Origin of the sequence: Blautia sp. 1001283B150304_161114_C9, assembly GCF_015668165.1 — a bacterium.
GTDB lineage: Bacteria > Bacillota > Clostridia > Lachnospirales > Lachnospiraceae > Blautia_A > Blautia_A wexlerae.
In genome coordinates this window covers 29442-87112 of sequence record NZ_JADPGO010000003.1, presented here as the reverse complement: position 1 = coordinate 87112, position 57671 = coordinate 29442, and the positions used below count along the sequence as shown (strand labels likewise).

Annotated in this window: 44 protein-coding genes, 1 pseudogene and 1 CRISPR repeat array (1 of these 46 only partly in view); of the genes and pseudogenes, 6 read left to right on the top strand and 39 right to left on the bottom strand. The window is 40.5% G+C overall.

Annotation, left to right across the window (positions count from 1 at the left end; all coding sequences use genetic code 11):
* The 9 genes from I4V44_RS02470 to I4V44_RS02430 form a co-directional block, all read right to left on the bottom strand.
* Nucleotides 1-375, bottom strand: partial view of a DUF2798 domain-containing protein gene (locus tag I4V44_RS02470; RefSeq protein WP_196002269.1) — the 5' portion only. Its footprint begins 114 nt before the window's first position; 375 of the gene's 489 nt are visible here — the first part of the coding sequence; it begins with the start codon at nt 373-375; the stop codon falls past the left edge of the window.
* A 198-nt stretch (nt 376-573) separates the two neighbouring features.
* Nucleotides 574-1290, bottom strand: a complete 717-nt coding sequence (gene pduB, locus I4V44_RS02465) for a microcompartment protein PduB (RefSeq protein WP_196002268.1) — start codon at nt 1288-1290, stop codon at nt 574-576.
* Between the two features lie 235 nt (nt 1291-1525).
* The gene (locus I4V44_RS02460; RefSeq protein WP_055058631.1) at nt 1526-2485 is read right to left on the bottom strand and encodes an ABC transporter permease; all 960 of its coding nucleotides are present in this window, start codon (nt 2483-2485) and stop codon (nt 1526-1528) included.
* Nucleotides 2486-2497: 12 nt separating this feature from the next.
* Nucleotides 2498-3994, bottom strand: a complete 1497-nt coding sequence (locus I4V44_RS02455) for a sugar ABC transporter ATP-binding protein (protein ID WP_196002267.1) — start codon at nt 3992-3994, stop codon at nt 2498-2500.
* 11 nt (nt 3995-4005) lie between these two features.
* Complete coding sequence (locus I4V44_RS02450) at nt 4006-4944, bottom strand: ABC transporter permease (RefSeq protein ID WP_055059727.1); 939 nt, start codon at nt 4942-4944, stop codon at nt 4006-4008.
* Nucleotides 4945-5102: 158 nt separating this feature from the next.
* Nucleotides 5103-6245, bottom strand: a complete 1143-nt coding sequence (locus I4V44_RS02445; RefSeq protein WP_055058632.1) for a sugar ABC transporter substrate-binding protein — start codon at nt 6243-6245, stop codon at nt 5103-5105.
* A gap of 430 nt (nt 6246-6675) precedes the next feature.
* Nucleotides 6676-8319: an AraC family transcriptional regulator gene (locus tag I4V44_RS02440; RefSeq protein ID WP_196002266.1), complete on the bottom strand. Its 1644-nt coding sequence runs from the start codon at nt 8317-8319 to the stop codon at nt 6676-6678.
* A 172-nt stretch (nt 8320-8491) separates the two neighbouring features.
* Nucleotides 8492-10297 (bottom strand): sensor histidine kinase, encoded by a 1806-nt coding sequence (locus tag I4V44_RS02435; RefSeq protein WP_243280172.1) that lies wholly within the window; start codon nt 10295-10297, stop codon nt 8492-8494.
* 413 nt (nt 10298-10710) lie between these two features.
* Nucleotides 10711-11949, bottom strand: coding sequence for a galactokinase (locus tag I4V44_RS02430; protein WP_025581048.1), 1239 nt, complete (start codon nt 11947-11949; stop codon nt 10711-10713).
* A gap of 403 nt (nt 11950-12352) precedes the next feature.
* Here I4V44_RS02430 and I4V44_RS02425 point away from each other — a divergent pair, with 403 nt between their 5' ends.
* Nucleotides 12353-13249 (top strand): helix-turn-helix domain-containing protein, encoded by an 897-nt coding sequence (locus I4V44_RS02425; RefSeq protein WP_196002265.1) that lies wholly within the window; start codon nt 12353-12355, stop codon nt 13247-13249.
* Nucleotides 13250-13528: 279 nt separating this feature from the next.
* Here the strand turns inward: I4V44_RS02425 and I4V44_RS02420 are convergent, their stop codons facing one another.
* The 15 genes and pseudogenes from I4V44_RS02420 to I4V44_RS02355 all read right to left on the bottom strand — a co-directional run bounded on the left by I4V44_RS02420 (nt 13529) and on the right by I4V44_RS02355 (nt 31559).
* Nucleotides 13529-15586: a beta-galactosidase gene (locus I4V44_RS02420; protein ID WP_243099403.1), complete on the bottom strand. Its 2058-nt coding sequence runs from the start codon at nt 15584-15586 to the stop codon at nt 13529-13531.
* A 22-nt stretch (nt 15587-15608) separates the two neighbouring features.
* Complete coding sequence (locus I4V44_RS02415) at nt 15609-17339, bottom strand: sensor histidine kinase (RefSeq protein ID WP_196002264.1); 1731 nt, start codon at nt 17337-17339, stop codon at nt 15609-15611.
* A 58-nt stretch (nt 17340-17397) separates the two neighbouring features.
* The gene (locus I4V44_RS02410) at nt 17398-18228 is read right to left on the bottom strand and encodes a response regulator transcription factor (RefSeq protein WP_118408581.1); all 831 of its coding nucleotides are present in this window, start codon (nt 18226-18228) and stop codon (nt 17398-17400) included.
* 75 nt (nt 18229-18303) lie between these two features.
* Nucleotides 18304-19140 (bottom strand): carbohydrate ABC transporter permease, encoded by an 837-nt coding sequence (locus I4V44_RS02405; protein ID WP_118408579.1) that lies wholly within the window; start codon nt 19138-19140, stop codon nt 18304-18306.
* A 13-nt stretch (nt 19141-19153) separates the two neighbouring features.
* On the bottom strand, nt 19154-20032 hold the full coding sequence (locus I4V44_RS02400; protein ID WP_008705221.1) for a carbohydrate ABC transporter permease: 879 nt from the start codon (nt 20030-20032) through the stop codon (nt 19154-19156).
* 73 nt (nt 20033-20105) lie between these two features.
* A complete protein-coding gene (locus I4V44_RS02395; protein WP_118408577.1) occupies nt 20106-21416 on the bottom strand; it encodes an ABC transporter substrate-binding protein in 1311 nt (436 codons plus the stop codon).
* Between the two features lie 247 nt (nt 21417-21663).
* Nucleotides 21664-23742 (bottom strand): beta-galactosidase, encoded by a 2079-nt coding sequence (locus I4V44_RS02390; RefSeq protein ID WP_118408575.1) that lies wholly within the window; start codon nt 23740-23742, stop codon nt 21664-21666.
* A 112-nt stretch (nt 23743-23854) separates the two neighbouring features.
* A complete protein-coding gene (locus tag I4V44_RS02385) occupies nt 23855-24649 on the bottom strand; it encodes a helix-turn-helix domain-containing protein (protein WP_173700956.1) in 795 nt (264 codons plus the stop codon).
* 361 nt (nt 24650-25010) lie between these two features.
* Nucleotides 25011-25652, bottom strand: a complete 642-nt coding sequence (locus tag I4V44_RS02380) for a bifunctional 4-hydroxy-2-oxoglutarate aldolase/2-dehydro-3-deoxy-phosphogluconate aldolase (protein WP_196002263.1) — start codon at nt 25650-25652, stop codon at nt 25011-25013.
* A 13-nt stretch (nt 25653-25665) separates the two neighbouring features.
* Nucleotides 25666-26736, bottom strand: a complete 1071-nt coding sequence (locus I4V44_RS02375) for a sugar kinase (protein ID WP_196002262.1) — start codon at nt 26734-26736, stop codon at nt 25666-25668.
* Nucleotides 26737-26766: 30 nt separating this feature from the next.
* Nucleotides 26767-28512, bottom strand: a complete 1746-nt coding sequence (ilvD, locus tag I4V44_RS02370; protein WP_196002261.1) for a dihydroxy-acid dehydratase — start codon at nt 28510-28512, stop codon at nt 26767-26769.
* Nucleotides 28513-28646: 134 nt separating this feature from the next.
* On the bottom strand, nt 28647-28982 hold the full coding sequence (locus I4V44_RS18460; RefSeq protein ID WP_330584142.1) for a GntT/GntP/DsdX family permease: 336 nt from the start codon (nt 28980-28982) through the stop codon (nt 28647-28649).
* A 60-nt stretch (nt 28983-29042) separates the two neighbouring features.
* Nucleotides 29043-29506: pseudogene (locus I4V44_RS18455) on the bottom strand (GntP family permease); the annotation flags it as partial.
* 375 nt (nt 29507-29881) lie between these two features.
* Entirely contained in the window at nt 29882-30616 is a 735-nt protein-coding gene (locus I4V44_RS02360) for a FadR/GntR family transcriptional regulator (RefSeq protein ID WP_118136205.1), read from the bottom strand.
* 10 nt (nt 30617-30626) lie between these two features.
* Nucleotides 30627-31559: a LysR family transcriptional regulator gene (locus tag I4V44_RS02355; protein WP_118136207.1), complete on the bottom strand. Its 933-nt coding sequence runs from the start codon at nt 31557-31559 to the stop codon at nt 30627-30629.
* 527 nt (nt 31560-32086) lie between these two features.
* On the opposite strand from I4V44_RS02355, the gene I4V44_RS02350 reads away from it, so the two are divergent.
* Complete coding sequence (locus tag I4V44_RS02350) at nt 32087-33166, top strand: CdaR family transcriptional regulator (protein WP_196002260.1); 1080 nt, start codon at nt 32087-32089, stop codon at nt 33164-33166.
* Nucleotides 33167-33184: 18 nt separating this feature from the next.
* Here I4V44_RS02350 and I4V44_RS02345 read toward each other — a convergent pair whose 3' ends face one another.
* From I4V44_RS02345 to I4V44_RS02320, 6 genes are all read right to left on the bottom strand, one after another.
* Nucleotides 33185-34444 (bottom strand): GntP family permease, encoded by a 1260-nt coding sequence (locus I4V44_RS02345; protein WP_118568923.1) that lies wholly within the window; start codon nt 34442-34444, stop codon nt 33185-33187.
* 3 nt (nt 34445-34447) lie between these two features.
* Entirely contained in the window at nt 34448-35593 is a 1146-nt protein-coding gene (locus tag I4V44_RS02340) for a glycerate kinase family protein (RefSeq protein WP_118566376.1), read from the bottom strand.
* 296 nt (nt 35594-35889) lie between these two features.
* A complete protein-coding gene (locus I4V44_RS02335) occupies nt 35890-36273 on the bottom strand; it encodes a DUF3783 domain-containing protein (protein WP_196002259.1) in 384 nt (127 codons plus the stop codon).
* 257 nt (nt 36274-36530) lie between these two features.
* Nucleotides 36531-38177: a glycoside hydrolase family 43 protein gene (locus I4V44_RS02330; protein WP_119241497.1), complete on the bottom strand. Its 1647-nt coding sequence runs from the start codon at nt 38175-38177 to the stop codon at nt 36531-36533.
* An 18-nt stretch (nt 38178-38195) separates the two neighbouring features.
* Nucleotides 38196-39362, bottom strand: a complete 1167-nt coding sequence (locus I4V44_RS02325; RefSeq protein ID WP_196002258.1) for a glycoside hydrolase family 5 protein — start codon at nt 39360-39362, stop codon at nt 38196-38198.
* A gap of 26 nt (nt 39363-39388) precedes the next feature.
* Nucleotides 39389-40756 carry an MFS transporter gene (locus tag I4V44_RS02320; RefSeq protein ID WP_196002257.1) on the bottom strand — a complete coding sequence of 456 codons (1368 nt, stop codon included), beginning with the start codon at nt 40754-40756 and terminating at the stop codon, nt 39389-39391.
* A gap of 256 nt (nt 40757-41012) precedes the next feature.
* On the opposite strand from I4V44_RS02320, the gene I4V44_RS02315 reads away from it, so the two are divergent.
* A complete protein-coding gene (locus I4V44_RS02315) occupies nt 41013-41864 on the top strand; it encodes a helix-turn-helix domain-containing protein (RefSeq protein WP_196002256.1) in 852 nt (283 codons plus the stop codon).
* Between the two features lie 165 nt (nt 41865-42029).
* Nucleotides 42030-43253, top strand: coding sequence for a dicarboxylate/amino acid:cation symporter (locus tag I4V44_RS02310; RefSeq protein WP_196002255.1), 1224 nt, complete (start codon nt 42030-42032; stop codon nt 43251-43253).
* Between the two features lie 231 nt (nt 43254-43484).
* Nucleotides 43485-44578: direct repeats of the CRISPR family, unit length 32 nt; unit sequence ATTTCAATCCACACTCCCGCAAGGGGAGTGAC.
* Between the two features lie 203 nt (nt 44579-44781).
* Here I4V44_RS02310 and cas2 read toward each other — a convergent pair.
* The 9 genes from cas2 to cas3 form a co-directional block, all read right to left on the bottom strand.
* A complete protein-coding gene (gene cas2, locus I4V44_RS02305; RefSeq protein ID WP_196002254.1) occupies nt 44782-45072 on the bottom strand; it encodes a CRISPR-associated endonuclease Cas2 in 291 nt (96 codons plus the stop codon).
* An 11-nt stretch (nt 45073-45083) separates the two neighbouring features.
* A complete protein-coding gene (gene cas1c / locus I4V44_RS02300) occupies nt 45084-46115 on the bottom strand; it encodes a type I-C CRISPR-associated endonuclease Cas1c (RefSeq protein ID WP_118571930.1) in 1032 nt (343 codons plus the stop codon).
* Nucleotides 46112-46777 carry a CRISPR-associated protein Cas4 gene (gene cas4 / locus I4V44_RS02295; protein WP_118571931.1) on the bottom strand — a complete coding sequence of 222 codons (666 nt, stop codon included), beginning with the start codon at nt 46775-46777 and terminating at the stop codon, nt 46112-46114. Before cas4 ends, cas1c begins: the two co-directional genes overlap by 4 nt.
* Entirely contained in the window at nt 46777-47667 is an 891-nt protein-coding gene (cas7c, locus tag I4V44_RS02290; protein ID WP_118571932.1) for a type I-C CRISPR-associated protein Cas7/Csd2, read from the bottom strand. Before cas7c ends, cas4 begins: the two co-directional genes overlap by 1 nt.
* Nucleotides 47668-49398 (bottom strand): type I-C CRISPR-associated protein Cas8c/Csd1, encoded by a 1731-nt coding sequence (gene cas8c / locus I4V44_RS02285; RefSeq protein ID WP_196002253.1) that lies wholly within the window; start codon nt 49396-49398, stop codon nt 47668-47670. It lies immediately after the preceding gene.
* Nucleotides 49395-50051: a type I-C CRISPR-associated protein Cas5c gene (gene cas5c / locus I4V44_RS02280; RefSeq protein ID WP_118586014.1), complete on the bottom strand. Its 657-nt coding sequence runs from the start codon at nt 50049-50051 to the stop codon at nt 49395-49397. The genes cas8c and cas5c overlap by 4 nt, the downstream gene beginning before the upstream one ends.
* Nucleotides 50052-50076: 25 nt before the next feature.
* On the bottom strand, nt 50077-50520 hold the full coding sequence (locus I4V44_RS02275) for a hypothetical protein (RefSeq protein ID WP_196002252.1): 444 nt from the start codon (nt 50518-50520) through the stop codon (nt 50077-50079).
* Nucleotides 50504-50971: a DUF3990 domain-containing protein gene (locus tag I4V44_RS02270; RefSeq protein WP_119253982.1), complete on the bottom strand. Its 468-nt coding sequence runs from the start codon at nt 50969-50971 to the stop codon at nt 50504-50506. Before I4V44_RS02270 ends, I4V44_RS02275 begins: the two co-directional genes overlap by 17 nt.
* 247 nt (nt 50972-51218) lie before the next feature.
* A complete protein-coding gene (cas3, locus tag I4V44_RS02265; RefSeq protein WP_196002251.1) occupies nt 51219-53396 on the bottom strand; it encodes a CRISPR-associated helicase Cas3' in 2178 nt (725 codons plus the stop codon).
* A 1069-nt stretch (nt 53397-54465) separates the two neighbouring features.
* Here cas3 and I4V44_RS02260 point away from each other — a divergent pair.
* Both I4V44_RS02260 and I4V44_RS02255 read left to right on the top strand, forming a co-directional pair.
* Nucleotides 54466-55020: a TRAP transporter small permease gene (locus I4V44_RS02260; protein WP_196002250.1), complete on the top strand. Its 555-nt coding sequence runs from the start codon at nt 54466-54468 to the stop codon at nt 55018-55020.
* A partial coding sequence (locus I4V44_RS02255; RefSeq protein ID WP_196002296.1) for a TRAP transporter large permease subunit occupies nt 55021-57671 on the top strand: 2651 nt, incomplete at its 3' end. It abuts the gene before it with no gap.

Below are 57671 nucleotides of genomic sequence, written 5' to 3'. Positions count from 1 at the left end.
TGCTGTTGTCTGGAGCCATGTGGGAATGATCTGACTTGCCGGTGCATGTTTGATCAGCACAGTTGCCGCAAAGCTCATACATGGACACATAAATGCAACGGATACTGCTGAGATTGCAAGTACAAGATGGAACGGATTATCTCTTCTCATATCCACAATACCAAATGCAATCTTCTTTGCAAGACCACCGATGATAAAGAAATCAAGAATAAATGCAATCGGTCCCATGAATGTTAATTCATGAAAAGCTAACAGAAATGTCTCATTTGTCATTGTCCCTGTATTCAGTACAATGTTGTAGCAGATCATGGCATAAACCATTACAAACACCATGATAATCGTAAAAATAACTTCCTGAAACTTGTTTTTAGGCATAAAAATCCTCCTTAGATAGTATGAATAACATCAATTAGAGATTTGTGTTGTTCATAACCATCCAGGAGGATGTACCGTTTCCAATAATACCAAATATCTGTTTCTTAAATTTACCGTTGGTTATTATACGGACTGTTTTAAAAAAAGTCAAGGATTTTTTCAGTACCTGCAGTGTGAATCAGGGAACAAAGTTTATCTCTACAAATACGGGATCCCCGGTATCTCCGGATAACTGCCCATTCCGATCAGAAGCTCCAGACCTGTCTGTCTGGCATTTAATACCGCTGTCTTAGCAGCACTGGCATCTCCGGAAACTGCCAGGATCACTTCATTGGAATGGCTGGTTCCCTTATTCGGCGTCATATATTTCGCAATGGAAAGAGGCGCTGATTTCATCGCGGTATCTGCCATCACAAGCCCTATTGCAGCCGGAGAACCCGCCATAAACCCAAAGGCTTCTCCAACCGGTACTCCGAATGCTTTATTCAGAGCCTGTCCTGCACTGGCTGAATAGGCAAATTCCAGATGTCCACTCTCGCTGATATAGAGTTCACCTGCATATTTATTCGTAAGTTCCAAAGCCATAGATATGGCATGGCGAACATCCGAGACATCAGTTCCCCCAAGAACAATATAGTTTCCATGACCACCCCATCCCTTGGTATCCCTCGGCAATTCTATGGAAAGAACCTCTGTGTTGGTTGCTTTCACCGCATCATCGATAGCAGTGATCTGCCCTGCTGCCCCTGTACGGGAACTGAATAATCCCAGACAATGATACTTCGTTCCTATGTTCATCTCCTTGAGCAAAGTATCATCAATTCCGGAAATCACAAGTCCTATCGTATCCAGCACTGCTTTACCTACAAATTCACTGCGCGTACAGTGTGTGCTGATATTTTTTATATCTATCATTTGTTACGCCCTCCTGTATATATTACCCCATAATACCAGATTTTATATGTTTAGCTTATCATGCCCTGACAGGATAGGCAACAGAAATATACTATGGTGATCAATGTGACGATAACACAAAAACGACAAAAATCCCCAACTCCCGCAGACCAATTCTGCGGGAGCCGGGGATTTTATGTAGGTATGAACATAATACACGAATACGCCAGTTATATAATCGATATTATACAATTAATTACTTCACGATCATACCAGTCTTCCTGTCACTAAAGATCGCTACCTCGATCAGGAAGATGATACCAAGGATCAGCTGCTGTAACTGTGTCGGCATCATCAGCATTACCAGACCACTGGAAAGTACTTTGTATGTCATAACACCAAGGATGATGTTATAGAATCTTACTTTAGCACCGCCGTTTACAGGCATTCCGCCAAGTACCAGGGCGATCATGATCTGTGTTTCCAGCTGGTTACCTGCTGTAGATGTAACGGAACCTACTTTGATAGCATTTACAAATGCTGCAAGTCCTGTGATACATCCTGCTGCCACGAATACAAGGATCTTTGTAGTCTCTACACGGATACCTGCGAATCTTGCTGCTGTTTCACCTGCACCGATTGCTTTCAGTCTGGAGCCCAGACCTGTGTAAGTAAATACAAGATATGCCACTACGAAGATGATCACTGTGAAAGTAAGCATAAATGGCAGTGTGTTGTATTTGGAAATATCACTTACTGCGTAAACAGGTGAGTTAGTTGTTGCATATGCACAAACTCCACGGAACAGATACATGGTACAGATTGTAACAATGAAGCTTGTGATTTTTCTCTTAACATTGAAGTAACCATTGATCAGACCGATGAGACCACCTGTTACCACACCACCGAGTGCTGCCAGAACCATATTGTAGTGGGAAAGGTAGCAGACTACGATGGAAGCAACACCAAGCATGGAGCCCTGGGAGAAATCCAGACCACCCATTGTCATTACCATGAACACGCCGATGGATGAGATCAGCAGCATGTATGACTGGCTCAGAAGCAGTGATATATTTTTCGGCTGAAACAGTCTGCCGTCTGTGAGGATTGCAAATAATACACAGATGATCACGAATCCTGCGATAGGAAGGATCGTACGCACAATGGGACGTTCCAGAAATGGTACTTGCTCAGTTGATTTTTTTGTTGTACTCATTTTTTTACCCCCTTAAATCATATTGTCAATCAGATCTGTGTCTTTCAGATCCGGAGAGCGAAGGAATTCACCATTGATCTTACCGTCCTTCATGATCAGGATACGGTCTGCCATACCCAGAAGCTCCATGATTTCCTCAGAGATCATAATAATGGATTTTCCTCTTTTTCTCATATCGTCCATCATGGCGTAGATATCAGCTTTAACTTTGACATCAATACCACGTGTAGGGGAGTCAAGGATGATCAGGTCGGAGTCCTTACCAACCCAGCGTGCAAGAACGACTTTCTGTTTGTTACCGCCGGAAAGAGCGGATACAAACTGGTCAACGCCTGTCATTTTTGTACTCATCTGTTTTGCAAATTTATTGGCAAATTCATTCATTGTCTTTGCGCGAAGGAATCCATGAGTCTTCAGATCCTCCAGGGATGGAAGACAAATGTTATCGCCAATTGTATCATTAATGACCAGAGACTCATTGTCACGGTCCTTGGAAGCATATGCAATACTGTGTTTGATGGCATCCGGAATGGAATTGATCGGTGTGCCGTCTCCCAGAGTTACAGTTCCCTGACGGAAATAGGAAGCTCCGAAGAGTGCCTTTCCAACCTCATGCATACCACATTCGGAAAGTCCTCCGATACCAAGGATCTCACCTTTGTGAAGATCAAGATTCAGATTTTCAATCTGTCCTTTAACTGTCACGTTCTTTGCAGAAAGAACAACTTCGTCAGATACTTTTTCACCGTAGTCTGTACGATAGTAGCTGTCACCGATCTCACGACCTACCATTAAGGCTTTCAGTCTGTCAGGTGTAGCTTCCTCTTTTGTAATAGAACCAATCTTCACACCATCTCGAAGTACGCTGATATTATCAGACTGCTCGATAACCTCCTCAAGGTCATGGGAAATAAAGATTACGCAGTTTCCTGTGTCACGAACCTTGTGCATTACCTTGAAAAGTTCTTCACGACCTTTCTGTCCAAGTGCTGTTGTTGTCTCGTCTACAACCAGAACCTTCGGATTAAAGTAGGTGGATTTTACAATCTCTACCAGCTTACGATCCTCAAAGTTGTAATCATCGATTACTTTAGTTGCATCAATATAGTTGAATCCATAGCTGTCCAGATATTCCTGGGCTTTCTTGTTCATTGCTGCGGTATTTTTGATACCACATTTAGTAAACTGATCCTCGTTTCCAAGGAAAATATTCTCTGCTACAGTCAGTCCGGAAAGTGTTCCGATCTCCTGTACGATAATGGCTACACCCTGATGGTTGGCTTCAACCTGGTTGGTTGCGGTGATCTCTTTTCCTTCAAGGATAAACTTGCCGGAATCCTTCTGATAAATACCTGTCAGGCAGGATGTTAATGTAGATTTACCGGAACCGTTTTCACCGATCAGTGCGTGGATCTCACCTTTATTAAAGGTAAAGGAAACGTTGTCCAGGGCGTGTGTGATGCCAAAATGTTTATCAATATTTTCTGCTCTTAATAATATTTCACCCATAATCGTTCTCCTTATTTTACTACAAGACCTTTAACCGGTTTGGTTGTCAGTGCAACGATAACCAGCAGAGCAACACCTGTTACTACGTTCTGGATCGTAGTCGGAGCTCCCAGTGCAACGAAACCGTTGAACATAAGCTGAATGATCATTTCACCGATTACAATAGCGATAACCGGATGGCCATATTTCTTAAATGCCAGTCCAAAGAATGTTCCCATCAGAGGAGTAAAGTTACGGCTCATAGAGGAAAGGTTGGAAGCTGATGTCATGGAAGTACCAAAACTGATCGTCAGGATTGCTTGAAGTCCGAAGAAAAATCCTGCAAGAGTAAATGCTACGATCTTATATTTCGGAACATTTACACCCATGTTCTTGGCTACAACTTCGTTACTTCCGATGGCGTAAGTATAAGTACCGATTTTTGTATATTTCAAAATGAATGCGCAAAGCAGATATGCGATCAGTGCCAGGATCAGGTTGACTGGATAATCACCAAATGCTCTGTAGTCTGCTGAAAGTATTACGTTCTTTCCGTTTGTGGCGTATACACTGAAGGCCTCATAGATCAGGGACAGCGCACATGTAACGATCAGGGAAGAGATATGTAATTTAATATAAACAATACCATTGATGAGACCAATGATCGTACCACAGATCAGCGGTGCAATGATAAGACCGGCATAACCGAATTTTTCACTTGCATTGCAGGCGATAATGGATGAAAGTACGATATTGGCACCAACGCTCATATCGAAAGGTCCCATTACGCAGATAAAGTAGAGGCCGCATCCGCCAACTGCATAAATTAATGCTGATTTCATATAAGTGGCCAGTTTCTCCGGGGAACCGAAAGTAGTCGGTGCAAGTACTTTAAATACTGCCCAGAAAACTACAAGCATAAGAACCAGAAGGCCGATTCCATAATACTGGCTTTGTTTGAGTTTTTTCATAACCATTCTCCTTATCCAATTCTTCGCCCGCCAAAAGCAGGAGGTCAGACGCTTCCTCAGGGTTTGGCCTTTTGCTTCGAGCGGGCACTGACAATTACCTCTTAAAAGTTTCTCCACTGCCCTTTGGAGAAAAGGCAGTGGAGCATAAGTTCATCATATTAGTTGCTGTGACGGGAAATAACATCCTCAATAGAAAGTGATGTAGCTGCTTTGTTCAGATCATCAAAGCTGTATCCTGCTAATTCCACAAGCTCTTCATCTGTGTATGGATCGTCATCTACAAAGTATTTCTTGTAGTTTTCATAGTCTTCGGAAGAAGATACATACAGGTATGGGAACTGGATTTCGTATCCGAAGGATCCTTCATCTTTTACATAGTTGCCTTTGATTGCGTTATATGTGATAAGGAATGCATATAACGGGTCGCAGAAGTGTCCGCCTGATTCAGCAAACATCCCGCCTGATTCAAGCTGCTCGCCAAGGTCATCAAGGAAGTCTGTAGAAACAACGTCGATCTTTCCTGTAAGTCCTTCGTTTGCCAGAGCACCGATGGAACCAACAAGCGGGTCACCGCCACCACCTGCAACAATCAGAGCGTCCATATCAGGGTTGGAATTGTAAAGGGAAAGAGCTGCTGCTGCACCTTCTTCGGAAGATGTGTTAGCATATACAGGCTCTGTGATTGTTGCCTGATCATCAGGATTAGCTTCGTTCCATTCGTCAACTGCCTGTTTGTAACCTGTCCATCTCTGCTGGAATGTAGCATCACCAACTGTCCATGCCTCAAGGCCGATGTTTCTGTCACCGTTCTCAAGAAGCAGGTTAACCAGTGTATATCCGTTTGTTACTTCGTCTTCATGAACTGCACCAAGATAATACTGTGAGTTGCATGCTGTCTGATATACTTCAGGGCTGTTCTCTTCGGAGATGATACGATAGAACTGTGTAAGGTAAACCTGATTTGCATCACATGTCTGGATGGCAGATGTCATTTCGGAGTCTGCAGAGTTACAGATTACGATACCGTTACATCCTGCTGCGCAAAGCTGCTCAACAGAAGCTGTAACCTGCTCGGATACATGTCCCTGGTCAACATACATTACATTAACACCAAGAGCATCAGCTGCTTTGTCAATGATTTTTTTACTCTGGCTTCCAAGTACGTCTGTGGAGCTCCAGATTGATACGCCGATTGTGATGTCGTCATCGGCTGCCTGTGCTGTAACTGCACCTGCCGGTAAAGAACCAACCATTGCTGCTGTTGCTGCGATAGCGACTGCTTTTCTCATTCTTTTTTTCATGTTGTAAAACCCTCCTTGAAAAATCTTAGTTTCTTGTTTTTTTGAACGGAAGTTTTTCCGGGCTTTCCGTTCCTCTGTGATTATATTAAACCATACTTTGCCTTTGGTCAGTTAGGACATATTTGGAAAATTTTGTTGCACATTTTTGACCAGTTTATATATAAAACTTGGACAAAATATAAACAAGTTGGGCAAAATGCCAGTAACTTGTATGTTTTCTCTATTGATTATAGCAATTCCATAAAATAATGCAATCAAGACAGTTCAGCAGAGTGCGAAGGACAAGGAAGATACCTGCAAGCGTGCTGACGCACGGCAAAGATATCTTCCCAAAAAGTCCTCTGTATCCATTCGATTCGATAAGAACCGCCATACAGAGGACTTCCGCTTTCGTTACTGTCCACTCAATTCTACCTGAGTTTCTTCCATATTATAATTGTACAAACTTATTCCGATACTCCCTCGGGCTGCATCCCATCTTCTTTCGGAACACCCTGCTGAAGTAGTTATAATCATCATATCCCACCAGAAACGAAATCGTCTCCAGCTTCTTGTCCTGATCTTTCATAAGCTCTGCCGCTTTCTCCATCCGGATTCTGGTAAGAAATGCAATGATCGTCTCACCGTATTTCTGACTGAAAGTCCTGGAGAGATAGCTTGCATCCATATGATACTGTTCTGCCAGAGCAGTGAGTGTAATATTCTCATGATAGGAACGCTCAATATATTTATGAATCTGCTCTACCTGCTGCATAATAGAACCTACATCAGAGTTTTTATCTTCTCCGCTCTCCCATAAGCTGTCCAGCAGGATTTTCAGGGAGGCGAGCAGAGACGGCGCATTGAGACATTTCATATAATAATCAATGTTATCCATGGCTTCCTCTGCCTGTGCGGTAAGCTCCGGACATTTCTCCTGAACATAACGGTAAAGGATTCCTGTAATCCTGCCCGCATACTGTTTCACATCCAGATAAGTCCAGTTTCCATCATCACACTGTCTGAAATTACAGGTCTTAAAGATCAGCTTCTCTGCCTCTGCCTTCTGTCCCGTTGTCAACAGATGGTACAACTCCGTCTCCATATGTACAGGTGCTGATTTCCCGACCATCTGCATTTCGCTGTTTCTCTGCTGCTCTCCGGTTTTCTCTTCCGAACAGGAAAGGATACTGTGTTCCCTGTTAAACGGACGGGTAATCAGTGTTGAGATCAGTTCTCTGTAAACTGTACCGATATCATCCAGTGAACTTGTCTGCTCATGGAGCACAACAGAAACAGGGCCGTATTCTTCCAGCGGAAACTCCTTCAGAATATTTTCCGCCAGTGCTCTGAATTCCTTTGCATCAGCAGTCTTTACAATAAGAAATTCACTCATCTTATTGCTGTTGTTAAAAATAATCGCATTCTCCTCCAGACCGGTCAGTTCTCTCAATCTGGACTTGATATTCCAGGACATCTGCAGATTATCATGTTCAAACTGCTCCGCAATCTCTGTAATATTGTAAAATTTAACCATCAGTGTGGCTACTTCCGAAAATGTATTCGTGCTGGATACATGAGTCTGGGATGCTGACTGCCCGTACAGTTTTCCGGAAAGCAGTGCCGAGTATTCACTGTCTTCCAGAAATGATGACAGCTTATGTTTCTGAAGCTTGCTGGTCTCATCCTGCTTTTTTGTATTCTCCCGCTCTTCCAGAAGTCCCAGTGCCTTGGTAAGCACCTTTACCATCTCTTCTTTTCCCACAGGCTTCAGAAGATAATCCAGACCGCCGGAAACAAATACACCCTTTACCTTATCAAAGTCATCATAGCCACTGATGGCGATGGTAATGATTTCAGGGTATTCATTCTGCAAACGCTGCAGCAATTCCAGACCGCTCAGAAATGGCATATTAATATCTGTGAGAATAATATCCGCTTTTTCTTCGGCAATCCTCTCCATAACCTCTTCCCCGTCACATGCAGGCTCCAGAAATTCCAGGGAATACTCCTCCCATGGTATCAGATTCCGGATATTTTCCCTGCTCCAGAATTCATCATCTGCAGCAAGAACCTTATATTTCATATTTTTCATTGTCTCTCTCCTTGCTCATTTTTGAACATTTTCGTAACTATTCAGTAGTCTACTATCCCGCGAGGTGTTTTGGCACGTAAGTACCAAAATCCCGAGACATACAAGCCAAAATGCCATCACCGCAGGTGATTTTTAATGCATTTTGGCTCGTAACTGTGAAGGTACTGAACAGTTACACATTTTCCATATCACCGGAATTCTCCGTAGAAACAGCCGGGACTGTGATCGTCACAGTTGTCCCCTCGCCTGCTGCACTTTCAATATGCAGTCCGTATTTCTCTCCGAAAAGCCTCTTCAGACGCGCATTGACATTCAGGATTCCAATGGAAATGCCGGATTCCACACGTTTCATATCATTCTGATCCAGCAGACGGTTCATAGATTCCGCATCCATTCCCGCACCATTATCCTGAATTGTGATCACCAGATTCTCATTCACATGTTCTGAACGTATCAGAAGCTTTTTGTCCTTACGGCGAACATTTCTGAGACCATGTGTAAGTGCATTCTCCACAACCGGCTGGATACAGATACGCGGCATCTGATCTGCCAGTGTATCACTGTCAATCTGATAATCGTAAGCTATCGTTGAGCCATTTCTCACGTCCATAACATAGAGATAATTTCTCACATGCGCCATCTCATTCTGCACAGTGGAAAGCTCGTCTGTCATATTCAGGCTGTAGCGGAAAATCGCAGACAGTGAATGGCACATGCCGCTTACCATCGGACAATTCTGAGCATTGGCAATCCCGCTCATAGTATCCAGTGTATTATAGAGAAAATGGGGATTAATCTGCGCCTGCAGCATTTTATACTCCGTCCGCTCTACCAGCATTTTATGCTGCAGTTCTTCCTGCGCCATGACCTGCATACGGTCAAGCATTTCATTAAATTCCGTACCCAGCGTAGTCAGCTCCTGGGACCATCCTACGGGCTGCACCCGAAGCTGGGTTTCTCCGTCCTTGATCCGCGTGATAGTGCTGCTCATCTCTTCTACAGGCTTTGTCATCCACTGAGACACAAACAATACGATCACCATAATTGCAAAGATCATGGCTCCCATTATAATAAGAAGTGTTCGGATCAGTGTCTTCTGCGTTGCAGTGAGAAGAGACTGTGAGACAAGCACAAATGCCTCCAGATTATAATTCTCCTGAGACACCTGGATCAGATAATTCCCATCATACTCCTGTTCCAGTTCACCGGATTTATAATGACTTTGTACAACCTTTGCAAGCTGTTTCTGGATTCTGCACTGACTCTCTGAAGCCTCCCCGGTCATTGCGATCACCCGGTCATTTAACGGCTGCAGCCACAGACATACCTGCTCTACATCTACATATTTAGCCATAATAGAAGTAAGTGCCGCACTGTTAATATCACAGACCAGATACCCCAGGGCATTCCTGTCTGCATCATAATTATGCAGTTTCAGCACAAATCGCACAATATCTTTCTTTGCAGCGGAATTGTGATATCCGGAAATCATCAGATCTGTACGTTTTCCATGCACATAATCATAAACCCGTTCTGAATTATCATCATACTCTGCCTTGTAAATATCTTTGGGATATGTAACTGAATTGTAGCGGTAGCTGCTGATCAGATGATCCTTTGTATCATAAAGATACATGGCAAGAAGCTGATCCTCCTTTGTAAAACGCTTCCTTGCAAAATACCAGCTTCTCCAGTAATAATCCTTCATGTCTGTATCTTTTTCCGCAGCTTCACGCATAGCTGCGATAAGATCCTGCTCACTGTAGATCGTAAGCATTTCCCCTCGTATTGTGTGGATAAAATTAGACAGATCTGTCTGCATTTTATTCAGAGAAATCTCATGATCTGAAATGCTCTCTGCCCGAATCTGTCTGCGCAGAGACTGATGAAACAGAAATGTCTGCAGAAGAAGTGCGAACACTACACTTGCAATGCACAGAACAAGCAGTGCCCTCCGCATTGTCCACCTTTTTTTCATTATTCCTTCCCCCTCATGTCAAGCGGATAAAAATCATCCGCTTTGTTATGCGGCTCTACATCGAATAACTGCTCCGCAGTTTATTCGGTTAAATACCTGATAATTCTGTAGCAATTCCTGTAAATTTCACATTCTGATAAACAGATACAAAATGCATTATCTACAAAAAATCACCATATATCCTTATCATAATTATACATTATCACAATTATAATACAGGAATTTTGCATTGAAAAGCAAAACAGGAAACTTCCATCAAAAAAGCAGCAGTAAAGTGTATGTCAATCCAATCCACCTTACTGCTGCCTGTTTTTCCTGATAACATCTAACTCAATATTTGTCAAACAGATATTCACAATCCGCTTCGCTGGCTGCTCATAATTTTATGTTCAGTAACACCCTTTGCGGCATATTTACTTTTCAATATGTACTGCACCTACTGCGCGGATATTCATTGGATATACGTTCTCTTTTCCGGCAAATTCAGAAATATAGGAAACATAGTTCTCTGTTTCTTCTTCCGGCACTACGCACATGATAACACCGGCAAATCCGCCTCCATGGATACGGCAGATACCTTTGCCCAGTTTCTCAAGGAAGAGATCTGTAAGAGCAAGCGCAACAGAAATCTTCTGCTCTGTATATGCTTTGATCGGATAGCAGTTCTGAAGTAATTCCCAGGAAGATTTTCCTGATTCACTGAGTAGCTTCAGTACAGTCTCACCGTCTTTCTCTTCAACTGCTTTTGCAGCTCTCTCTACACGTTCGTTCTCTTTGAAGAAATGAATCGCTCTTAAGATTGCTCTGTCATTATCGATCTTATCCATATTTGCAAGCACTTTGTCAAGAGTTGTCTCACAGAGAAGCTCTGCTCCTGCTGCCTTGGCTGCTTCTTTCATTTCCATAGGGATCTCAGAGTATTCTTCACTTAAATCAGCATGACCTTTTCCTGTATTAACGATTACAAGATGATGATCATAATCATGGAAAGAGAAGTTTACTTTCTCATATTTTGGATTCTCTCTGTCTGAGAAGTCCAGAAGGATCGGTCCGCCAACTGCACATGCAAGCTGATCCATTAATCCGGAAGCCTTCAGCCAGTAAACATTCTCAGCATACTGTCCTGCTTTTGCATAGTTGATGTATGTCATTGCACCATCATTAAAGAAATAATTAATGATGGAACATACCAGCATTTCGAAAGATGCAGAAGAGCTTACACCTGCTGCGCGGATTACATTTGTAGTCACATAAGCATCAAAACCAGCTACTTTAAAACCGAATTTCTGAATAGCTTCCACCATACCTGCTACCAGAGATACGGTTCCCTGAGCCTTCGGTACGCTGGCAAGATCATTGATGTCTACGACAACTTCCTTGTCATATCCTTCACTGGTGATACGGATAACACTGCTGTTGTTCGGGTAAGCTGCACCGATGGTATCCATATCAATGCTGCCTGCAATCACACGGCCGCCATTATGATCTGTATGGTTTCCGATGATCTCTGTTCTTCCCGGTGCTGTAAAAAATTCTGCTATATCATGATGGTAAATTTCTGCGAAATGATCAGCTACAGCCTGAAAACGTGCTGCTGATTTCTCTGCTTCGCCGTAAATACGTGTCAATTCATTTTTATTTGGAATATTCATTGTAAAAATCCTCCGTTCATTTTTCCGGTCTGACCGCTGATACATAGTTTTATGAGTACTATGTACTGACAATTTTCACGGTTTACAGTGGCAGTGCAGGTGTGAAAATCAGCGGCAGACGGGAATATGTGTATGAAAGTTTGGGAGCAGCCTTATCAGCTACACTCTTGAATTAAAGTATACCCTGCTGTGTCATAAAATTCCTTGATAATCTAAGGGGAAAATAGTAAAATCTTGCGTTTATATCTATATAAGTGTACAATATATTATATAAGTCATCAACAGCAATTTCGCATAACGGTCTTTCTCTGATGCAGCAGGTTGTCTGCAATATTTTCCGGAATTGCTATAAGATAGGATAATTAAAGATCATCATATATTCTCAATGGAGGACGCATATATAATGGCAGAGATCATAACCGACGGCTCACAGAAAGAACTGAAGAAACATGGCAGTGATGAATTTCCGCTGCTGGTAAGCTACGAGAAACTTTCCGGCTACAAATCCGGCTCCTTTCTCTGGCACTGGCATCCTGAGATAGAAATCACCCTTGTCCTGGATGGACAGATTCTCTATAAAGTAAACCAGTGTACTTACCACATGAAAGCAGGAGATATCCTTCTGGGAAATGCCAATGTACTCCACGCAGGCTTCATGGAAGATATGAAAGACGGCAAATATGTTTCCATCACTTTTCTGCCAAAGATTATCTATGGTTCCTACGGAAGTATCCTGCGCAGGAAATATGTGGAGCCATTTTTACACAATTTCTCCCTTCCTGCAGTCTACATTGACTATTCGCAGCCCTGGCATGAAGTTTTTTCTGAATATGTAAGAGAAATCATAACTCTGTATGAAGAGAAAAAAGAATTTTACGAACTGGATATCACCGGAACGCTGCAGAAGCTGTGGCGCTGTATGCTGCAGAATCTTCCAGAGAACCTCCCCTATACGGAACACAGCAAACTGGAACGCAACCGTATGCGTGAAATCATGGATTATCTGGAACACAATTACATGAACAAAATCCAGATGAAAGATATCGCAGAGGAAATCCACCTCTGCGAGAGCGAATGCAGCCGGTTATTCAAGAGATACATGAACGTATCCCTGTTTACATTTCTGCAGGAATACCGGGTGGAACGGAGCCTTGAATTTCTCCTCAGCTCCGATGACAGCATCATGGAAGTCGCCCAGAAATCCGGCTTCACAGACTCCAACTACTATGCCAAGGTATTCTCCAGAGTGAAGGGCTGCAGCCCGCAGAAGTACAGGAAACAAAACACCAAAAAAGAATAATACAACATACGAAAGGAATTAAATAAATTTCTTCCTGCCGTTCATCATCAGGCACGTTATGTGAAATTACTTGGGGAATAATCTATCAAAAAACTGCCTGATAAAAATTACCAAGATTATCCTTCCTGTCATATACACAGACAAATAAAAACTGCTATATCAAACATTTCCTGATATATGTTTCTTTGAATAACAAACCAAATATATCATTCTTGTTTCTATAGCAGTTTTTAGTCAGTCCCCGTCTTTATATTCTTTCGGTAACTCTCGAAATACTTTTTATTTTATTACTTTATACACAGCAGTTCCAAATGCAGGAAGTGTACATCTTCCTGTTGCTTCTGTTTTATCATAAAGTGCGATCATTGGTTTCTGAAGTGTATATTCAATCTTTTCAGCCTGGTAGTTTAATACAAAAATGTATTTCTCTCCATCCTTCTCACGCATAATCACTTCCGCTGTTTCCGGAGCTTCAATATATTCTTTAAATGGCTCTTTAATCTTCAGATAATCAAACAATGCTTCAGTATTTTCCTTATTGAAAGTTGCACCCAGATGGAGTACCTGTCCTTTGCCAACTGCATGGCAGGTAAGCGCAGAATTTCCTTCATAATAACTGTTTCCATAGACGGCCAGTGTTTTTGTGCCTTCCAGCGGTGTAATGATATCATTAAATACTGGCATTGGTATTTTCTTATCGCTAAACTCTGCAAATACCTCGTCTTCTGCAGGACTTGTAAATGTAAAATCACGTACATCTGTACCGGTAAGTTCTGCCAGCAGCCCCGGCTGTGGAAGCATCACACATTTACCATTCATATCTTTATAACCTGAACGGCATCCGATAACCAATGTTCCGCCCTGCTCAATATATTCTTTCAAAAGTTTCACGCGTTCTTCACTGATCAGAACCGGATGTGCATAAAACAGTACCGGATATTTCGTCAGATCTGTAAGTTCACTGTCCTCCTGCAGATATACAATGTCATATGGTGTATGTGTCAACTGAGCAGCTTTAAAGATTCCCTGTTCGCTTGCTCCTGCTACTCTGTTATGCCATACATCTACAGAAGTATCCCATTCATTATCATAATCCTTAACGATTGCAAATGCTGCTTTATATTCTGAATTGCATACACCGTCAATTGCTTTTAACTTCTTATAGAAATCCTGAACCTCTCTGTATTTACGATTCTCGCGATTATCATAATCCAAAATTCCATGCCAGTAGATTTCTGTACCAAATGTACAGGTTCTCCAGCGGAAGAAAGAAATATAATCAGCACCATGAGCTACACTCTGCATTGCCCAGAGAGTTAACTGTCCCGGACGCGGAGACGGTGCTTCCATTCTGGTTGTCCAGCCATTTCCACCGGACTGCTGTTCCATAATTCCAAAATGAGGGCAAATAGAACGTATCTCTGCGAGATTATGAGACCATTTACGATCATTCAGATCATCACTGTGCAGCGGATCACGATCCAGACCAAATGCAAAATCCGGATAAGAATCATAACAATAAACATCAAGAGACTCTTTCTCCATTTTATGATTGTCGAGATTCCAGAATTTACCATTTGTTGTGATATAGTCTCCCGGTTTTACATATTTTTTGATAATCTCTGCCTGCATTTTACAGAAATGACGGGCACTCTCTGAAATAAATCTGATATAATCCAGATGCTGATGAGGATTAATTCCCCGAGTTAAAACCGGGCGCAGAACATAAATCTGATCCCATGCTGTATAAGTCTGATTCCAGAAGGTAGTTCCCCATGCTTCATTTAATTTCTCCAGAGTTCCATACTGTTTTCTGAGAAATTCACGAAACGCAACAGAATCTGCCTCTGAATAAAACTCATCCACTTCACAGTTGATTTCATTATCAATCTGCCATCCCACGATTGCCGGATGTTTCGCATAATGAGCAGCTTCTCTCTCCACAACCCTTGCACAAAGTCTCTGATAAACCGGTGAGTTATAATTATAATGTCTTCTTCCTCCATGTCTGAGAAGCACACCATCTTTCCGTGCATTTAAGACTTCCGGATATTTCTCTGTCAGCCATGCAGGAGGAGTTGCTGTAGGTGTTCCGAAGATAACTTTCATCTGCTTTTCACTGCATAGGTCCAGAAATTCATCAAAGAAATCATAGGTAAAAACACCTTCCTCCGGCTCTACTTTGCTCCATGCAAACTCTGCAATACGGATCACAGAAATTCCGGTCTTCTTCATTCTGTCAAGATCATCTGCCCAGAGTTTCTTATCCCAGTGTTCCGGATAATAACAGGTTCCCATTGTCAGTTCGTTCCATTTGTAGTTCTGTTTTGCATTCATTGTCATGTCCTCCACTAAACATTTATGTTTCATTCAGAGTATGATTGCCAGGTACCTGCATTACAGGAATCCTGAAAGTCACCTCTGTTCCTTCTCCCGCTACACTTGTCACATGAAATTCACATGCTTCTCCATATAGCAAATTCAACCTTCGATATACATTACTCAATCCAATACTGCTTTTTTTGTTTTTATCACTATAATTCTGAATGACCTGTTTTAACTGCTCTTCATCCATGCCTTTTCCATTATCCGTCAGATTAAACTGAAGATATTTGTTATTACATAGCTGAATGTTGATCCACAGGATTCCTTTTTCAATCTGTTCTTCCAGACCATGTACAATACTGTTTTCTATAACCGGCTGAATGATAAAGCTTGGTATATAGAAATTCAGCACTTCATCAGGAATATTATGTCTGATCTCTATTTTGTCTCCAAACCTGTATTTCTGGATAAATAAATAGTTATCTACAACCTCCATTTCCTGTTTTACCGTATAATAGTCTTCCCTTTTGATACTTGCCCGGAGAAATTTTCCCAGAGCAACTGCCAGATCCGTTATTTCACTGTTTCCATTTGAAAAACCAAGCCAGCTTATCGTATCCAGGCAGTTATACAGAAAATGAGGGTTGATCTGCATTTTCAGAAATTCAATCTCAGCCTCTCTGTTTGCAATTTCCAGCGTATAATTCTTCTCTATCAGATTCTGTACCTTATCCGCCATCTGGTTATAAACCATACCAATCTGGCTGATCTCATCCTGACTTTCCACCTTGAATCGGGAATCAAAGTTTCCTTCCTGATATGCAGTCATACTATCTACCAGTTTCTTTGTCGGTTTTACCATAACTCTGGCAGCATATCTCATTATTATCAGAGAAACCAAAAGCACGATTCCAAACGTAATAAGTACACTCACCAGTGCAATTCCTATATTCTTCCACAACTGTCCCACATTGATAGTGGAAACCAGAAGCCATCCATTATTCACATACTGATATGTAAAATAGCTATTCTCTCCTGTACTGGGATCCTTGACAATTTTTACATTCTTAAAGTCTCTCGTTTCCAGTGGAAAAGAATTTCCACACATATTTTTCTCACTGGATACGATAATGTCCATATCATTATTCAAAAGGTAAAAACGATTTTTATACGTGCTGGGAACAGATTGAAGTTTTTCACTGAAATATGAATTTTTACACTCAATAATCATATATCCGATAGGTTTAAAATCATCAACACTTAGAATGGCACGATATAACCCAATCATTCCATTTTCTTCATCGTCTGCCCACAGTGTCCCTCCATTTTGGTCATAGATTTTTTCTTTTGTAATATCATCTGCTTTGATTCTTTTACCAGAGGTTCCTATTACAATTTCCACATTATCCAGAGAAAAAATCCTGGCCGAAACAATTCCCGAGACATTAAAAACACTTCCTCGGATTTCACTGGAAATCGCTGCTTTTTCAGTTTGAAAGGATGTATTTTCCGGATTCACCAGTGTCTGATAATTGATTTCTTTTAAGTTCTTTTGCACACTGTTATTGATCAGAATCGACACAGAGAGCTGATCAATCTGGCTGATTCTTTCTTCCAATCCTGTTTCTGCTGCTACAGTAACATCGTTCATATGTGATCTTGCCTGTGAGTTATAAACACTGGAAAAACGAATTCCGAAAACAACCAGCAGAACAACACATGAGACAAACATTAACAGCATATAGACTTTAAAAATCTTATTCATCAAACTTCCATTTGTTTTTAAAACACCAGTTTGTTTTAATTTATCGCGCCTTCTCATATCACTTTCCATTTCCTGATTTACTATTCAGTATTTCATAAAGTCCCGGGAAATTTTCACCATTTTCATTTCTATAATTTGACGGCGTACATCCAAATGTTTTCTTAAACAATTGTGAAAAATAATGCTGGTCATTAAATCCTGTTTTTTCACACACATCGCTTATCTTTTCACCTGTTTTAAGAAGACTCGCAGCACACATCAGACGAATCCCGTTTAGAATATCCACAAAAGTATAGCCTGTTTCTTTCTTAATCTTACGTGAAATATAACTCTCTGAAAAATGATACTTCTCAGCCAGATCTGCCAAAGAAATATTCTGCTCATAATTCTGCGCGATATCAGTCAGAATCGATTTGATTGCACCGGATGACTGTACAAAAAGACTGTTTACCTGCGATACCGCATCATGCTTTTCCCCAAATTCATCCTTCTGGCTTAATAACTTCTGTTCAAATCTTTTCTGTTCCAGACGGTGCATAACGTTATGCATTGTTTCCATCAGTTCATTTGGAGAAACCGGTTTAAGCAGATATTCATATACACCATATCGCATTGCCGATCTTGCATATTCGAATTCTGAAAATCCAGATAAAAGTACAACGGCCACATCCATAGACCGTTCTTTCACCATCTGCGCCAGTTCCAGTCCACTGAAACCGGGCATTCTGATATCAAAAATAACCAGATCTATCGATGTGCTCAACAAAAGTTCTTTCGCTTCTACTCCATTTGCAACCGAATACACATCTGTAATTCCTATTGATTTCCAGTCAAGACTCAGCAGTCCCCTGCGAATTACAGCCTCATCATCTGCAATCAACAAATTCATAACATTACCACCTTTTCCTGATTCAAAGAATCACTGCCCCATATAAGAAGCAGCGATTTCTTTTTCTGAATCATATCATCCTTTTACAGCACCTGCAACCATACCTTCCATAATTTGCTTATGTAATAAAATATAAACTACAATGCTAGGAATAATTGTAATAATAACTGCCGCGATCATACCTACATAGTCTGTAGAATACATCGCCTGGAAGTTGGTAAGTCCTACCGGCAGCGTCATTTTTGAACTGTCCGTGAGGAAAATTCTCGGCAACAGAAGATCATTCCACACATTGATAAACTGAACGACTGCAACTGTTACAACTGAAGATTTTGCTATTGGCAGGATAATCTTAAAGAAACACTGAAATACCGTACATCCGTCAATAATTGCTGCCTCTTCAAGTTCTGTCGGAATACTTCTCATAAATCCGCAGATAATGAAAATGGCCATCGGAAATCCTACAGCAATCTGCGGAATAATAACAGCAAGATGTGTATCCAGAAGCCCCATCCCCTTAAAAATAGAGAACAGAGGAATTACCAGAGCATAAATAGGAATCATCATTCCTAAAAGGAAAATACTATGTGTAAGGTTTGCAAGCTTCCAATGCATTCTGGCAATTGCATAAGATGCCATTGTTGCAAGGATTACAGTAACCAGAACCACAGAAACAGCAATAATAACTGAGTTTCCAAAGTATCTGAATACACCACCTTTTACAACTGCATTTACATAGTTTGTCATTGACCACTGTTCCGGTAATCCCCATGTATTCGTATACAATTCAGCATTCGTTTTAAATGATGCCAAAAACAGCCATACAAGAGGGTAGACACAAAGAATCGTAAACCCGATCAGCAATACATATTTAATAACGAGCCATATATTTTCTGAGGCACTTCTCTTCATTTTCCAACACCTCCTACACTGTTTCGTCTGTCTTGAATACTCTGTTGGAAATTCCTACAGATAATATACACAGTAACATTAAGACAACACCGATTGCACTGGCGTATCCATAATTCAGAATATTAAATGACTGATAATACATATATGTAGACATAACCTCTGTTGCATGGTTTGGTCCACCTGAAGTCATAACAGCAACCAGATCGTAATATTTCAGAGAACCTGTAATAATCAGAACCGCGTCAATTTTCAGGATTGGTTTGATAAGCGGAAATGTGATGTACTTAAACTGCTGCCAGCCCGTAGCACCATCAATCTCAGCAGCCTCATAGAAAGAAGAATCAATATTTCTCATTGCAGCCAGCTGAATTACCATATGATAACCAACATACTGCCACATGATAACAATAATGATACAAAGCATTGCTGTCTCTTTGTTAGCCAGCCACATCTGCTGCAGACCGCCAAGTCCGATTGCCTTTAAGAATCCATTCAAAAGACCATAGTTACCATTGTAAACGAATGTCCATGTAAGACCAACTGCTACGCCACAGATTACACATGGAAGGAAAAATACAGTCTGGAAAAATGATGCACCTTTGATTTTTTTGAAGATTGCATTACCAAAGAACATTGCTAATGGCATATGTGCCACCAAAGATCCAACAACCATCAGAATATTATTTCCAAATGCATGTTTAAATGTTTTATCACTGAAAAGACTCAGATAATTTTTGATTCCTACAAAATTCATCTTTGACATCAGGTCTGTATCAAATAATGAAAGATACACATTATAAAAGATAGGAGCTAATGCAAAGATTGCATAAATAATAAATGCAGGCAATACAAAAAGTGCTATGGTTTTCTTATTACCCATTACTTTATTCATAGACAACTCTCCCTTTTAACAAGCGAAACCCGATGTAAAATCTCAGGTTCCGCCAGTTTATTTAACAATCTGTTTATTTACTCTTGCTTTCTGCATAAGACTGCAGGGTATCAAATGCTTCCTGCACATCATCACCGTTTGCAATTCCAATTGTTGTATTGTTAAATTCATTTCCAAGATCAGTATCTACACGGTCAAACCATGGTGTCTGTACCTTTACATCTCCCAGAAGATTTATGAAATCTGCACACAGCGGTGTTAATTTTGAATTGTCGATATCAAAGTTTGTACTTGGGGTACGTCCATAATCATAAAGTAATAAAGAAGTTGATTCTTCGTTTGTCATATATTTTAACAGCGCTACTGCAGCATCTACATTCTTGCAGTTCTTAGTAATCGCATAAGAAGTATCAACAGAACCAACTTCTACACCTGCATATTCTTCATTTACTGCCGGCATTAAGAAGCAACTAATATTTTCTGCTTCTGCAGCATTCTCTTTCTTATCCAGATTGGAGATTTCCCAACATCCGTTGAAGTACATCGCTGTCTGTCCATTTGCAAATTGTAACTGTGCCTCTTCTCTTGATACTCCGGTAAATCCATCTTCGAAATATCCTTTATTAACTTCTTCCTGGAACAGTTTACCAGCTTCAACCATACCTTCATCGTTCCATTTTCCTGTGCCGTCTTTTATAGAGTTGAATAGATCCTCGCCTTTAATTCCATCACTCAGCTGCTGGATATACTGAGATACAAGCCATGCATCATCCGCTGTAGAAGCTAATGCAACAGGTGTAACTCCATTTTCTTTTAATGTGTCGCATATCTGCACATACTCATCATATGTAGTCGGAACTTCAAGACCATATTTATCAAAAATTGCTTTGTTATAATACATGATAGCTGTACTCTGCTGAGTTGGGATTGCATATACTTCGCCATCATATGTTAAAGGATCTAAAATACCTCCATTGAAACTATTTTTCCAGTCCTCGTCTTCATCCAGATATTTCTGAATGCTGATGACCTTATCACCATTTACAAAGTTTTCAAGATATCCAAGTGGCCATGTAAAGATAATATCTGGTTCAGAGTCAGAAGCCATCATTGTTGTCAGTTTTGTCTTATAGTCAGCGTTGGTTATGTTCTGAATTTCTACCTTTACTCCATACTCGTTGGACTCATTAAATCCATCAACGATCTTACGGTATCCTTCCATAAATGCATCTGAATCAGAACCGTTCATCATAATAGTCATTGTTTCTGAACTGCTGTCTGCTTTTGAGTCTGAAGAATCAGAACTTCCACCATTGCTTCCACAGCCGGTAAGCATACTTGCAGCCATTGCACCGATCAGTAAACACACTGTAAATTTTTTCATCTTATTTCTTTCCTCCCTGATTGTGATATTTGTATATATCTCTGTGTTTTCTATAAGAATATTTTATCAATTTTCACCTTCATTTAAAGAAAGAATTATGTCCTTTTTGTTTGTTTTTTTTGTCATTCATTTGTTATTTTTTTGTCTTTTATAGTTTTTGCACAATATAATATCAATATTTAAAGGCAATATAAAACACAGGAATATCTATAAGAAAAATCTCCCTGTGTTTTACATTACCTATATCTTATGCTTCTTCAACAATTTTTATATTCCATGGTGAAACCGTGATGCTTTCTCCATCCTGTACAGATTCTCCTGATAACAACTCTGTACCATTTTTGCCATAATAAGAAACTTTCTGTTCTTCTGCGGAATAGTTCAGGATATATCTGACACATTTTCCCAGATCGTTGGTTCCTTTTCTTACGATCACCGGCCATCTGTATTCCGGAAGCTCTACCTCAACGCTCCTAAGTGCTTCTGTGATCACTGCTTTTAAAGTGTTGTCATCTGTCATGCAACCAATGTAGATGGCAGTTCCTTTTTCATAATGATTCTTAGTGATTGCTGCATATTCTTTCCAATTATAATGATCATAAGATGCCAGAACTTCTGCTTCCTGTGGCATTAATAATTCCATGAATACTTTAGCTGTTGCAGGCACATCTGTATTTTCTTCAGTCTCAATATTTTCTTTTGTTTCATTTTTCTTATCTGCTTCATCTGCACCACTTTCTCGGATAATACTTCCAGTCAGTCCGACATTCTTCGGGAAGGTAAACTGCTGATAGTTGATTCCGAAGCAGTTACTTAAAATATGCGGCTGCATTTCATGACTTACCTTAATATTCTCATTCGCAAATGCAGTTTTAAATGTTGCCACCAACGTACCACCATCTGCCACATACTGTTTCAGTCTTTCCAGAAGTTCATCTGGTGCTGCATAGAGTGCCGGGACAAAGATTGCTTTATACTGTTCCAGATTATCAGATTCCGGCCATACGAAGTCACACTCAATATTCATCTGATACAGTGCATCATAAATCCAGCGAACAACATCATTGTATCCAATGCCATTATTTCCTGCCGCAGTTGCTTCGATTCCGAACCACTTGAGAGCCGTTAATGCCTCATTACTTACAAGGATAGCGACATCATTTTTCTTCTTCAGATTCACCAGATGACTTCCAATTTCTGAGAATTCCTTGCCCATAATACATGCTTCGCGATACGGTGCATTCTCCTGCATGTCATGACTGAGAAGTCCCTTCCAGTATGTCTCAAAAGAATTATGAATAGAATGCCAATGCCAGTACATTACGCTGTTAGAACCACTTGCAAGGTGACTATAACCCTGAAGTCTGAGCTGTCCCTTATACGGAGTCCATCCCGGATAACCCTGAGCTTCTGTTTCCAGAACAAGATAGTTATCTCTCTTTAAAGAACGTGTCATATCACCGCCAAATGCAATCTCTGCCCCTGTCAGATCATCCTGTGTCGGATGATAAATATCTGTGCCTGCAATCGTCAGTGCCTTCGCTGCATGGTAATGGTTTACATCAGGCTGTACTCCATAGGAATATCCCCGCCATTCAAAGTCAAAATTATGAGTGATAAACTGATCTTCTCTGCGGTATTCATTTACGATATCTGCCTGCCAGCTTAAGAATTCGTCCACCAGCGTTCTCTGGAACTTCTCAAATTCAGCTCCGAGGCTTCCATTGATCGTTCCTCTCACATCAGGGAAATCTTCCCACGCATTGATGCGGTTGCTCCAGTAATCCAGACCAAATTCATGATTCATGGCATCCAGATCATTATTAAATTTCCTGCGGAGATATTTCACAAATTTCTCCTGCACATTCTTTCCGGCTGTTCCGTAGTATTTGGTTTCATTGTCTACCTGAAAACCAATAACGCATTTTCTGTGTGCGGTACACTCCATTAATTTACGGATCACACGCTCTGCATAGAAACGATACACCGGATGAGTAATGTCCATGATCTGACGGGCTCCGTAAATACCTCTGCCATTTACAGTCTCTGCCATTACATCCGGATGAGACTTCACCATCCATGTAGGAATCGCATAAGTAGGAGTTCCAATGATGACATTGATTCCTGCCTCTTCCATTGCGTCCATTACACGTTCTACATGAGAAAAGTCAAACACACCCTCCTGCGGCTCACAGGTACTCCATGTAGACTCTGCAATCCTTACTGTATTGATTCCTGCTTTTTTCATCATTGCAACATCCTGCTGCAGACGGTCATATGGCATATATTCATCATAATATGCCGCTCCGAAAAGAAGTTCCTTCATTATAATAATATCCTCCTGTTAATATCTGTCCAATTAGCTGTTGATTTCTTATGAACTTTATATTAACCAAGTCGTGCGGATTATTCTATCATCTATTTTAGGTGAATATCATTTATTTTTGTTCTTTCCATTTTCCATATTTCTTTCTGTATCTGGCAGGTGTCATTCCTGTCTGCTGACGGAAAATATTCCCGAAATAACTCTGTGAGCAGAAAGAAAGATAATTTGCAATCTCTTTTACTTCATAATCAGAATAACGAAGCATATTTTCGGCAAGACGTATTTTTTCTTTACGGATATATTGCTGTATGGTAATCCCTTCAATCTTATGAAAAAGATCCGATAGGTAGCTGGTATTTACTCCTATTTTCTGCCCGATTTCTCCTATTACGATTTCACTGTGAAGATTCTGATAAATATAATTCTTTGTCCGTTCGACCAGCTCATTTTTGTGCTGGTTCTTATGAATTTCTGCCACACGCTCTGCAAACTCATATTCTGCCTGACGCATCATGGAATTAATCTTTACTGCATTATTCATGTCCTCAATCTTTAAAATATATCCATCCACCATAGAAAATGCCTCTTCCGGAACCATTCCGCCATCGATAGCAGCACGGGAAGCAAGGGTGATAACACAGATAGCAACATTCTTCGCCTGCCGGACTGGATTTCTGGCCAGCTGCCCAATTTCCCCGCGATAGGTTTCCGACATACTGTGTTTAAGCATTTCCACATCACCACGTCGAATACTATCCATTTCGCGCAATTCCTGATCATAAGGATTATGAGGAATTTCCTGCTCCTGATGCTCAAAAATGACACTGGATACTTGTTCCTTTGCTTCTATAATATCTGTTTCCGACATTACATCTTCCTGCATCTCATCATTGCATTGTAACCCCATTTTGATTTCCTCCTGCTTGTATATCTATAATAAGATATCCTTTTACCTCAATAATTACTTTGAGAATTGCGGGAACTGCTTTGCAGCGGAGCAATTCGTAGATATCAAGTTAGGGGCAAAATGCCTTTTGACCCTAACATCATTACTTGTATTCTATAACAGAAGAATATAAAAGTCACTTAATACCTGCTTCGCAGCTAATTCGGTTAAAGTAAACAAGATTATTGTTCACTCATAACTGTTCTCAACAGCCAAACAAAAAAACTCTCGCATATCATATTCCATAAACGAGAGTTTTTCCTTATTTCGACATTTTATAACATCAGAGCCAAAGCTAAGGCTCCAATATTTTTAATATATTTTATTTAAAGCGAATCTCATCCGCTAATTCCTTTGCTTCTTTTACCATAACCTGAATCTGATCAAATTCACCGTTTCTGATCATATCTCCCTTTACCATCCAGCTTCCGCCACAGCACAGAATCTTATCACAGGATAAATAGTCTTTCAAATTTCCGGTATTTATTCCTCCTGTCGGCATAAATTTAAGGTTCTGGTATGGTGCTGCCATTGCCTTTATCATGGCAATTCCACCAGCCTGCTCTGCCGGGAAAAATTTAACCACTTTCAATCCTCTTTTTACAGCCTGGGCAACTTCTGAAGGGGAAATACATCCAGGAAATACCGGAATGTTTTTTTTCAGGCAATAATCCACAATTTCCGGGTCAAACCCTGGACTTACAATAAATTTTGCACCAGATTTCACTGCAAGATCTACCTGCTCTGTAGTCAGTACAGTTCCCGCTCCTACCAGCATATCCGGATATGTTTCTGACATCAGACGAATACTTTCTGCCGCTGCCTCTGTACGGAATGTTACTTCCGCACATGGAAGTCCGCCCTCAGACAGAGCCTTTGCTAAAGGAATCGCATCTTTTTTATCTTCCAGAACAACAACCGGCACTACTCCTAATTTCTGAAACTGTTCTTCTATTGTTTTCATAATCTCTGCCCCTTTATCTTTTAATATCAAAATTCATCTGCATCACATGACGGATCAGTGAAACATCATCGGTAATGTTTCCATCTCCATGAAGTGTATGTTTGATCGCACTGCTGGCCACTCCGAAATTTACGGTATCTTCCGGAGTAAATTTCTGCATAAGTGCGTAAATAATTCCACTTACAAACGCATCCCCACCGCCAACACGATCCAGAATATTAAATGTCAGTTTTCTGCTCTCATAAGTCTTTCCCTCATACCACAGATATGCTTTCAGACTGTTTTCACTACAGCTTGGAGAATATCGTACATGTCTGGCAATACATTTCAGATTCGGATATCTTTTAACAAATGCATTGAAGACTATCTCTTGCTGTTCTAAATCTGGCTGAAATGGGATATCATCCTTCACGTCTCCTGCACTGTAATTATTTTCGTCTTTCCATAAGTGATATGGTTCTATTCCCATCAAAACATCGACATACGGAAGACACGCTGTACAGAATTCTCTTGCCTCTTCCCAGCTCCATAATGTACTTCTGAAATTTCCATCAAAGCTGACGGTGATTCCATTCTTTTTTGCAATTTTCAGACAGTCTATGATCATTTTTCTGCAACGCTCTCCCAAAGCAGGGGTAATCCCACTTAAATGCAGCCAGGTATAGCCATCCAGTAATTTTTCCAGATCGACCTTAGTAAAATCATACTCATCAAAAGCACTGTGTTTTCTGTCATAAATGACCTTACTTGGACGAATCCCATACCCAGTCTCCAGATAATATGTTCCTAATCTATGTGTCGGAGTTTCTTCAGATCTACTGAAAATTACAGGTGTACAGTCAACATCATTACTTTTCATCATTCTTATCGCACTTTTTCCAAGGCTATTATCCGGTACAACCGTAAAGTATGAGCTGTCTATCCCAAGATTTGCCAGAGACAATGCCACATTCGCCTCACTTCCTCCATATCTCGCTTCAAAACAATCTGCCGTCCGGATTTTTTCACAGTCAGGAGGAGTCAGACGCAGCATAATTTCACCCATTGTTATAAATCTTTGTTTTCTATTTTCTTCCTGATACATAATCAATTCCTTTTCTCATATCCCATTTGATCAATATTCCAGATATGCACCCTTCATCGGACTTGCCGCATGCTGACTGAATAATCTCAAAACCCCTTTTCTATATTTCGGCTCTCTTGGTCTCCAGTTTTTGCGTCTTTCTTTTAGTATCTCATCAATCTCTTCTGCTGTTTTGCGCTCTCCGGCAATTCCAATGATATTCAGTTTTCGCTCCATTACATCAATTTCAATCAGATCGCCTTCTTTTACCAGAGCGATAGGACCGCCATCTACTGCCTCAGGGCTGCAATGTCCGATCACCGGACCTGTTGAAGCTCCTGAGAATCTTCCATCTGTGATCAGAGCGATACTTTTTCCTAATTCTTTATCACTGCTGATTGCCTCAGATGTATAAAACATTTCCGGCATTCCGCTTCCTTTTGGTCCTTCATAACGGATAAAGACAGCATCACCTTTCTGAACTTTATGTTTAAGAACCGCATCCAGACATTCTTCCTCACTGTCAAATGGTCTCGCACGAAGAACCGACTTGAACATTTCTTTCGGACACGCCGTATGTTTGATAACAGCACCTTCAGGCGCAAGATTACCTCTTAATACTGCAATGCTTCCATCTGTTCCAATGGCTTTGTCATATGGACGGATAATATCTTCTTTTGAAATTTTAATACCATATCTCTGATTAAATTCCTGCAGCCATTTATCACATTTCTCATAAAATCCGTTCTTTTTCAGATCATCAAGATTTTCACCAAGAGTCTTTCCTGTTACCGTCATTACATCAAGATGCAGATGTTCTTTAATTTCTTCCATGATGGCCGGAACTCCTCCTGCATAATAGAAGCATTCTGCAGGCCATCTTCCAGCCGGACGAACATCTAACAGATATCTTGCATTTCTGTGAAGGCGGTCAAAAGTATCTCCTGTAATTTCTATTCCAAACTCATGTGCGATTGCCGGAATATGTAGAAGACAGTTTGTACTTCCTGAAATTGCTGCGTGAACCAGAATTGCATTTTCAAAACTTTCCATTGTCACAATATCACTTGGACGCATATTCTCTGTCTGCGCCAATTTCACCGCCTGTCTTCCGGCCTCTCTTGCATATGCCAGAAGATCCGGGCTGGTTGCCGGCATTAATGCGCTTCCCGGAAGTGCAAGTCCTAACGCTTCTGCCATAATCTGCATGGTTGATGCAGTTCCTATAAAAGAGCATGCTCCACAGCTTGGACATGCATTACATTTAGCCCAGTCCAGCTTTGCCTCATCAATTTCGCCTCTCTCATATTTCGCGCTGTACATGCCAAGCTGTTCAAGAGTAAGCATCTCTGGTCCGGCATTCATTGTTCCACCAGGAACAACAACGGCTGGAATATTGACTCTTGCCAGCCCAATCAGATTTCCCGGCATTCCTTTATCACAGCTGGAAAGATAGACACCTGCATCAAATGGAGTCGCATTGGCATGAATCTCTATCATATTTGCAATCATTTCCCGGCTTGCCAGACTGTAATTAATTCCATCTGTTCCCTGACTTTCCCCGTCGCAGATATCAGTACAGAAGTAACGCGCTCCAAAGCCTCCGGCTTCTGCAACACCTTTTCTGACTTCTTCTACCAATATATTTAAATGTCCGCTTCCCGGATGACTGTCACCATAAGTGCTTTCAACCATAATCTGCGGTTTCCCAAGATCTTCCTTTTTCCATCCTGTTCCGATTCTTAATGGGTCTAATTCCGGCGCTAATTTACGCATTTCCTGACTTTTTAAATTCATGATTTTTCCTCCTGCTAAGCAATTTAGACGTAAGATTATTCGAGAAATCAACCTGTTTGTACACCAGTACATCATTTTCGAAATAACCAGAGCATTTTTCAAACATGTGCTAAAATATATATGGTAATTTTTTATTATGAAACGATAAACCATACGATCGTTGCTCCAACAATTCCTACTAAACCAACAATCGTTTCCATCACTGTCCATGTTTTCAGATTTGTCTTTTCATCAACTTCAAATAAAGATTTGGAAAGCCAGAAACCGGAGTCATTTACATGGCTGAAGGCTGTTCCTCCTGCTGCAATCGCGATAGTAAGTGTTGCAAGCTGCAACTGTGAAAGACCTGAAACCATAGGCATGGAAGCGATGATACCTGCTGCCATAGTCATAGATACTGTAGCCGATCCAACAGACACTCTGACCGCCGCTGCTACCAGAAATGCCACCACTAGCTGAGCCGGTTTCATAAACGGAATATTATTTCCGGCAAATTTTCCAAACACCGGTCCTGCCAGGATCATTGCCGGGATTCCAATAATAATTCCAAGAATAATAACATAACTAAGTTCTACATTCAGCATCTCTGCCACCAGAACCGGTCCCGGTGTCGGTGGTACAAAAGCATGACCAATCGCAAGGCCCGCCAGTAATGGGATAGAATAACAGAATACTGATTTTCCTGTTTTTCGCGCAATACCAAATGCAACCGGGATCAGAATCAGAAGTCCGGATTCAAAAAATACGGGCATTCCAACGATCAGACCAGTGATTCCAAGTGCCCACGGAACTTTTTCTCACCAAATACCTTTAACAGTGTGTCCGCAATGACTTCCACACCACCAGATACCTGTAGAATCGCTCCAAACATAAAGCCCAGACCAATCAGAATCGCAATTGTCTGCAGAGTTGTACCAACACCTTCCGCTAATGTATCTGTAATCATGTCGAATGGCATTCCTGCCACCAGACCTATGATCAGCGCAGATGACATGATCGCGATAAAAGGTTGTACTTTACAATACAGCAAATCCCAGAAGCGCACCTGTAATCAGCCTTTCTGGAGAAGCAACAAAGTCACTCATTATAAATTCCTCCTGATGAATATGTGTTGTAACTATTTTTATATTTCCGGCGCCTTGCTTGATCATGGCTACACTATAACAATTGGATTTTCAGCTTTCAATACATATGACGTATGTATATTTTTTTCTGCAAAACGACAAAAACAGGCGGTGATTTTTCCTTGTTCACCGCCTGTTTTTTGTATATTTTTACTATCTTTCATTAAAAAACGTTTTTATAACATTCAATACGTCTGATGTATTTACATTATTATTCTTGTTTGATTGATTAATAGCAGATGTACTTATATATCATCTGGTTCATGATTTTTTCTTACTTTTTTCTTTTTTTCCAGAAATTCCATGATTACCTGCCGGTTATAGGTCAGGTGCATATTCATGGCACATTTTGCCCCTACAGGATCTTTATGTTCAATAGAGTTAACAATTGCCCTGTGTGTTTCCAGAGTTTCCTGCATCAGAGTTCTGTATGTGATATTGGCAAATATCACAACTGATGTATTGATTACAGGGATCAGACGCTCTACTACCATATTTCCACTGAGTTTCGCCAGATAACTATGGAATTCTATATCTTTCTGGATATGATTATACCCTTGCTTGTATAGCCTCTCAACTTCATTACATAATTCACGAAGTTTCGCAATCTGTTCCTTCGTTGCCTTTCTACATGCCCATGTGACAATCTCCGGTTCAATCATCAGACGGACATCAAAAAGATCTAATGCCAGCTGATATCTGTCTTTTATCTGCCCAAATCCCAGAACATCATTCTCCATATAAACTGTACTGATCACATAAGTTCCGTCTCCACGCCGCACTTCCAGAATCCCACGGCTTACCAGCCCCTTCACAGCCTCACGAATTGTACTTCTTCCTACATCAAATATCCCAGCAAGCTCAAATTCATTTGGAATTTTCTCACCAATTGCAATTTGATTATCTAAGATGTACTTCATTAGCTGATCCTCGGTTTGCTGACCAAGAGTCTTTTTTATCTGTACTTTTTTCTGACTCATTGTTTTCTCCTTATGAAAAAGAAGTATTCTGCTCCAGATATTTCTTCAGTGAAGAGACATACAGATTCCCCACCTTACTGAGGATTGAATTCTTTCTAGTAATATAGCCAATCTCCATGTCGCTGTTCTGGTTCTGCTCATCCCCTTCGAAGGGAATTGCCAGATAATCACTGCCATTAAGCTCCTCACAGATAATCCCTGAACACAGGGTATAGCCATTGAGTCCTACCATCAGATTCAGCATAGTCGCTCGGTCTGAAGCCTTGACTGTTCTGGAATATTCATTGGTAGACAGAATCTCCTCTGACAGATAAAAACTGCTCTTATCTCCCTGTTCGAAGGACAAGCAGGGGTATTTAGCTAGCTGGCTGTAGCTGATAGATTTCTCATTTGCCAGTGGATGATTTTTCCACAAATATACATATGCCTGACAGTCAATCAAATGATGAAACTCCAGATTCGCAGAGTGGAGAAGCTTTAACAGTGCCTTTCTGTTGAAATCACTGAGATAAAGTACTCCCACCTCGCTTTTCATAGTGCTGACGTCACTGATCACATCTGCAGTCTTTGTCTCCCTGATGGCAAATTCATATTCTGACACATCAAACTTCTGCACCATATCCACGAATGCTTTCACTGCAAAAGAATAATGCTGGGTGGAAACGCCGAACTTCTTCTTATAGGAACCACCCTCACTGTATTTCTCAACCACACTCTCATACTGTCCATATATCTGACGGGCATACATCAGAAATTCTGTCCCGTCATTGGTCAGCGTCACACCACGGCCGCTACGGTTGAATATAATGATTCCAAGCTCCTTCTCCAGCTCCTTCACAGCATTGGTCAGAGAAGGCTGGGAAATATACAACGCCTCCGCAGCTTTATTTAATGAACCAGTTTCGGAAATTGTGATGATATAATTCATCTGTGTTAGTGTCATATGGTTTCTCCCTTATATACCATTAATTTTTTTCTATAGCAATCCTCATAAATAATTCATCTGAGACAATTCTGCTATAGCAATCCTCGTAAATAATGCATTTAAGACAGTTCAGCAGAGTGCGAAAGACAAGGAAGATATCTGCAGGCGTGCTGACGCACGGCAAAGATATCTGACGCAGGATTTCACACTCTGATGGGCTGGATTAAGATGCATTATTTCATAGGATTGCTATAAATTGATTTCATTTTACCCATATAATTATTTTCCTATTTGTGACACTACCAGTGGCATAAATAGTTACTGCAATAATTTTACTATATCTTCTCAGGTTTCTCAACATTGCAATTTCTACAAAAGGGAAACATAAAATTACAGTTTACTATGTACCTCAAGTTTTTTGTTTTTATCAGTCTGTAAGAAACCGGCAATGATAAAAACTAACAATTGTATCCTAAACACATATAGGATACAATATCAATAGACAGCACAATTCCCTGAAGAATTCATATAATGGAGAAATTATCATGCAGATAAAAATAGATCACTCCCTTGCTACACAGATTGTCAATACTGTAAAAGACGTATGCGGCCAGGATGTTAATTTTATTGATCAGTCCGGGATTATTTTTGCCAGCACTAATCCGGAAAGAGTTGGAACTTTCCACGAAATCGGGCAGAAAGCTGCAGCCACAGGAAATACTATCGAAGTATCTTCTGACAATAGCTTCTACGGCAGTCAGAAAGGGATTAATATGCCGGTTTACCATAACCAGTCTTTACTGGCTGTGATCGGTATTACCGGTGAACCAGATACCGTGAGAAAATATGCCCATCTGGCAGAACGCATCACCAATCTTCTAATCCGCGAACAGGAGCTGAATATGATCAGCCGTAATCAAAATGATAAGCGTCAGTATATCATCGATTCTCTGATTCGTAATCAGAATCTCAATATGGAATATATCCAGAGTCTCCTGGCAGAGTTTTCTGTAGATGTTCAAACTTCCAAACGACTCATATTGCTACAGATAAATGCAAGATATAATATGGCTAATTTTTCACTTCTGGAACAGAAAGTAACTCAGATGTTTTCCATTTTTCCTCTGAATTTATATGCCTTTCATTATCCAGATGAGTATCTGGCAGTTGCAGATTCTGAACTTTTTGACAGAAAATCCTTTATACTAAAGCAGTTTTCCGCAGAACAGCAGAAGCTTCTGAAAATCGCAGTTGGAAAGAGCACTTCCATCTATCAGCTGGCAGAATCTTATTCTTCCGCTGTGACGGCTTTGAAAAGCATAACTAATCCTGATAAAAATTTTGTAATGTATGATAATCTCACGCTGGAACTCCTTCTCTCCGGATCAGGGAAACAAGAAAAAGAAGAGTTCCTCTCCCGGACTATTACAAATCTTACCGGAGAAGAACTCAAAATTATAACCACCTATTTTGATCAGGATATGTCTCTGCATAATACCTGTGAAAAGCTTTTTTTACACAAAAACACACTTCAATACAAACTCAATCATATCTACAGAAAAACCGGGCTGAATCCACGTAGATTTAAAGATGCCGTTCTTCTGTACCTGGCTGGGAAACTGTAGTATCAGGATTTGATATCTTTATATCAGATACACAATTACCGCCACAATTGTACTCGTAAGACCAATACATGCCTCAAACGGAATCAATTTCATTCTTTCCTTAATATTCATTCCTACAGAACCACCTGTCGCGTGGAAAAAAGAACCATGCGGCAGAGAATCGATTACTGTTGCACCGGCATGAATCATAGCTCCTGCAGAAATAGCCGGAATTCCTGCATTTAACAGTGTTTGTGCAAAAGTCTGAGACGCAATGGTCGCACCGGCTGTAGTAGATGCAGTAGCTCCTGCCATCAGAATACCTGCAATCGGCGCAAGAATAAATGCCGGCATCTTCATCATTTCCAATAGAGAAATCACATCATACTGTAAAGCAGATGCTTTAATGATTCCTGCAATAGTTCCTGTTCCAATAAGAAGAATAGATACTCCTGCCACCTTACTAAGACCAAATTCTGCAAACTCACGGAATTGTACCAGGCTTCCACATGCAATTGCACACACCAGACCGCCAAGTGGAAGGGCGATCAATGGATCAATTACAATAGAAAATATCGGACGCAGTGCCAAAAGTATAATAACTGTCAGCGGACCTGCAAATGCCTGAATAAAAGTTGGAAGTTTTTTATTGTCTGCATGTTTTTCCAAATCCTGATCACTAACCATCGTTCCTGCTTTTTTTGACAGTATTGTTGCAATAATTACAGTTACAATTAATGCACAAACTGCCGGAATAATATTTTTTATCATCAGAGATGTAAGATCAACCTGGAACGCTTCAGAAACAGCAATTGTATTTGGGTTTGGAGAAATAATATTTCCTGCTTTTCCTCCACCAATCATTGCCAAAAGAAGAGAAGCTTTATTATATCCTGCTTTTTTTCCAATCGCCAGTGCAATAGGTGCTACTGTAATAACTGAAATATCCACAAAAACACCTACTGCACATATTACCATTGTTGCAGCCGCAACAGCAATAAGGGCTCGTTTCTCTCCCAATTTCTGTACAATTACTTCTGCAATTTTTTCCGCAGCTCCGGTTTTAATAAGAGTTCCCGCCAGAATACCGGAAGTCATAATTCTCAGTACAGAAGAAATCATACTCTGCGCTCCACTTACCATAGTATCGACAGTCAATATCAGATTTCCACTTCCGATTACTCCGCCAATAAGAGCACCAAAAATCAGGCTATAAGCGGGCTGAACTTTTTTTATGATCAGAATAATCGCAACTGCCATTCCAATCAGAGCACCTATGGTTGTAAAACTATAATCCATTCTTTATTTCCTCCTTATGTTCAGCAGACGAAATACCTGTTCTACCGTATCCGCCATGTTAGCCTTTGCATTTTCCGGTTTCATAGCATCTTCCAGAGTAGTTACTCCTCTTAAAATCGGGAAAAATGCATCAATTCCGTTCTGATTGCAGGCAATGGCCTCTTTTGTAACACTTCCTGCAAAAGCAGTCACAGGAATGTTATGCTTCTTTGCCAGACGTGCCACACCTACAGGTGCTTTTCCCATGGCAGTCTGACCATCCAGTCTGCCTTCTCCTGTAATCACAATGTCAGCATTTTCCATATATTTTTCCAGAGAAGTTTCTTCCAGCACAATCTTAATCCCAGACTCTAGAACTGCATTGGTAAAACTCAAAAATGCAAATCCCAGGCCTCCTGCTGCACCCGTACCTGCCTGGTTGGCATTGATCTTTGTGCATTTTTTCTCTGCAAGTGCGGCATATTTTTCCAGCCATTTATCCATCTGCATAATCATAGAGGGGGTTGCCCCTTTCTGCGGTCCGAATACTGCACTGCATCCTTCCTCTCCACAGAGAATATTTGTTACATCACAGGCAACACGAAATTCACATTCTGCCAGTTCAGGCAGTACATATGTATCGGTAATCTCCTCCAGTACCTCCAGTCCTCTGGCACCAAAAGGAACCTGTTTTCCTTCTTTATCAAGAAAACCATATCCCAATGCCTGAAGCATTCCAATTCCACCATCATTGGTAGCACTTCCTCCAATTCCTACAATAAACCGGCGGCAGCCTTTGGAAATAGCATCTTTAATCACTTCTCCCACACCATAAGTTGTAGTGTAAAGTGGATTTCGTTTTTCATCAGGAACAAGTGTGATACCTGCCGCACCTGACATTTCAATCACAGCGGTATGACTGCTTTCAATGATTCCATATTCACAATTCACCGGCGTTCCAAGCGGACCTGTAACCATCACATTCTGTATGATACCATTCATACCACTCACCAGTGCTTCCACTGTGCCTTCCCCGCCATCAGCCAGTGGTCTTACTATAATTTCTGCATCCTGACCATGAACTCTGCGGATTCCGTCAGCAGCAGCATATCCTGCTTCCATGGAACTCAGACTTCCTTTTAGAGAATCAATTGCGATTACTGCTTTCATTTTTTTCTCCTTTGATTTTTCTCTTTGTATTCATTTTTATACAATTTCAGCATACATTTAGTATAGCGGTTTAGAGATTAGATTGATATATTACATGTAACATATTTATATATATTCTATGTGTTTTATTGTTATACATACCATTTACAATTATGTGATAATCAGACGTATTACAGGAACATTATGGAGTAATTTTTATGAAGTAAGGCAGCAATATTTCTTCTCGCTTCTGGTAGGACACTTAGTCACATAGACACCGCAGGATACACAGCGTTTGGGCTTTCTGTTTCATTCATTTAAGACGGATGATACATATTATGTTCTTTCTCCAGTTCTTTATAAAGTTGCATACAGTTCCAGTTCTGATTATGCTCCGTCAGAACCGCCTTGTAATCCACAGGTGTTCCTGCTTTGCGTAAAGTATAGAGCACCTGGTCAAACAGATTCCCCGTGATTCCTGCAAGGATCAGCATTTCCTTCTCCATCTGCTCCTGAGAGATCAGCGCTGATGGAATCTGCACCTGAGAAACCCCCTTCACTCCTGCCAGATATCCGATTGGCTGACTATAGTCCTGAGTTTCTACAGTTTTTAAACGTATCTTAAAAGGCAGTAATGCCATCTTTAACTTGCGAAGCTTCTGCTGATCCTGAAAATTTATTAATAAAATAGTTGGTTTCATATAAACACTCCTTCTGATACAAGTAAGTCCCCACCTACTACTTATTGCTCTTTACAATTGAAGCAGAGACTTCCTTGATTTGGTTAAATAATTACAACTATTATACCCTCTTCACCTGCACCTGACAATCATAATAGCCTGCATAGGACTTTTTATGTCACAGGAATATTACAAAATAATTTCCGGCAACGCAGAAAAACAGGCTTCGATATCTGTTTCATCGATGCCTGTTTTTCTGTGTTACAATTATTTTTACATTACTCCACCATGCGGCTTTCATCCGCTTTATACTCAAAGAAATCAAAATCAGCGCATTTCTTATGAAGCACACGGTCTGCGCAGGTAATGCCTACCATAGTTCCTGTGAATTCACCGTATTTACAATACTCATCCGAAAATCTTGTAGTATCAAAAATACGTCCAATCTTCTCATAACTTTCCCCATCATAGCTCCACTCAAACCAGGATTTTCTTCCTTCGATATAAAGGCGCAGATAAATGGGCTTATCCTCTACTGGGATTCTTGTATTCAGAAATTCTGTTTTCACACCATTTTCCAGATGGATAATGGACAATGCACTCTGTCCCAGAGTTTCACTGTAATATTTGCGAAGATTGATATAGTTCATATTGTCATAATACAGGATCAATCCTGCACTGTGCTGGTGAACTTCCGGCACAAATTCCATCTTTGTGGTAATTCTTGCATAAACACTGGTCAGCTTTCTTGCAAGAATGCTGACTCTATTCAGAGAAGTCCTTGACTCCTGCCCCCGAATACGGACGTAACCTTTTCTTGCTTTTACATCGGCAAATCTCTGAGGCATAATGCGGGGTGAATAATAGAAATTGCCAAGCTCATCCCCGTCAAAATCATCAAAATCCGGTGTTTTCTCCACAGGATATTCCGGCAGAGAACTCTCAGGTACTTCCAGCTTTGCAAGATTACTGTCATCTGCCATACGCAGCCAGTTATCCTCTGTCCACATCATTTTCTGGATTGCAGTTTCTCTCCCCAGAGTACAGCGCAGTTCCGGTACAAAAGGTCTGGCGCAGAGATGTACCAGATACACCTCACCGGTAGGAAGCTCAACGTAGCTTCCATGTCCGGACTTCTGAAGAACAGAATCCGGATTATAATACTTCGGCTTCAGATGATCCGGATCCTGTCTCTCATAGGATTCTCCGGGTACACTGGTCACAATAGGATTCTTCGGATCTTTTTCATATGGACCCCAGACATTTTTGGAACGCCCCATAGTAACACAGTGGTTATATCCTGTACCGCCTTCCGCACACATAATATAATAATACTCTCCGCGCTTTGTCAGATGAGGAGCTTCGATGCAGCCTCTGTCTGTACCGCCTCTCCAGATTCTTTTTGGATATCCTACAATTTCCTGATTTTCCGGAGAATATTCCACCATACAGATTGCACCTGGTTTTTCATATCCTTCTCTTGTTTCCCATTCCAGCGAAACAATATACTTCTTTCCGTTGGTATCATGAAATAAAGACGCATCAAATCCGGAAGAATGCAGATAAACAGGTTTGCTCCATGGACCTTTAATGTCTCTGGAGCAGATCAGGAAATTGTCTACATCAAAATATCTGGCATTCATGGAATTCATTACACCATAAACTACATAAAACATATCCTCTGCTTCACAGTAAGTCAGACATGGCGCCCAGATTCCCTTGGCACTGGGAAGTTTCTTCAGATCTACTTCTTCATCATCTGTCAGCACATGTGTATATAGCTCCCAGTTTTTCAGATCTCTGGAATGATAAATGGGGATTCCAGGGAACCATTCAAAGGTAGAAACTGCCATATAATAATCATCGCCTTTGCGGCAAATGCATGGATCCGGATTAAATCCCGGAAGTATTGGATTTTTTATCATTATATTTTCCTCCTTGTATCATTCCATCACAATCCATCCAAAATCAACACTACGTCCCAGATCCCAGCTGTCCCATCCGATCCATCCGGGTGTATTTACTGTATCTGTGAGAAGTTTGTAGCTCCAGTAATAGTAACCGCTGCCTCTGTTCCATGTCTCAAACTGAGCCTTTGCCAGAGCATTATATATTTTTTTCTTTTCTCCGGCACTGACTGTCTCTTCTGAATTTCCTTCCACTCCATTCAAAACGCTCTGGCCACCTTTTGTATCACAGCCACAGGCAAGAGAATTAAACAGACACCACTCTCCACAGATAACCGGGAAATAGTTCTCCATTTCCACAATCTTTGGTTCTAATTCCTCTTTGATATATTTCTTATAAGCCTCCAGAGTCTGTTCACAGCCTTCGGATTCAGCAAACATCAGATATTGATGGGTATCCAGAATTACATTGGAATATTTTTCTTCCTGCATAAAATCTTTCCACGCCATGAGATCAAATCCATCATGGATAACCACATATTTCTCTTTCGGCATATATCTGCTGATACAATCATAAGCATCCAGATAAAATTTACGGAGAAACTCCATAGTAATCGGTGCTGATCCTTCTGCAAGTTCCGCATCAACCGGAGGATATCGATGCTGCACATCCATAGTATTCCACATCTTTTCCGTAATTGGCTCATTCAAAGGCTGGATTCCCATAAGACCTTTTCTTTCACCATATCGTTTTGCAAGACGTTCCAGTACGCCAAGCACAAATTCTACTTCATCTGGATTCTGTGCCCATTTACATATACCGCTCAATCCCCCGTTATCAAAACCATTCTGACTTAACGGAACAGTATGAAGATCAATCAGAATTGTCAGTCCATATTTTTCTGCCCAGTTAAATGCTTTATCCAGTTCCTCAATACAGCCGATAAACGGTTCTCTGTCTCCAAAAATAAAATATGGTACCGGAATCCTCACTGAATCAAGTCCCATTCTTTTGATTGTTATAAAATCACGTTCTGTAATGTATTCTGAGCGATGGATCTTAATCCTTGCCTCATACACTTCCGGGGAAAGCTGGCGCGGAAGATAATATTCATCTTCCGCTGTTGTGCCTTCAAACAAAGCCGGATTCATCCATTTTTCCAGAACCAGCCAGTTTCCAAGATTAACTCCTTTAATCTTCATTTTGTCCAAACCTCCATTGTTTCCTGTTATTTATTACGTTCTTTCAGATCGGCAATAATACCGTCAAACTCTCTGTCCAAATGATAAAATTTCATAATGATCAGACCACATACATAAACTGCAATGGGAATCCATACAAAACAAATTCTGATAGATGTCAGTGCGGAAGCTGTCTGTGCCGCTGCATTTCCAACATATCCGCCAACTTCCAGAATTACCCCCAGAAGTGCAGAACCGATACCGTTTCCGATCTTATACCCAAAACTGCAGGCACTGTTTACGAGTCCTTCTGTACGATATCCTGTTTTCCACTCTCCGTAATCAATAGTATCAGATACCATTGCCCACATAGTTGCACCACCACAGGCATTTCCAATTCCTCGGATGACGCTGGAGACCACGATCATCGACATGAAACCTCCTGAGAAATTTAAGACAAGCATTCCTATAATATCCAGGATAAGTCCTATTGAAAATACATTTCTTTTTCCATATTTTTTTACCAGCATTGCAATGAAGAACATTGCCAGAATCTGTACGACGTTAAAGATTCCATTGATGGTACTTACAAGATTTTTATCCCCCAGAATATCTTTTGCATAATATACAGTTGCGCCACCGTTTACAGAATACATCAGAAAGAAAAGTGCCAGCATTCCTGTCATCATAATCCAGTATTTATTCTGAAAAAGAGCCTTGATTCCAGTCACAAAGGGAACATTTTTTTCTACTTTCTGTTCTCCCGTTTCTGTTGCTCTTACTCTTTCTTTTGTCCCAAAGAAGGTGCAGAGAAAAGCGGCAACAGAAACAAATCCAAATATAACAAATGTTTTTGTCCATGCAGATGCATTGTTTCCAAAATATTCTACCAACGGCAATGTAAATGTATTTATTGTAAGTGTTCCTGCTGTTGCAAGCAGATTTCTGAAAATACTTAATACAGATCTCTCATATGGATCCTGTGTCATCAATGCATTTAACGCAGAATACGGTACATTGATTGCAGTATAGATGATAGTAGATACCAGATTATAAGTGATAAATACATAAACCAACTTCGGTGTAGATGTCCAGGAAGCCGGAACAGAGAACATTAGGACTCCTGATATTGCAAACGGAATACACATACGCAGAATCCATGGTCTTGCCTTTCCAAATCTGGAATGAGTACGGTCAACAATAACTCCCATGACAATATCGCTGATTCCGTCAAAAATCCTTGAGATCATCATAATCGTTCCAACTGCCATTGCACTGACTCCTGCATAGTCTGTATAATAAAACAGCAGAAATGCCGACATTGCCGTATAAATGATATTACAGCCGAAATCCCCACATCCATATGCAAATCGTTCAAAAATTTTTCCAAAGGTTAATTTACTCTTTTGGTTCATTGTTTTTCTCCCTCTTTTTATCTCCTGATTTTCCTGTTTTTTTATTTTATCACTGGCCATGGCTGTATTTTATGGTATTATAATATCATACCTTGTACAAGTGTATAAGGTATAAAAAGAGCTAATATATAGGTCAATATTCTCTTTTTATATTGAAATCCGAAAATTTTATGTTCTGATGATTTCACATTTTGATAAACAAAAGCCATATACAGTATCTACAAAAATCACTATATAAACAGGGAGAATGATAAAAATGAAGAGTAAAGAAATTTCACATGAAATTATAGATGTGCCTGTTGATACCAATGTCAAATTCCGTACTTCCACTGATCCGGGAAGCTACATCCCCATGCACTGGCATCGTGCAGTTGAAATCATTTATATGCAGGAAGGTTCTCTGAATGTAACAATAGAATCTGAAAACTTTACTATCCAAAAAGGAGACTGCATTGTGATCAACGGCAATGTTCTGCATTCTACGAAATGCACTTCGCCAAACACAGCAATCCTCCTTCAGATTCCTCTGGATTTTATGGAAAAATATATTCCTAATCCTGGGAAGCTTATTTTTCTCTTTGATTTTCGTACAAAAGATCAGAGACAACAGACCAAACAGAGTATGTTTAAGACCATTCTGGAACAGCTTCAGATCATTAATGATGTGCGCCCGGATGGATATCTGCTCCGCTTCAACAGCCTGATGTTTGAGCTTCTATTCCAGCTGTATCACAATTTTGCAGTCAAAATCCTCCAAAACAGTACCAGTCAGGAAAAAAAAGACATGGACCGTCTGGAACCTGTGCTGGACTATATTTCCAAACATTACAGAGAATCCATCTCCCTTAATGAGATTGCAGAAGTCGCCAGTCTCCAGACAGGATATTTCTGCCGCTTCTTCAAGAAAAAAATGGGAATTACATTTCTCGAATATCAGAATGAATACCGCCTTTCCTTTATTTATCGTGATCTGATCACAACCAGAGATCCTGTTCATGTCATTCTGGAGCAGCATGGCTTTACCAATTACAAACTATTTCGCAGGATGTTCCTTGAGCATTTCGGAAACACTCCCACTCAAATAAGAAAACAGCGGGAAATATTGTAATTCACACATTATTGTGGTAAAGTAGTGTCGTGCTATTTTTCCTGAACCCGGTATCTTATCACAATTATAGGCCGCAGAAATTTTACCAGATTTGCGCATCACTCAATCCGTCTGCCAATATAGTCCTTCGGGTATCAGGAAATGAAAATAAAGAGGAGGGAACAAATGAAAAAATTCTATTCGTGGTATAAAAAACATATTACCGTAGCAATCTTTACCGGTCTGATCCTTGGTATCATTACCGGACTGTTTCTGGCAAACCGTTTCGAACCGGTACTTGCCATCACAAGCCTTATCGGAAGCATTTACATGAATGCCCTGAACATGATGATCTTTCCACTGGTCTTCTGTTCCATTATCATGGGTATCTCTAGCATCGGTAATGCCCGCACAACCGGCAAGATCACAGCCGGCGCCATGATCTTTTTCCTGTGCACCACAGCACTTGCCAGCCTGGCAGGACTGATCATCCCGCGGCTGATCCATCTCGGTGAGGGTGTTAAATTCGAGATGGCAACTTCCGACATCCAGGCAACTGAGATGACCAGCATTCTGGACACCATCAAAAACCTGATCCCATCCAACCCGGTTGCAGCTTTCACAAACGGAAACATGCTTCAGGTACTTGTATTCGCAGTCATCGTAGGCTTCACACTTATCACTATCGGTGAAAAAGGTAAAGCACTTCTGAATGTAATCGATTCCTGCAATGAAGTCTGCCTGAAAGTAATCAGCACAGTTATGTACTTCACACCTATCGGTGTATTCTGTACTATCGTTCCTGTTGTAGAAGCCAACGGTACAGAAACCATCATTTCACTGGCAACTCAGCTGATCATCCTGTATGTGGCATTCTTCGGCTTCGCCCTGGTCATTTACGGCGGCTCCGTAAAATTCCTCGGCAAAGAAAGCCCTGTAAAATTCTTCAAAGCAATGCTTCCCGCAGCTCTGAACGCATTCGGAACCTGTTCCAGTTCAGCGACCATTCCGATCAGTAAACAGCGTATGGAAGACGAAATGGGCGTATCCAACAAGATCACAAGTATTGCCATTCCTCTTGGCGCTACTGTAAACATGGATGCCGTATCCATCCTGATGTCATTCATGATCATGTTCTTCGCCAATGCATGCGGAATTAACATAAGCATTTCCATGATGATCATAATCCTTCTGGCAAACGTACTCCTGTCAGTAGGAACCCCGGGAATCCCGGGCGGTGCCATCGCATCCTTCGCAGCCCTTGCAACCATGGCAGGTCTGCCGTCCGGTGTCATGGGCGTTTATATCAGCATCAACACACTCTGCGATATGGGCGCAACCTGCGTCAATGTTATCGGAGATATGGCGGGGTGTGTGGTTCTGAAAGAGAAAATCAAATTAGAGGATTAACCTTTTACCCAAACAATAAAAAAGGAAGCAAAATCGAGGTATCCGGATTTTGCTTCCTTTTTACTATACATTACAGTCCTTACAGATACTAACTGAATTCCACTTTCTCCTCATTTGGGTTCTCAATAGTCAAGCGGATATTCGCAATCCGCTTCGCTACTTGCTCATAACCGAATAACTTCTCCATAGACGTTCCATAATTTGAAAACCTCCTGTCATCTTCTTTCTCAAATTTTAATCCACGCTCCCGCAAGGGGAGTGACGAAAATAAACATCTGATAAGATATAATAATCCCAATTTCAATCCACACTCCCGCAAGGGGAGTGACAAAATGCCTGTATTTAGTGCCATCCGAACAATCATTTCAATCCACACTCTCGCAAGGGGAGTGACAGTTTCTAACGCTGTGATTTTTGCTAACAGAGATTATTTCAATCCACACTCCCGCAAAGGGAGTGACCATCTGCAAAGTCAAGCAGTCAACCATTAAAGCTATTTCAATCCACACTCCCGCAAGGGGAGTAACGAGTTACATCTGCGACAATATCTGTCAATACAGAGAATTTCAATCCACACTCCCGCAAGGGGAGTGACAAGACCCGTCCGAGAGACAGGCTGCAATTGCTCAATTTCAATCCACACTCCCGCAAGGGGAGTGACCTTCTGGTTTCTTTGGCTCTATATCGAATTCTGGAATTTCAATCCACACTCCCGCAAGGGGAGTGACATAGTCTTTCCTCCATCGTTTGACCATTTAATATATTTCAATCCACACTCCCGCAAGGGGAGTGACTAGTTCTTTTGAGAGATTATCCAGATTTTTAGCTATTTCAATCCACACTCCCGCAAGGGGAGTGACCGTAATCAATTCCTACACTTCCGGAAACTTTATCCAATTTCAATCCACACTCCCGCAAGGGGAGTGACCATAATCGTCCTTCGACATCTCACGTTGTTCGGGATTTCAATCCACACTCCCGCAAGGGGAGTGACGAGAGCAACTCAGCAGGAATATGAAAAGATAAAAATTTCAATCCACACTCCCGCAAGGGGAGTGACCGGAGCCAAGCCTCCATAATGTAATTAATTAAACAATTTCAATCCACACTCCCGCAAGGGGAGTGACGTTGTGCTTATGTCGATGCAGCTGGTCCAAAATTTATTTCAATCCACACTCCCGCAAGGGGAGTGACTTCAACAAAACCATTTAATTTATCCGTATATGCCATTTCAATCCACACTCCCGCAAGGGGAGTGACCAAAAGCTCATAGAACACAACTCACATATAGGTATTTCAATCCACACTCCCGCAAGGGGAGTGACAGCAATTTTTACCAATAATTACATTTCAATTTTGTCATTATCTTCTAAAGTAACATTTCAAAATCACCTGTAATTACTGATACAAATAATTATATACTACCATTTATCAGATAACAATTCTTTTTTTCTGGTGCGAGTCTTCTAAAGAATTTATGTATTCTTAGCATTCGCACCTCTCCTGATTGGCTTCAAAACTTTTTCCATCATAATATCAGCATATCATCTGCTGATATTCCTCTTTCTATTCCCATGTGCTCTATTTTAGATTTATAATTATTTCCCAGATAATAAAATCTTAAACTATCTGTCTTTTCATCAATAATATTCGCCAAAGCAGCCTTAAGGGTAACGCATTGTGCACTATCCAAGATGCATTCAAAAACTGAATTTTGGACACGTCTTCCATAATTAACACATTGTTTTGCTACTTTCCGTAATCTTGCTTTTCCGGCTGCCGCTTCTGTATTCACATCATAGGTTATCAGAACAAGCATCTTTTATCATCTCACTTCCATAAAAATGGGGGATATGCATCCAAATCGCCTCTCAAGTATCTCGCTAACAACATGGCTTGTACATAAGGTAACATGCCCCATTCAACTTTTTCTCCAAGAAATGGATGAGTAATTACCTCTTTCTTCTTATTTTGCCATTCAGTTAAAACCTGTTTGCGCAAATCATCATCCATAAGTACTGCTCCATTTTCTTTTTGTTTAAATTGCTTACCATTTATCATCCTTTTATTAATCAGAGACAGCACAAAACGATCAGCCCAAACCGCCCGAAATTCTTCTATCATATCCAAAGCTAAAGATGCTCTGCCCGGTCTCTCTGTATGTAAATATCCCACGCATGGATCCAGGCCAACAGTTTCTAATGCAGAAACAATCATATTCGTCAATAATGTATATGTAAAGGAAAGCAACGCATTTACTTTATCTACCGGCGGTCTTTTGTTCCTGCCATGAAAGAAAAAATCCTTCTTCTGCTGTAGAATCAATTCATCAAAAACGCCAAAATAAACACTTGCAGCTTCCCCTTCATATCCCCTTAATTGATCTTTTGATTCTGCATTCTGCACTAATTGCATCGAATCTTTCAATAACATTGATGCATTTTTAACTTTTTCTTTATCAATCTGCATTCCATGATCTCTGATTACCCTCTCAAGAACCCATCTAGCATTATAAATTTTTCCCAAAATACAATTTCTGGCTATATCAAGGCTAACTTGTTCATCATGACTGCTTGCATATTGTTTTTGACGCAAAACTACATTTCCTCGCACTTTACCATTTACACGTGCCAGAAATTTTCCCTGTGGCGTAAGATAGCATAATGCTATATTTCTCTCCACACAGGCACCCATTAAAGCCGGACTTGTTCCACGATATCCAAAGGAGACAATTCCTTCCAAGTTATGCAATGGAACACGTCCTTTCACCTTTTCATCTTCAAGAATCACTATATTTTCTCCATCCAAAGCCAGATAACTATTTTCTGAAGTAATATATAATGTATTCAGTAATTTCTTCAAATTTCCTCCTCCACCAGTACCTTTTGGACATATTGTTTTGCTGACCCTGCTTTTCCCATTTTAGGCAGACAAATATCCTTCAAAGAACATCCATTACATTTTTTGCTCCATTTTACTTTCGGTGTATATTTTCTATCATAGTATTGATGCATCTCTGAAAACATTTCATTTACCTTCGTACGTAATTGATTTGTAATCGCTATAGATTCCCTCCGCCTTGTTTCACCATAAAAAATCGCTCCTTCAGAAATATTTGTAGAAAACATTTCTTCCAGACACATAACCTGAGCGACCAGCTGTAATATATCTTCTTCTGATTCTTTAGGCTTACCCTTTTTGTACTCTACAGGATATACCGTATATAGTCCCCGATGTCCAAACAGTGTTATTCCATCTTCAGCTTTATGAAATTCTACCATATCACACTCTCCACTGACTCCCATTATTCTGGAAGAGACAGGTAAAGCTCTTACATAAAGTACATCTTTTCTTTTTTCCTGCAAATATGGATCATGAACCTTTTTATGCATCAATTCTCCAACCACCGTATGAACATTTTCTGCCCATTGTTGTTCAATATGAATCAATGCCCACTGACGTCTGCAAAATTCAAAATGCTGAATGCCTGAAATCATCAAATAATCGTCTTCCTGATATTCCATTATATTTTCCTTGTCATTTCTACACTTTCCGGAATCTGTTCCTCATGAATATTCACCACGTAATCCTGATACTGTCTTGGATAAAGTATATCTTCTTTTCTTCTGACTTCAACAGCATCAAATAATTTATAAGACGGGCAATCACCCAATTCTTTGCTATGTTTAAACACGATCAGCTCTCTCACAGCCATTTTTCCTCGTGCTGCTGAATGATCATGTTCAAACATATTAATAATAGCTTCCCATAAAAGTTCCAGATCCTCTTCAGAAAAACCTGTAACTTTTCGAGCTAAGTTTGCAGAAATATATCCTTCTGCTCTGTACAATGCGTAAGGAACTATATTCTTTCGTCCCATCTCTGTACTCTTATTTTCCGCATCCTTTTCGGTCGTAATTGCAACCCTTGTAATTGTTACTTCCTGTGTAATAATCGGATCAATACTTCTTGCAAATCCAAGTTGAACAGGTCCTCTTACCTGTCCACAATTTAATGCCGCTTTCACAAAAGTTGTCATAACCGCACCAAATGTACGGATATCATAAAAATTCCTGCACATAAAATCCCGTATTTTTTTATCTGCGTCCGGATCTTTCTTTTTCAATTCTTTAACTGACTTATCATCAACCCCAAGATATTGATATGCCCGATTATCGCTTCTGTTTAAAGGAACATCTTCTTTAATATAAATCCGATATCCTTCCTCATCTTCTTTCACTGTTTCGATATAGTTACGTATTTTCCTTTTCAGACATACATCCGTAACCAGACCATAACCACTTTCCGGATCCATTCTTGGCATATTTCCGGCATCCGGATCGCCATTTGGATTTCCATTTTCCACATCAAAAAGAATTACAAATTCATATCTGTTTTTAATCGGTTCTCCCATTTATTTATCCCCCTTTTTTTCAAATCGTTTTTGTATCTGATGATAGTAACCCAGTGCAAAACTTCCCTGTTCTTCTAATGACAAACGTGTCGGGAAATTTTCTATTCTTCCGAATAAATCTGTCAATATTTTTTCATAATAAACTTTCATTGCCTCTTTTTGCTTCTCTAATTTCCTTATATGGCTGTTTTTCAGCCTTATCAATATTGGAAAAACTGAAACTGGTGTCGTACTGGCCGAATTATAATATCTATCCTTAATAGTCGTATTGATTCCCGGATTTGCCTCCTCCTGAATTGCTTCCAAAACAGCAAAAATTCTTCCCAGTACATAAGCCTTTTCATTTGTGTTTTCATTTAGTCCCACAAAATCCCCCTCCTTTATTATAGTTTTATTCTTTAATAAATACGCCTTTATAATAGCTGCCCTTCCTCTGGTAACTTTTCCCTGCTCGCACCTGATACGAAGCAGCACACTACCATACAGACTTTCAGGATATCGTCCCCCTGCTAAAATAGCCTGCAGCGTTGCAGCAGCCATATTAGCTTTGGGCTTTTTATCTTTTGAATTTTGGTTTACGGTTTCCTGCAACATAGAATTTACTCCCAGATACTCTCTGCTATCCCACTGCGGTTTCACAACATCCATTCTTCGATAATGCTCCTGAAGATTTTCCAAAATATTACCAAATTCATTCTGATAAAAAAATCTTACAGACAAACGGGCAGCATTAGGTGCTAATCCTAATATATAAAATTTCTGATTTGTGTTCAGTTCTATATCATCCACAACCACAGGACGATTTTCTGACAAAGCTTTAAAAACTCCTTTTATAGTTTCCTGATTATCTACCTGCGGTTCCAATGACATAGAAAAAATATCCTGATAAACGTCCTCTCCATCTTCAGACCAAAATACAATAGAAGTATCACCAAACTGAAAAACAAACTCTCTCTGAGCTAATAAATGGTTAAGAGCAGTTGTATAAGCAAACGCTGCATACTGTCCAACAGGTGCATTATAGCTCTGCGATTTCCCATAAGACTCAAAAGCAGGTGCATTAAAAGAAACAAGAGCCGCACCACTGGATTGTGCTCCCTGCACTCCTTTTATCGTTGTATGAATGCGGGCAATTTCTGTCTTTTCACCTGTGACCAGACATATCGCCTGGGCATCATCCGGCTTTGTTTCCTTTATCTGATTCCAAGCTCTTCTTATCTCATCGTCATCCTGAACATACTGCACCATAAGCATAAAGATCAGATTTCCACCCGATGTTATTTCATCCCATATCTTATTAATTTCCTGGCATTCTCTCGCTTTATCCGGATTCCATTTCTGAAAAAATTTTTTTACTGCAGTAGCTGTTTCATTGTGAACATCCTGCAAATATTTTATATGCAATTCTTTCGCAGATTCAAAACACTCTCTGACTCTTCCACTGCTTCCTTCTTTATCAATCCCTAATAAATACTTAGAGTTATCGCACAGAAAATTAGGCAATACACCAGATGATCTGGAAACCATCTGTGGTACTTCCAGATTAGCAGGAACCATTACTGTTTTTTTCCCTCTTGTTTCTTCCTGACGCAAATCAACAATTCCCAACACAGTTCCATCAATCCCAAGCCTTATTGCATAAGATACTTTTGCACTGCACCATCCAGGTTTTGTTACCTTTCCTTTATCTGCCAGCATTTCATAATGCTGAACCAGTGACTGTAAGATCATCTTATCACCTCACAATCTCTGAGATTGATAACTCCATCTTTCATAAGCGCTCTGAAAAACATTGGCTGAATATTATCCAGATCTGAAAAATCCATATCGTAAAGCATAAAGCCAAGATCTTTTTCTCCGGAATATGCCGTTTCAATTTTATCATCTTCACATAAACAAAAATTCGCCGGAAATTCTCTGCATCCAAAATATGGCGTATGATAACATTCTCCTCGTTTCAAACGGCGCATAATAATATCTTTGAACTTCCCCGGATTATCTGATTCAACAGCTTTCTCAGTCATTTCAAAATGTGCCTCTATTACATAAGATACGTCACGTAATAATAAAGAGGCTCTCTGAACAATATCGGATTTTGTACTAATATACAACGGCTTATCCGCACCATTATATACCGGCAGTACATTATTAGATGATATCTTACTTTTAACTTCATTTCGCCTTATACTTGTAAATTGAACAGGTTTCTGAACATAAATTTTATCAATCACCCACTTCATTCCCGGATGCCAGTAAATTGCTTCCAATATTCCTCTTGCTGCAGAAGGCGTAATCACATCATAAGAGCATCTTTCTACCTTCATTTCCGGTCTGGAAAACAAAGCATATTCACCCCAGACCTTCACTTTTACCCCAATTCCCACAGACTGTTCCTCCCTTCGGATATCTTTATTCCAATATTTCTCCAGCTTTATAACATTCTGCTATATAATCACGCGACTGAAAATAAAAATCCGTGTTATAATTCGATATACTCTCATCCAGCCAGGAATGATATACATCCCATATCCCGTTTACAATCTCTGAATCCTGATAACAGTCTTCAACCACCCGCTCATAAACTTCACCTATTGTCCAATAATCCGGTATAAGATATCTGCAATCTCCAACATTGTCGAATTCCCCCTCTGGAATCTGACACTCTTCTACAAATTCTGATGCAACCTTTTCAATTGGTTCACAATGAAAAATATCCGCATAATCATAAATCCGTTCCAGTGTTTCTTTACCTATCAAGTCCAAAATAATGCAACGCTTTTGTTTACGAATACGTCCTATATATTCAATCAGACTACACGTATAGAATAAATTACTGTTATTTTTTGTTCCCATAGACTTCCTCACTTCCTGTAAATGTCAATGTATCTAACGCAGAAATCGTGTGAAAGCTAATCTGATGCGTCGGATGATTAAATTTAGCAAGCTCCCAGAATGCAGCTCTGGATATCTTTCCGTCCACAAAAGCTTGTACATAATTAAAGATCGTATCATCAGCCATAGGACCTTCTACAATATCATAAGTATGCGATTTTCCTGTCCTGCATGCAGCAATAAAATCAAGCCATTCATCTGTCATTTTCTCAAACTTTAAATATTTCAATGCAGGATTGGGAATATAATCATAACTGTTTATATATCCCTTTTTTCCATATCTGGTTGCCCACCGCTCTGCCTGTTCTTTATAAATAGTGCAATAGAATCCAAAATAAAAATCCTTATTAAAAGTAGCTTTTCTCACCTCTGGAAATCTTACAATTTCTTTACTTCCGTGATATAGTATCATTTTTCCTCCATTTTATAATTTCAATTTAATTTATGGTTATTTACATATCTGCATGATACTCTTTTATATAACAAATATCAATATGTATTCTTTTTTTGTTGTTAACTTTTTTCGTAATATATGATATTGTTACAATTGTCTTTTGATTTTATATCAAATGTGGATTGAAATAATTTTATTTAAGGTCATCTTTATATCCAGCCAAAGCAGAGAAGTGTCAAATGATATTTCTCTGCTTCGCATTTATTTAACAAAACAACACATTTCCCCCATCAGATATTTCTCCAACCTTCAAACCACATTCCCATGTATACAATTCCACATCCCTCAACATAAAGAAATCTTCATTATTTTCTTCCGAAATCGGCAACAACATTCCTGCATCTTCCAATCGCCTATATAAATTTTCATACACATTTACAACGTATTTTCCTGCTTTTCTCATCAGTTCCTTTGTTGCGCCTTTTTGTTGTATCTCCCTTAAAATCGCCTCTGCCTCTTCTTCTTTACTTATAAAAATACTTTTGGTATTCTGCTCAATCAGTTTAAACTCCTTCGCAACTGTTGCAAAAGGATAAATGTTATGATGAAATTGCTCCAGGATTCTCTTTTTATCCAATCCTTCTCCCTGAAAATAATATAATGTTTCAAAATATTTTCTGATAGCTTTCTGTGATGTAATATCATCCTCTGTTTCCAAAACATATTTTGCTGCTTCAATCTGTTTGTTCTGGCCTGGAAGACTTTTAGTTCCTTCAATCTGAAATATATACACCAGACTTTCCTCTGCTGCTCTTTTCCCTTCCCTATTACATCGCCCAGCAGCCTGAATAATCGAATCTAAACCTGCAAGTTCCCTGTAAACTGACTTAAAATCAAAATCCACGCCCGCTTCTACAAGACTTGTTGAAATTACAATACACTTTTTATTTTCCAGCAACCTCTCTTTAATTTCAGAAATCACTCTGTGCCTATGAGCCGGATACATATAAGTTGAAAGATAATAAACCCCCTCTCCTCTTACCTTCTGATAAATCTCATTCACCCTGTCTCTTGTATTTAGAATACATAATGTCTGATTTTCCTTACTTATCATATCAACCAGTTTCTGTTCTGAAATCGTATTTAAATTATGTATATTTGTTCTCTTAAAGAAACTAAATTGCTGATCTACACTTGAACATAGTTCAATTGCTTTCATTCTTTCCGTAAAAAACGGCTGCAATGCAGGCTGGGTAGCTGTACATAAGACTGCACTGCATTCATAATGTCTGATTAATTCCTCTATAACCGCTACACAAGGTTTCAAGTAATCAAGCGGCAACATCTGAGCTTCGTCAAAAATAATCACACTATTAGCAATATTATGCAGTTTTCTGCATTTTGATGATTTATTAGAAAACAATGATTCGAAAAACTGCACATTTGTTGTCACTATTATAGGCTTATCCCAATTTTCAGCTGCAAGTTGCATTGGTTTCAATTCTTCACTATTCTGATACTCTACATTGCAATGATTTTCTAATACATTTTCATCTCCCAAAATCCCTCTGAATACCTGTGCATTCTGCTCAATAATACTTGTATATGGAATCACATAAATAATTCTGTCCATATGGTGCTTTTGCGCATGCACAAGAGAAAATAACAATGAAGCAATTGTTTTCCCGCCTCCAGTCGGAACTGTAAGACAAAATAAATCTTTATCTTTTTCCCCATCTCTAATACATTTTTTCAAAATTTTTGTTCTTCTTCCATTAACAGTATCTGTCTCTGAAGTCTGTAACCATCCATTAACATATTGCATTGCCTTCTTTAATAACCACTCCATTGACTGACCTTTATTTCGCACCACATTTCCCTGTTGCATAAATTTTTCTGTATCAAGATAATCTGCATCCACTAAACCAGAAAAAAGCATTCTGATCAGCATACTAAAAATAAATGCACTATCTTTTTCTCCACCTCTGTATCCAGAATTAAACGGAAGCGTTTTTAATGAAGGGATTTCTATTTCATTTCTAAATTTGTCATATGGCTCAATTTTCTTTTTCAATCGTCCCATCATACTTTTGCATCTTCCATCATCACTTATTTCTCCAGTATCCGGCAAACCCGCATGATGCCCGGCAATACAATATGCTAACAGTACATAAAGTCCTTTTAAATCTCTGCACAACTGCGCACCTGCTGTAGCATGATCGACCCTACATTCTGCACCCTTTATATGTTTTTGAAATGCATCTGAATATTTTCCAATATCATGTAACATTCCACAACAATATCCCCATTCTTCACATCCAAAAACTTTTGCGAACTCAGCTGACAACTGCGCTGTTCCTTCAAGATGTTCCTTAACCGTCTGAGCGCGAGTACCATCTTCTGTAATATGCGCTAAAGAACTTTTACTCTCATCAAAATTCATGATTTAATCCTTTCTCCTACATAGTTAAGTATATTTTAACATTTCTTATCGCTTTATACTTTCCAAAATTATTTATCTTTTTTTGTACAATTTTCCATAATCTTCAGAATTTTCTTATATACAAACCAACTATTGCAACTACAAATTTCTTCCAACAAACTCATCCATTTCCCCGTACACAGCCAACAACCAGCGCGAAGCAGCGTCTCTCTGCAGGTGAATTTGGAGGGGGCTTAGTAACTCTTAGGTATGGGAAATCCGCGTTATGAAGAAAAATAGCAACCTGTCTGAGCGGAGTCTGCGACGGAGCGAGTTTTGCATTTTTCTTCATGCTTTTAGCGGATTTCCCCCACCTTAGAGTTACTTAGCCCCCGAAACTGAACCTGCAGAGAGATGCTGCTTCGCGCGTCCCTTATTGTCTGTGTACGCCCCACACCAACAAACTTCCCCCAAATACTTACAAAAACCTCTTGACTTTCAAAACAAACAGCGTTAAAATTGCTTTAGCTTTTTAAACAGCTAAACCTATAACGCATAAATTCAACGAAGGGAACCAGTAAAAACAGTCCCCCTGTCCTCAGAGAACTGCAGTCCGGTGAAATGCAGTGACAGACCTGTTTCGAATATCATCCCCGAGAAGGAAAGCCGAACCCTTGAATACAGCCATCACAGATATTGCCGTATTCACAGTAAGCTTCCCCGGCCGCCCCCCGTTACAGGAGCCGCGTATATCGGTACGTTGCAGAATCGTACTTGTTTCAAAGGTGAAACAGGGTGGTTACGGAATATCATATGTCCGTCCCTGCGTGGGGCGGACTTTTTTTATGTTATAGGAAATTACTCCATAATATTCCCATAACATAAAAAAGCCCTGACACACGAGACATACTTTCTTTTCCAGGCTGTCGATCTGAAACCGAAACACTACTTCTGTTTTTCGCAGACAACAGAATTCACCACAGATGAAAAATGTAACTAATTACATATTATAACCATTACATTCCATCTGCCTTGAATCTGCTCCAAATTTCGAAAAACAGCAGCAAATTTTTTGAGAGGAGTAGAGAGCATGAAAATCTACAAAAAAATCATGAACGCACTGGCTGCAGTAGAAAAGATCGTCCTTGTGATCTCCACACTGCTGATCCTGGTGCTGACTGTGGGAAACGTATTTTCCCGTAAAGTCATCCACCGTTCCTGGTCCTTCACAGAAGAACTTGTAGTAGCGGTATTCGTACTCATCACCCTGCTGGCAGCCGCACTGGCCTGCCGCGAAGGAGAACTGGTCAGCCTGACACTGGTCACAGACCGTCTTCCAAAGAAACTGAAGAAACCATCCGTAATTCTGATCACAGTCCTGAGCATCATCTTCAGCGTCATCCTTTTCAAATACGGAATGGACAAGGTAATCACTCAGCTTCAGAATGGAAAAAGAACCTTCGTATTAAACTGGCCTGAATGGATCTTCTGGTCCTTCGTACCCATCGGTGCAGGATGCATGATCCTTCACTTCATTGAATTCTGTCTGGACTTCTGCTGCAAAACCGACAGCACCAAGAATGCCGACAACAGCACAAAAAGTAACATGAACACAATCACAACAGACAAAAAGGAGGACAAATAAATGATCAGTGCAATCTTATTTATCTCCTTCTTCATATTCCTGATCCTCGGTGTGCCGATCGGAATCTGCCTCGGACTTTCCTCCGTATGCGCGATCCTCTACTCCGGTACATCCCTGACGATCGTAGCAACAAACATGTACTCAGGAATCAGCAAATTCCTGCTCCTGGCAATCCCGTTCTTCGTACTGTCAGGAAACATCATGGCAAAAGCCGGTATCTCCAAACGACTGATTAAATTCGTTGATACCTGCGTAGGCCACAAAAAAGGCGGTATCGCCATCGTATGTGTTATCGTAGCCTGCTTCTTCGGCGCGATCTCCGGTTCCGGTCCTGCAACTGTTGCAGCCCTTGGTGCTGTACTGATCCCGGCCATGGTAGAAAAGGGCGGTTTCTCCGCACCATTCTCCACAGCATTGATGGCTACCTCAAGTTCCATCGCCATTGTCATCCCGCCAAGTATCGCATTCGTTGTATACGCATCCATCACAGGCGTATCCATCGCAGATATGTTCATGGCAGGTATCGTTCCTGGACTCCTTATGGGTGTGGCACTGGTAATCGTAGTAATGCTTGAAGCAAAGAAACACAACATCAAGCCATCCAGAGAAAGAGCTACCGGAAAAGAACGCTGGGACGCTTTTAAAGATGCTTTCTGGGGATTCCTGATGCCGGTCATCATTCTGGGCGGTATCTACGGCGGTATCTTCACACCAACAGAAGCAGCAGCCGTATCCGTTGTATACGGACTCTTCGTAGGTATGGTCATCTACCGCGAAGTTTCCTTCCGCGATATGTTTGACATTCTGGTAGACTCAGCAAAGACAACCGGCGGTATCATGCTCATCGTAGCAAGTGCCTCTCTGTTCTCCTTTGTATGTACCAAATTCGGTATTGCAGATGCAGCCTCCAATTTACTTGGAAGCATCGCACACAATCAGTTTACCTTCCTGCTGATCGTAAATATCATCTTCCTGATCGCAGGATGCTTCATCGATGCAAACTCTGCTATGTACATCTTCATTCCGATCATGCTTCCTGTATGTAAGGCTCTTGGATACGATATAGTAGCATTCGGTGTTATGGCAACTGTAAACCTTGCAATCGGACAGGTAACTCCTCCTGTAGGTGTAAACCTTTTCGTAGCAATCAGCATCAGGATCAAAAAAGGTCTGGAAGTTACTCTGCAAGAGATCTCAAGGGCAGTTGTGCCAATGATCGCAGCCTGCGTTGCAGTTCTTCTGATCGTTACATACATCCCGATCACCTCCACTTTCCTTCCGAAAGCTCTTGCAAAAGAAGGCTCCTACACAGGTGATCAGTCCTCCGCTTCCTCTGACACAGCTTCCAAGGAGGCAGGAAACGGCAATAACTCCTTTGACACAATCGCAGATTACAGCGACCTTGACTGGCCGGAAATGACCTGGAACTTCGCATGCTCCACTACTGAGACAAGTACATGGGCTGATGGCGGACGTAAGTTCGGTGAACTGATGGAAAAAGCCACAGGCGGCAAAGTCAAAGTCAACATTTACGCTGCTGACCAGCTTACAAACGGCAACCAGTCCGAAGGTATTCAGGCTCTGATGAATGGTGACCCGGTTCAGATCTCCATGCACTCCAACCTGATCTACTCTGCATTTGATCCACGTTTCAACGTTGTTTCTCTTCCGTTTGTCTATGATTCTTACGACGATGCAGATGCGAAATTCGATGGCGAGGCAGGTGCAAAGCTGAAAGAAATCCTCAGTGAGTACGGACTCCACTGCATGGGTATTGCAGAGAACGGTTTCCGCGAAATCACAAACAGCAAACATGAGATTAAATCTGTAGACGATATGAAGAACCTGAAGGTTCGTGTAGCAGGCTCCAACCTTCTGATGGAATGCTACAAGAGATGGGGCGCTGATGCCACAAACATGAACTGGTCTGAAACTTACACAGCACTTCAGCAGAACACAGTAGAAGGTCAGGAGAATCCGCTTCCCGCTATCGACGCTGCAAGTGTTCAGGAGGTTCAGCCTTACTGCTCTATGTGGGATGCAATTTATGACTGTCTGTTCTTCTGTATCAATGAAGACATCTACAACAGTCTGACACCAGAACAGCAGGAAGTTGTTGACGAAGCAGGACAGAAAGCAGTTGAATATGAGCGTTACATCAACCGTTCCGGAGATGACGAGATCAAAGAACGCTGGGCAAGCCAGAACGGTGTAACAATCACAGAAAAAGAAGACATGGACATCGACTCCTTCAAAAAAGCAGTTGACGGTATCGATGACTGGTTTGTAAACGAACTGAAGAGCCAGGGCTATGACGATGCCCAGGATCTGGTTGATCTTTTCACAAAGGACTCCTTCAACACAGTGGAAGATTACAGTAATCTGGACTGGCCGGAAACAACCTGGAACTTCGCATGCTCCACTACTGAGACAAGTACATGGGCTGATGGCGGACGTAAGTTCGGTGAACTGATGGAAAAAGCCACAGGCGGCAAAGTCAAAGTCAACATTTACGCTGCTGACCAGCTTACAAACGGCAACCAGTCCGAAGGTATTCAGGCTCTGATGAATGGTGACCCGGTTCAGATCTCCATGCACTCCAACCTGATCTACTCTGCATTTGATCCACGTTTCAACGTTGTTTCTCTTCC

Excerpts from the sequence above, each read along its gene's own strand:
- pduB (WP_196002268.1), bottom strand. The coding sequence starts at position 1,290 with ATGATAGATATAAAAAATATCAGCACACACTGTACGCGCAGTGAATTT.
- I4V44_RS02380 (WP_196002263.1), bottom strand. The coding sequence starts at position 25,652 with ATGAAAACAATAGAAGAACAGTTTCAGAAATTAGGAGTAGTGCCGGTT.
- I4V44_RS02315 (WP_196002256.1), top strand. The coding sequence starts at position 41,013 with ATGAAGAGTAAAGAAATTTCACATGAAATTATAGATGTGCCTGTTGAT.
- I4V44_RS02260 (WP_196002250.1), top strand. The coding sequence starts at position 54,466 with ATGAAAATCTACAAAAAAATCATGAACGCACTGGCTGCAGTAGAAAAG.
- I4V44_RS02420 (WP_243099403.1), bottom strand. The coding sequence starts at position 15,586 with ATGAATGCAAAACAGAACTACAAATGGAACGAACTGACAATGGGAACC.
- I4V44_RS02410 (WP_118408581.1), bottom strand. The coding sequence starts at position 18,228 with ATGAATTTGTTGATTGCAGATGATGAGGCTGTAATTCGCAGGGGACTG.
- I4V44_RS02455 (WP_196002267.1), bottom strand. The coding sequence starts at position 3,994 with ATGGGTGAAATATTATTAAGAGCAGAAAATATTGATAAACATTTTGGC.
- I4V44_RS02320 (WP_196002257.1), bottom strand. The coding sequence starts at position 40,756 with ATGAACCAAAAGAGTAAATTAACCTTTGGAAAAATTTTTGAACGATTT.
- I4V44_RS02270 (WP_119253982.1), bottom strand. The coding sequence starts at position 50,971 with ATGATACTATATCACGGAAGTAAAGAAATTGTAAGATTTCCAGAGGTG.
- I4V44_RS02445 (WP_055058632.1), bottom strand. The coding sequence starts at position 6,245 with ATGAAAAAAAGAATGAGAAAAGCAGTCGCTATCGCAGCAACAGCAGCA.
- ilvD (WP_196002261.1), bottom strand. The coding sequence starts at position 28,512 with ATGAATTTAAAAAGTCAGGAAATGCGTAAATTAGCGCCGGAATTAGAC.
- I4V44_RS02390 (WP_118408575.1), bottom strand. The coding sequence starts at position 23,742 with ATGAAGGAACTTCTTTTCGGAGCGGCATATTATGATGAATATATGCCA.
- cas2 (WP_196002254.1), bottom strand. The coding sequence starts at position 45,072 with ATGCTTGTTCTGATAACCTATGATGTGAATACAGAAGCGGCAGCCGGA.
- I4V44_RS18460 (WP_330584142.1), bottom strand. The coding sequence starts at position 28,982 with ATGAAACCGGCTCAGCTAGTGGTGGCATTTCTGGTAGCAGCGGCGGTC.
- cas8c (WP_196002253.1), bottom strand. The coding sequence starts at position 49,398 with ATGATCTTACAGTCACTGGTTCAGCATTATGAAATGCTGGCAGATAAA.
- cas3 (WP_196002251.1), bottom strand. The coding sequence starts at position 53,396 with ATGAATTTTGATGAGAGTAAAAGTTCTTTAGCGCATATTACAGAAGAT.
- I4V44_RS02310 (WP_196002255.1), top strand. The coding sequence starts at position 42,030 with ATGAAAAAATTCTATTCGTGGTATAAAAAACATATTACCGTAGCAATC.
- I4V44_RS02375 (WP_196002262.1), bottom strand. The coding sequence starts at position 26,736 with ATGTATCAGGAAGAAAATAGAAAACAAAGATTTATAACAATGGGTGAA.
- I4V44_RS02430 (WP_025581048.1), bottom strand. The coding sequence starts at position 11,949 with ATGAATATTCCAAATAAAAATGAATTGACACGTATTTACGGCGAAGCA.
- I4V44_RS02440 (WP_196002266.1), bottom strand. The coding sequence starts at position 8,319 with ATGAAAAATATGAAATATAAGGTTCTTGCTGCAGATGATGAATTCTGG.
- I4V44_RS02275 (WP_196002252.1), bottom strand. The coding sequence starts at position 50,520 with ATGGGAACAAAAAATAACAGTAATTTATTCTATACGTGTAGTCTGATT.
- I4V44_RS02335 (WP_196002259.1), bottom strand. The coding sequence starts at position 36,273 with ATGAAACCAACTATTTTATTAATAAATTTTCAGGATCAGCAGAAGCTT.
- I4V44_RS02395 (WP_118408577.1), bottom strand. The coding sequence starts at position 21,416 with ATGAAAAAATTTACAGTGTGTTTACTGATCGGTGCAATGGCTGCAAGT.
- I4V44_RS02400 (WP_008705221.1), bottom strand. The coding sequence starts at position 20,032 with ATGAATAAAGTAATGGGTAATAAGAAAACCATAGCACTTTTTGTATTG.
- I4V44_RS02460 (WP_055058631.1), bottom strand. The coding sequence starts at position 2,485 with ATGAGTACAACAAAAAAATCAACTGAGCAAGTACCATTTCTGGAACGT.
- I4V44_RS02425 (WP_196002265.1), top strand. The coding sequence starts at position 12,353 with ATGGCAGAGATCATAACCGACGGCTCACAGAAAGAACTGAAGAAACAT.
- I4V44_RS02355 (WP_118136207.1), bottom strand. The coding sequence starts at position 31,559 with ATGACACTAACACAGATGAATTATATCATCACAATTTCCGAAACTGGT.
- I4V44_RS02325 (WP_196002258.1), bottom strand. The coding sequence starts at position 39,362 with ATGAAGATTAAAGGAGTTAATCTTGGAAACTGGCTGGTTCTGGAAAAA.
- I4V44_RS02360 (WP_118136205.1), bottom strand. The coding sequence starts at position 30,616 with ATGAGTCAGAAAAAAGTACAGATAAAAAAGACTCTTGGTCAGCAAACC.
- I4V44_RS02415 (WP_196002264.1), bottom strand. The coding sequence starts at position 17,339 with ATGAATAAGATTTTTAAAGTCTATATGCTGTTAATGTTTGTCTCATGT.
- I4V44_RS02350 (WP_196002260.1), top strand. The coding sequence starts at position 32,087 with ATGCAGATAAAAATAGATCACTCCCTTGCTACACAGATTGTCAATACT.
- cas4 (WP_118571931.1), bottom strand. The coding sequence starts at position 46,777 with ATGGAATATCAGGAAGACGATTATTTGATGATTTCAGGCATTCAGCAT.
- I4V44_RS02345 (WP_118568923.1), bottom strand. The coding sequence starts at position 34,444 with ATGGATTATAGTTTTACAACCATAGGTGCTCTGATTGGAATGGCAGTT.
- I4V44_RS02405 (WP_118408579.1), bottom strand. The coding sequence starts at position 19,140 with ATGAAGAGAAGTGCCTCAGAAAATATATGGCTCGTTATTAAATATGTA.
- cas7c (WP_118571932.1), bottom strand. The coding sequence starts at position 47,667 with ATGGGAGAACCGATTAAAAACAGATATGAATTTGTAATTCTTTTTGAT.
- I4V44_RS02385 (WP_173700956.1), bottom strand. The coding sequence starts at position 24,649 with ATGGGGTTACAATGCAATGATGAGATGCAGGAAGATGTAATGTCGGAA.
- I4V44_RS02435 (WP_243280172.1), bottom strand. The coding sequence starts at position 10,297 with ATGAAAAAAAGGTGGACAATGCGGAGGGCACTGCTTGTTCTGTGCATT.
- I4V44_RS02340 (WP_118566376.1), bottom strand. The coding sequence starts at position 35,593 with ATGAAAGCAGTAATCGCAATTGATTCTCTAAAAGGAAGTCTGAGTTCC.
- I4V44_RS02330 (WP_119241497.1), bottom strand. The coding sequence starts at position 38,177 with ATGATAAAAAATCCAATACTTCCGGGATTTAATCCGGATCCATGCATT.
- I4V44_RS02450 (WP_055059727.1), bottom strand. The coding sequence starts at position 4,944 with ATGAAAAAACTCAAACAAAGCCAGTATTATGGAATCGGCCTTCTGGTT.